58 protein-coding genes (1 of these 58 cut by a window edge) are annotated in these 55879 nt (G+C 67.1%); 28 read left to right on the forward strand and 30 right to left on the reverse strand.

The genetic code is table 11. From position 1 onward, the window contains the following. Positions 1-22: 22 nt before the first annotated feature. Both ASE78_RS12155 and ASE78_RS12160 read right to left on the reverse strand, forming a co-directional pair. Positions 23-1018 (reverse strand): SDR family oxidoreductase, encoded by a 996-nt coding sequence (locus ASE78_RS12155; protein WP_056497560.1) that lies wholly within the window; start codon positions 1016-1018, stop codon positions 23-25. Positions 1019-1071: 53 nt separating this feature from the next. Beyond that, positions 1072-3177, reverse strand: a complete 2106-nt coding sequence (locus ASE78_RS12160) for a ComEC/Rec2 family competence protein (RefSeq protein WP_200911051.1) — start codon at positions 3175-3177, stop codon at positions 1072-1074. 65 nt (positions 3178-3242) lie between these two features. Between ASE78_RS12160 and gltX the strand changes: the two genes are divergently transcribed. The 4 genes from gltX to ASE78_RS12180 all read left to right on the forward strand — a co-directional run bounded on the left by gltX (position 3243) and on the right by ASE78_RS12180 (position 6676). After that, a complete protein-coding gene (gltX, locus tag ASE78_RS12165; protein WP_056497563.1) occupies positions 3243-4673 on the forward strand; it encodes a glutamate--tRNA ligase in 1431 nt (476 codons plus the stop codon). A 19-nt stretch (positions 4674-4692) separates the two neighbouring features. Beyond that, on the forward strand, positions 4693-5976 hold the full coding sequence (locus tag ASE78_RS12170) for a citrate synthase (protein WP_055760259.1): 1284 nt from the start codon (positions 4693-4695) through the stop codon (positions 5974-5976). Further along, on the forward strand, positions 5976-6182 hold the full coding sequence (locus ASE78_RS12175; RefSeq protein WP_055760256.1) for a hypothetical protein: 207 nt from the start codon (positions 5976-5978) through the stop codon (positions 6180-6182). The genes ASE78_RS12170 and ASE78_RS12175 overlap by 1 nt, the downstream gene beginning before the upstream one ends. Before the next feature lie 68 nt (positions 6183-6250). Further along, positions 6251-6676 carry a hypothetical protein gene (locus ASE78_RS12180; protein WP_056497568.1) on the forward strand — a complete coding sequence of 142 codons (426 nt, stop codon included), beginning with the start codon at positions 6251-6253 and terminating at the stop codon, positions 6674-6676. Between the two features lie 10 nt (positions 6677-6686). On the opposite strand, the gene ASE78_RS12185 is transcribed toward ASE78_RS12180, so the two are convergent. Genes ASE78_RS12185 through ASE78_RS12200 form a run of 4 tightly spaced genes read right to left on the reverse strand, consistent with a single transcriptional unit; the run spans position 6687 to position 11485 of the window. Then, positions 6687-8051 carry a sensor histidine kinase gene (locus ASE78_RS12185; RefSeq protein ID WP_056497571.1) on the reverse strand — a complete coding sequence of 455 codons (1365 nt, stop codon included), beginning with the start codon at positions 8049-8051 and terminating at the stop codon, positions 6687-6689. Then, positions 8048-9142: a DUF2336 domain-containing protein gene (locus tag ASE78_RS12190; RefSeq protein WP_056497575.1), complete on the reverse strand. Its 1095-nt coding sequence runs from the start codon at positions 9140-9142 to the stop codon at positions 8048-8050. Before ASE78_RS12190 ends, ASE78_RS12185 begins: the two co-directional genes overlap by 4 nt. A 36-nt stretch (positions 9143-9178) precedes the next feature. Beyond that, the gene (locus ASE78_RS12195) at positions 9179-10354 is read right to left on the reverse strand and encodes a hypothetical protein (RefSeq protein WP_056497580.1); all 1176 of its coding nucleotides are present in this window, start codon (positions 10352-10354) and stop codon (positions 9179-9181) included. 9 nt (positions 10355-10363) lie between these two features. Continuing rightward, positions 10364-11485, reverse strand: a complete 1122-nt coding sequence (locus tag ASE78_RS12200) for an anhydro-N-acetylmuramic acid kinase (RefSeq protein ID WP_082467223.1) — start codon at positions 11483-11485, stop codon at positions 10364-10366. A 105-nt stretch (positions 11486-11590) separates the two neighbouring features. Between ASE78_RS12200 and tyrS the strand changes: the two genes are divergently transcribed. Then, on the forward strand, positions 11591-12814 hold the full coding sequence (gene tyrS, locus ASE78_RS12205; protein ID WP_056497584.1) for a tyrosine--tRNA ligase: 1224 nt from the start codon (positions 11591-11593) through the stop codon (positions 12812-12814). Between the two features lie 132 nt (positions 12815-12946). Here tyrS and ASE78_RS12210 read toward each other — a convergent pair whose 3' ends face one another. The 5 genes from ASE78_RS12210 to ASE78_RS12230 all read right to left on the reverse strand — a co-directional run bounded on the left by ASE78_RS12210 (position 12947) and on the right by ASE78_RS12230 (position 16053). After that, a complete protein-coding gene (locus tag ASE78_RS12210; RefSeq protein ID WP_056497587.1) occupies positions 12947-13318 on the reverse strand; it encodes a hypothetical protein in 372 nt (123 codons plus the stop codon). A gap of 158 nt (positions 13319-13476) precedes the next feature. Further along, entirely contained in the window at positions 13477-13905 is a 429-nt protein-coding gene (locus ASE78_RS12215) for an ExbD/TolR family protein (RefSeq protein WP_056497591.1), read from the reverse strand. 12 nt (positions 13906-13917) lie between these two features. Continuing rightward, positions 13918-14403, reverse strand: a complete 486-nt coding sequence (locus tag ASE78_RS12220; protein WP_056497595.1) for an ExbD/TolR family protein — start codon at positions 14401-14403, stop codon at positions 13918-13920. Positions 14404-14478: 75 nt separating this feature from the next. Continuing rightward, positions 14479-15276, reverse strand: a complete 798-nt coding sequence (locus ASE78_RS12225; RefSeq protein WP_055760225.1) for a MotA/TolQ/ExbB proton channel family protein — start codon at positions 15274-15276, stop codon at positions 14479-14481. 84 nt (positions 15277-15360) lie between these two features. After that, positions 15361-16053 carry a TonB family protein gene (locus tag ASE78_RS12230; RefSeq protein WP_055760222.1) on the reverse strand — a complete coding sequence of 231 codons (693 nt, stop codon included), beginning with the start codon at positions 16051-16053 and terminating at the stop codon, positions 15361-15363. Positions 16054-16275: 222 nt separating this feature from the next. Here ASE78_RS12230 and ASE78_RS12235 point away from each other — a divergent pair, with 222 nt between their 5' ends. Next, the gene (locus ASE78_RS12235) at positions 16276-17142 is read left to right on the forward strand and encodes a hypothetical protein (RefSeq protein ID WP_156351495.1); all 867 of its coding nucleotides are present in this window, start codon (positions 16276-16278) and stop codon (positions 17140-17142) included. On the opposite strand, the gene ASE78_RS12240 is transcribed toward ASE78_RS12235, so the two are convergent. Together ASE78_RS12240 and ASE78_RS12245 are read right to left on the reverse strand one after the other, a co-directional pair. Then, a complete protein-coding gene (locus ASE78_RS12240; protein ID WP_056497599.1) occupies positions 17130-17888 on the reverse strand; it encodes an SDR family oxidoreductase in 759 nt (252 codons plus the stop codon). The genes ASE78_RS12235 and ASE78_RS12240 overlap by 13 nt on opposite strands. Continuing rightward, positions 17885-18256, reverse strand: coding sequence for a dihydroneopterin aldolase (locus tag ASE78_RS12245; RefSeq protein ID WP_055760597.1), 372 nt, complete (start codon positions 18254-18256; stop codon positions 17885-17887). The genes ASE78_RS12240 and ASE78_RS12245 overlap by 4 nt, the downstream gene beginning before the upstream one ends. A gap of 114 nt (positions 18257-18370) precedes the next feature. Here ASE78_RS12245 and ASE78_RS12250 point away from each other — a divergent pair, with 114 nt between their 5' ends. From ASE78_RS12250 to ASE78_RS12265, 4 genes are all read left to right on the forward strand, one after another. Beyond that, positions 18371-18868 (forward strand): GNAT family N-acetyltransferase, encoded by a 498-nt coding sequence (locus ASE78_RS12250; RefSeq protein ID WP_056497603.1) that lies wholly within the window; start codon positions 18371-18373, stop codon positions 18866-18868. Between the two features lie 65 nt (positions 18869-18933). After that, positions 18934-19497, forward strand: a complete 564-nt coding sequence (locus ASE78_RS12255) for a DUF1285 domain-containing protein (RefSeq protein ID WP_056497607.1) — start codon at positions 18934-18936, stop codon at positions 19495-19497. Beyond that, a complete protein-coding gene (locus ASE78_RS12260; protein ID WP_056497611.1) occupies positions 19494-20084 on the forward strand; it encodes a CoA pyrophosphatase in 591 nt (196 codons plus the stop codon). Before ASE78_RS12255 ends, ASE78_RS12260 begins: the two co-directional genes overlap by 4 nt. Further along, positions 20075-21274, forward strand: a complete 1200-nt coding sequence (locus ASE78_RS12265; RefSeq protein WP_056497614.1) for a CCA tRNA nucleotidyltransferase — start codon at positions 20075-20077, stop codon at positions 21272-21274. Before ASE78_RS12260 ends, ASE78_RS12265 begins: the two co-directional genes overlap by 10 nt. On the opposite strand, the gene ASE78_RS12270 is transcribed toward ASE78_RS12265, so the two are convergent. Genes ASE78_RS12270 through ASE78_RS12280 form a run of 3 tightly spaced genes read right to left on the reverse strand, consistent with a single transcriptional unit; the run spans position 21244 to position 25935 of the window. Continuing rightward, entirely contained in the window at positions 21244-22983 is a 1740-nt protein-coding gene (locus ASE78_RS12270) for a putative bifunctional diguanylate cyclase/phosphodiesterase (protein ID WP_082448278.1), read from the reverse strand. The two genes, ASE78_RS12265 and ASE78_RS12270, sit on opposite strands and share 31 nt — an antisense overlap. Positions 22984-23040: 57 nt before the next feature. Then, positions 23041-25293, reverse strand: coding sequence for a DNA topoisomerase IV subunit A (gene parC, locus ASE78_RS12275; protein ID WP_056497617.1), 2253 nt, complete (start codon positions 25291-25293; stop codon positions 23041-23043). A 60-nt stretch (positions 25294-25353) separates the two neighbouring features. Continuing rightward, a complete protein-coding gene (locus tag ASE78_RS12280) occupies positions 25354-25935 on the reverse strand; it encodes a TetR/AcrR family transcriptional regulator (protein WP_056497621.1) in 582 nt (193 codons plus the stop codon). A 177-nt stretch (positions 25936-26112) separates the two neighbouring features. Here ASE78_RS12280 and ASE78_RS12285 point away from each other — a divergent pair, with 177 nt between their 5' ends. From ASE78_RS12285 to purC, 3 genes are all read left to right on the forward strand, one after another. Beyond that, positions 26113-26976, forward strand: coding sequence for an alpha/beta hydrolase (locus ASE78_RS12285; protein WP_235515042.1), 864 nt, complete (start codon positions 26113-26115; stop codon positions 26974-26976). 71 nt (positions 26977-27047) lie between these two features. Further along, positions 27048-27881: a hypothetical protein gene (locus ASE78_RS12290; protein ID WP_056497626.1), complete on the forward strand. Its 834-nt coding sequence runs from the start codon at positions 27048-27050 to the stop codon at positions 27879-27881. 85 nt (positions 27882-27966) lie between these two features. Next, complete coding sequence (gene purC / locus ASE78_RS12295) at positions 27967-28746, forward strand: phosphoribosylaminoimidazolesuccinocarboxamide synthase (RefSeq protein WP_055760193.1); 780 nt, start codon at positions 27967-27969, stop codon at positions 28744-28746. Between the two features lie 51 nt (positions 28747-28797). Here the strand turns inward: purC and ASE78_RS12300 are convergent, their stop codons facing one another. From ASE78_RS12300 to ASE78_RS12315, 4 genes are read right to left on the reverse strand one after another with little or no spacing between them, the layout of a single operon-like run. Beyond that, complete coding sequence (locus ASE78_RS12300) at positions 28798-30600, reverse strand: acyl-CoA dehydrogenase C-terminal domain-containing protein (RefSeq protein ID WP_056497628.1); 1803 nt, start codon at positions 30598-30600, stop codon at positions 28798-28800. 4 nt (positions 30601-30604) lie between these two features. Next, the gene (locus ASE78_RS12305) at positions 30605-31039 is read right to left on the reverse strand and encodes a MerR family transcriptional regulator (protein ID WP_056497632.1); all 435 of its coding nucleotides are present in this window, start codon (positions 31037-31039) and stop codon (positions 30605-30607) included. 31 nt (positions 31040-31070) lie between these two features. Beyond that, entirely contained in the window at positions 31071-31538 is a 468-nt protein-coding gene (locus ASE78_RS12310; RefSeq protein ID WP_056497634.1) for an EF-hand domain-containing protein, read from the reverse strand. 52 nt (positions 31539-31590) lie between these two features. After that, positions 31591-32226, reverse strand: coding sequence for a squalene/phytoene synthase family protein (locus ASE78_RS12315; protein ID WP_235515044.1), 636 nt, complete (start codon positions 32224-32226; stop codon positions 31591-31593). Between the two features lie 105 nt (positions 32227-32331). On the opposite strand from ASE78_RS12315, the gene ASE78_RS12320 reads away from it, so the two are divergent. From ASE78_RS12320 to ASE78_RS12330, 3 genes are read left to right on the forward strand one after another with little or no spacing between them, the layout of a single operon-like run. Next, positions 32332-34302, forward strand: a complete 1971-nt coding sequence (locus tag ASE78_RS12320; protein WP_056497638.1) for a TadE/TadG family type IV pilus assembly protein — start codon at positions 32332-32334, stop codon at positions 34300-34302. Then, a complete protein-coding gene (locus ASE78_RS12325) occupies positions 34299-34889 on the forward strand; it encodes a TadE/TadG family type IV pilus assembly protein (RefSeq protein ID WP_055760173.1) in 591 nt (196 codons plus the stop codon). Before ASE78_RS12320 ends, ASE78_RS12325 begins: the two co-directional genes overlap by 4 nt. 38 nt (positions 34890-34927) lie before the next feature. Then, positions 34928-35626, forward strand: coding sequence for a TadE/TadG family type IV pilus assembly protein (locus ASE78_RS12330; RefSeq protein WP_055760590.1), 699 nt, complete (start codon positions 34928-34930; stop codon positions 35624-35626). A 58-nt stretch (positions 35627-35684) separates the two neighbouring features. Here ASE78_RS12330 and ASE78_RS12335 read toward each other — a convergent pair whose 3' ends face one another. The 3 genes from ASE78_RS12335 to ASE78_RS12345 all read right to left on the reverse strand — a co-directional run bounded on the left by ASE78_RS12335 (position 35685) and on the right by ASE78_RS12345 (position 38630). Next, positions 35685-37124, reverse strand: coding sequence for a pyruvate dehydrogenase complex E1 component subunit beta (locus ASE78_RS12335; protein WP_055760171.1), 1440 nt, complete (start codon positions 37122-37124; stop codon positions 35685-35687). 1 nt (position 37125) lies between these two features. Beyond that, the gene (gene pdhA, locus ASE78_RS12340; RefSeq protein ID WP_055760168.1) at positions 37126-38175 is read right to left on the reverse strand and encodes a pyruvate dehydrogenase (acetyl-transferring) E1 component subunit alpha; all 1050 of its coding nucleotides are present in this window, start codon (positions 38173-38175) and stop codon (positions 37126-37128) included. A 98-nt stretch (positions 38176-38273) separates the two neighbouring features. After that, positions 38274-38630, reverse strand: coding sequence for an FtsB family cell division protein (locus ASE78_RS12345; RefSeq protein WP_056497640.1), 357 nt, complete (start codon positions 38628-38630; stop codon positions 38274-38276). 63 nt (positions 38631-38693) lie between these two features. On the opposite strand from ASE78_RS12345, the gene ASE78_RS12350 reads away from it, so the two are divergent. Beyond that, entirely contained in the window at positions 38694-39062 is a 369-nt protein-coding gene (locus ASE78_RS12350) for a tRNA-binding protein (RefSeq protein WP_056497641.1), read from the forward strand. A gap of 64 nt (positions 39063-39126) precedes the next feature. Here the strand turns inward: ASE78_RS12350 and ASE78_RS12355 are convergent, their stop codons facing one another. Continuing rightward, positions 39127-40041, reverse strand: a complete 915-nt coding sequence (locus tag ASE78_RS12355) for a hypothetical protein (protein ID WP_056497643.1) — start codon at positions 40039-40041, stop codon at positions 39127-39129. 131 nt (positions 40042-40172) lie between these two features. Beyond that, the gene (eno, locus tag ASE78_RS12360; RefSeq protein WP_055760159.1) at positions 40173-41447 is read right to left on the reverse strand and encodes a phosphopyruvate hydratase; all 1275 of its coding nucleotides are present in this window, start codon (positions 41445-41447) and stop codon (positions 40173-40175) included. Positions 41448-41592: 145 nt separating this feature from the next. Here eno and ASE78_RS12365 point away from each other — a divergent pair, with 145 nt between their 5' ends. From ASE78_RS12365 to ASE78_RS12385, 5 genes are all read left to right on the forward strand, one after another. Beyond that, positions 41593-42150, forward strand: a complete 558-nt coding sequence (locus ASE78_RS12365; protein ID WP_156349136.1) for a hypothetical protein — start codon at positions 41593-41595, stop codon at positions 42148-42150. Positions 42151-42157: 7 nt separating this feature from the next. Continuing rightward, positions 42158-42493, forward strand: coding sequence for a phage holin family protein (locus ASE78_RS12370; protein WP_056497645.1), 336 nt, complete (start codon positions 42158-42160; stop codon positions 42491-42493). Further along, positions 42490-42795 (forward strand): hypothetical protein, encoded by a 306-nt coding sequence (locus ASE78_RS12375; protein WP_056497648.1) that lies wholly within the window; start codon positions 42490-42492, stop codon positions 42793-42795. Before ASE78_RS12370 ends, ASE78_RS12375 begins: the two co-directional genes overlap by 4 nt. Further along, positions 42792-43223, forward strand: a complete 432-nt coding sequence (locus ASE78_RS12380) for a DUF883 family protein (RefSeq protein ID WP_055760150.1) — start codon at positions 42792-42794, stop codon at positions 43221-43223. The genes ASE78_RS12375 and ASE78_RS12380 overlap by 4 nt, the downstream gene beginning before the upstream one ends. 83 nt (positions 43224-43306) lie before the next feature. After that, positions 43307-43528 (forward strand): DUF4170 domain-containing protein, encoded by a 222-nt coding sequence (locus tag ASE78_RS12385; protein WP_055760580.1) that lies wholly within the window; start codon positions 43307-43309, stop codon positions 43526-43528. A gap of 31 nt (positions 43529-43559) precedes the next feature. Here ASE78_RS12385 and ASE78_RS12390 read toward each other — a convergent pair whose 3' ends face one another. The 5 genes from ASE78_RS12390 to carA all read right to left on the reverse strand — a co-directional run bounded on the left by ASE78_RS12390 (position 43560) and on the right by carA (position 49597). Continuing rightward, a complete protein-coding gene (locus ASE78_RS12390) occupies positions 43560-44216 on the reverse strand; it encodes a rhomboid family intramembrane serine protease (protein WP_235515046.1) in 657 nt (218 codons plus the stop codon). 5 nt (positions 44217-44221) lie between these two features. Continuing rightward, positions 44222-44698, reverse strand: coding sequence for a transcription elongation factor GreA (gene greA / locus ASE78_RS12395; protein ID WP_055760147.1), 477 nt, complete (start codon positions 44696-44698; stop codon positions 44222-44224). A 93-nt stretch (positions 44699-44791) separates the two neighbouring features. Beyond that, the gene (carB, locus tag ASE78_RS12400) at positions 44792-48124 is read right to left on the reverse strand and encodes a carbamoyl-phosphate synthase large subunit (RefSeq protein WP_056497649.1); all 3333 of its coding nucleotides are present in this window, start codon (positions 48122-48124) and stop codon (positions 44792-44794) included. A 1-nt stretch (position 48125) separates the two neighbouring features. Further along, positions 48126-48410 (reverse strand): hypothetical protein, encoded by a 285-nt coding sequence (locus ASE78_RS18755; RefSeq protein ID WP_156349135.1) that lies wholly within the window; start codon positions 48408-48410, stop codon positions 48126-48128. Beyond that, positions 48407-49597 (reverse strand): glutamine-hydrolyzing carbamoyl-phosphate synthase small subunit, encoded by a 1191-nt coding sequence (gene carA / locus ASE78_RS12405; protein WP_056497651.1) that lies wholly within the window; start codon positions 49595-49597, stop codon positions 48407-48409. Before carA ends, ASE78_RS18755 begins: the two co-directional genes overlap by 4 nt. A gap of 146 nt (positions 49598-49743) precedes the next feature. Here carA and ASE78_RS12410 point away from each other — a divergent pair, with 146 nt between their 5' ends. From ASE78_RS12410 to ASE78_RS12435, 6 genes are all read left to right on the forward strand, one after another. Continuing rightward, positions 49744-50196 (forward strand): GatB/YqeY domain-containing protein, encoded by a 453-nt coding sequence (locus ASE78_RS12410; RefSeq protein ID WP_056497654.1) that lies wholly within the window; start codon positions 49744-49746, stop codon positions 50194-50196. 54 nt (positions 50197-50250) lie between these two features. Continuing rightward, positions 50251-52056 (forward strand): DNA primase, encoded by a 1806-nt coding sequence (gene dnaG, locus ASE78_RS12415; RefSeq protein ID WP_056497657.1) that lies wholly within the window; start codon positions 50251-50253, stop codon positions 52054-52056. 168 nt (positions 52057-52224) lie between these two features. After that, positions 52225-54264 carry an RNA polymerase sigma factor RpoD gene (gene rpoD / locus ASE78_RS12420; protein WP_055760135.1) on the forward strand — a complete coding sequence of 680 codons (2040 nt, stop codon included), beginning with the start codon at positions 52225-52227 and terminating at the stop codon, positions 54262-54264. 161 nt (positions 54265-54425) lie between these two features. Beyond that, on the forward strand, positions 54426-55070 hold the full coding sequence (locus ASE78_RS12425; RefSeq protein ID WP_056497659.1) for a DUF6975 family protein: 645 nt from the start codon (positions 54426-54428) through the stop codon (positions 55068-55070). Between the two features lie 111 nt (positions 55071-55181). Beyond that, entirely contained in the window at positions 55182-55724 is a 543-nt protein-coding gene (locus ASE78_RS12430; protein ID WP_055760129.1) for a CHAP domain-containing protein, read from the forward strand. 73 nt (positions 55725-55797) lie between these two features. Beyond that, positions 55798-55879 carry the 5' portion of a hypothetical protein gene (locus ASE78_RS12435; protein ID WP_056497661.1) on the forward strand. It continues 1286 nt past the right edge of the window, so only the first 82 of its 1368 coding nucleotides appear in the window; its start codon is at positions 55798-55800; the stop codon falls past the right edge of the window.

Raw genomic sequence — 55879 nt, forward strand, 5'->3', positions numbered from 1 at the left:
CTTCCAGGGAGGGGCCAGGAAATCATGGACTCCCCTTGCCGCCATGCGCGCCGACCGCCGTTCCGGTCGAGAAGCTGGCGCCGCTTTCCGCCAGCATCACGAACAGCCCGGCGAGTTCGGCGGGCTGGCCCGCGCGGCCCAGCGGCGTGTCCTGCCCGAACTCGCCCATGTCGCCCGGCAACTGTCCGCCCGCGACCTGGAGCGGGGTCCAGATCGGGCCGGGCGCGATCATGTTCACCCGGATGCCGCGCTTCGCCAGTTGCTTGGCCAGCCCCTTGGTAAAGATCAGGATCGCGCCCTTGGTCGAGGCATAGTCGAGTAGTTCGACGCCGGGGTCGTAGCTGTTGACCGACCCGACGTTCAGGATCACCGACCCCGGCACCATGTCGCGCGCCACTTCCTTCGCGATGCGGAAATAGGAAAAGATATTGGTCTCGAACGTCCGCACCATCTGTTCGTCGCTGATCTGGAAAATGTCTTCCTTCGACTGCTGATAGGCCGCGTTGTTGACCAGCAGGTCAACCCCGCCCAGCCCCCTCTTCGCCGCCACGACGATCGCCTGACACCCCTCCAGCGTGCGCAGGTCGCGCGGGATCGCCACCCCCTTGCGCCCCGCCTGCCGGATCAGGTCGATCACCTCGCGTGCGTCGCTTTCCTCGTCGGGATGATAGTTGATCGCGACGTCCGCCCCTTCGCGCGCGAAGGCGATGGCCGCCGCCCGGCCGATGCCGGAATCCCCGCCCGTCACCAGCGCCTTGCGCCCGGCGAGCTTGCCCGATCCGCGATAGCTGCGCTCGCCGCAATCGGGGCGTGGGCTCATCTTCGATTGCAGCCCCGGCCATGGCTGGCGCTGCTCCGGGAAGGGGTCGCGGGTGTAAGCGGTGCGCGGGTCGCGTAGCGTCGGCCCCACCGCCGGGGTGGGGGCCGCGCCCTGTCCGGCGAAACCGGCGGAGGCGATGCCGCCCAAGCCGACCGTCGCCGCGCCCAAAACTGCCCGCCGTGAAGGTCCGTATTCCATCGTGCGATTTCCCTGTCCGTCAATCGCGCCAACGGTTCGGATCGTCCTTTGGTTCAGTGGCTTGGGCGTACCGTTTCGGCCCGTTCCCACGGGTGCCGGCCGTCCGATCGCACCACGCGCACCCGGCCGTCGGCCAGCGACACCGCCACCCCGCCGGTCCGCGCGAGCATCGCCCGGTCGAGCTTCAACCAGCGCGGAACGCAGGCCGCCGGCAGCCGTCGGTCGCTGACCACGATGTCGGCGCGCTGGCAAACCGCGACCAGTTCGGCCCATGGCACCGCATAGCCGCTGCGCGTCGCGACGATCGTCCAGCGCCGCCCGCCTGCCGTCCGCGTCGCGATGCACAGATCGGGGCTGCACGCCGTTCCTGGCTGTTCGGACAGCGGCGGCAGATCGCCCTCCACCCCGCCGCCCTCGCCCAGCGTCGAGCGGACATAGTTCCCCGCACGGTCGCGCAGGATCGCCATGCCGCCATCCGGCCCGCGCAGCGCCAGATGCCGCCCGTCGCCCGTCACCAGCAGGTCGGGCGCGGGGATCGCCAGCGCCCACAGGCCGCCGATAACGAACGGCACCACGCCCCATCGCCTGAGCGACGTGCGCCACAGCGCGACCCACAGGCCGCCACCCACCATCAGCGCGAACGCGCCGCCCGGCATCGCGGGCAGCGCCGCGACCGATCCGGGCGCGGCGGCGACGCTCCGCGCAATCCACAGCAGCAGCGACAGCGATAGCTCGACCGCCCACCACGCCGGCGCGCCGAGCCCGACCATGTCGAGCGCCAGCGCCAGCGCTTCGAGCGGCATGGTGACGAAGGTGGTGAGCGGAATGGCGACGATATTGGCCAGCGCGCCGTACAGCCCCGCCTTGTGGAAATGATACAGCCCGATCGGCATCAACGCCGCCTCGACCACGACCCCGGTCAGCAACAGCGAGGCGAGGCCCCGCGCCAGCCGCCGCGCGACACCCTCATCGCGCGCGCGGAACCAGCGGGTGACGCGGGGATGTTCGTGGAGCGCGACGATCGCGGTCACGGCGGCGAAGCTTAACTGGAAGCTCGGCCCCGCCAGCGATTCGGGCAGCACCAGCAGGACCAGCAACGCCCCGGTCGCGATCATCCGCAGCGTGATCGCCTCGCGCCCCAGCGACAGCGCGGCCAGCACCAGCAGCGCGGCGATGCACGACCGCACCGTCGGCACGTCCGCCCCTGACAGCCATGTGTAGAAGATCGCCGCGCCTGCCCCCGCCCCCGCCGCGACGACCGGCAACCGGACCCTGAGCGCGATCGGCGGAAACAGCGCGAGCAGCTTCAACACCACCGTCATCGTCCCCACGACCACCGCCGTGACGTGCAGTCCGCTGATCGACAGCAGATGGGCGAGGCCCGAACGGCGCATCGCCTCGGCATCCGCCTCGGCGATTGCCCCCCGGTCGCCGGTGACGAACGCCGCCGCGATCCCGCCCGCGCTGCCCTCCACCCGTGACTGGATATGGTTGGTCAGCCGGCTGCGCAACCCGGCATTGCCGGTTTCTCCCGGCTGCAGCACCGCGATCGGCGCAAAGCCGCGCCCGGTCGCGCCAATCCCCTGAAACCACGCGACGCGGCGGAAATCATAGGCTCCCGGCACCGCTGCATCGGCCGGCGGCATCAACCGCGCCCGCAGCGCCACCACCGCCCCCGGCGTCACCTCGGGCGGCAGGTCGCGCTGCGCGACGTTCACCCGCACCCGCGGCGGCAGCCCCGGATCGTCGGTCCGCAGCGTCAGGCGCACCAGTTCGCGCGCCGGCAGCGGCTCGACCCGTTCGACCTTCGCCGTGAGCGCGACGATGGCGGGCCGCGCCAGTACCGGTGTCGCGACCCGCTCGGCACGCCACCACACCAGCGCGCAGCCGAGCATCGCCAGCACCCCGCCCCACAACAGCACCCGCCCCGCCCGGCTCGACCATGGCAGCGCCAGCCCGGCCAAGGCGACGGCGGCGGCAGCGAACAGGAAGCCGCCCCACCCGGCCGCATCGGGCAGCAGGAACCACGCCGCGATCCCGCCACCCAGCGCAACCGGCAGCCACAGCGGCAGTTGCGCCCGCTCCGCCTCCAGCCACAGCTCGATTCTCCCGAGGAACCCGGCGGGGGTGCCCAAGGTTTGAAGCAGGCGGGGGGCCATGCTAGAGGCGCTCGCGGCTGTACCGGCCATAGTCTTATCCACCCGATGTCTGGGAGCATCCGCGCTTGGGCGCAACCAATTCCACGGCGCAAGTCGTCACCCGTTTCGCGCCGTCGCCGACCGGCTTCCTCCATATCGGGGGGGCGCGTACCGCCTTGTTCAACTGGCTCTATGCCCGCCGCCACGGCGGACGGTTCCTGCTGCGGATCGAGGATACCGACCGGGCGCGTTCGACCCAGCCGGCGATCGATGCGATTCTCGACGGCATGCGCTGGCTCGGCCTCGACTGGGACGGCGATGCCGTGTTCCAGTTCGCCCGCGCCGATCGCCATGCCGCCGTTGCCCGCCAGTTGCTGGACGCCGGCCATGCCTATCGTTGCTATGCGACGCCCGACGAACTGACCGCGCTGCGCGACGAACAGCGCGCGGCCGGCAAGCCGATCCGCTACGACGGCCGCTGGCGTGACCGGTCGCCGGAGGATGCGCCCGAGGGCGCACCGTTCGTCGTCCGGTTGAAGGCGCCGAAGGAAGGCGCGGTCACGATTTCGGATCAGGTGCAGGGCGACGTCACCGTCGCCAACGCCGAACTCGACGATTTCGTGCTGCTGCGCTCCGACGGCACGCCGACCTATATGCTGGCGGTGGTGGTCGACGATCATGACATGGGCGTCACCCACGTCATTCGTGGCGACGATCATCTCAACAACGCCTTCCGTCAGCTCGCACTTATCCGGGCGATGGATGCGGTCGAGGGCGGCTGGCCCGACCCGATCTATGCGCATGTGCCGCTGATCCACGGCGCGGACGGCGCGAAGCTGTCCAAGCGTCACGGCGCGCTGGGCGTCGAGGCGTATCGCGACGAACTGGGCGTGCTGCCCGAAGCGCTCAACAACTATCTGTTGCGGCTCGGCTGGGGGCATGGCGACGAGGAGATCATCGATCGCGACCGCGCGATCGAAATCTTTGGTCTCGGCGGCGTGGGCCGCTCGCCGTCGCGCTTCGACACCAAGAAGCTGCTGCATCTCAACGGCCATTATATCCGCGAGGCGGACGATGCCCGGCTCACCGATCTGGTGGCGGCACGACTGCCCGACGGGATCGACCGCGATCTGTTGCAGCGCGCCATGCCGGTGCTGAAGGTCCGCGCCGCCGATCTGAACGAGCTGGCCGCCAACGCCGGCTTCTTCTTCCGGTCACGCCCGCTCGCGATGGATGACGGTGCCACCACGCTGCTGACACCGGAAGCACGTGCGATCCTGACGCGGTTGCACGCCAAGCTTGACGCACTCGCAGCATGGGATACGGAGACGATCGAAGCTGCGGTACGCGAAGTGGCGGAGGCAGCGGCGTTGAAGCTGGGTGCCGCCGCGCAACCGCTTCGCGCCGCGCTGACGGGCTCGCGCACCTCACCGGGGATTTTCGACGTGCTTGCCCTGCTGGGCCGCGACGAAAGCCTCGGACGCATCAAGGACCAGATGGCCGCACCGGCCGCATAACGGAAACAGGAGACGCCGCATGGCTGAAGACGCGAAACTGCAGGTAGCGGGCAAGGACGTCCAGTATCCGGTACGATCGGGCACCATCGGCCCGGATGTCATCGACATCCGCAAGCTCTATGCCCAGACCGGCACCTTCACCTATGATCCGGGCTTCACCTCGACCGCGAGCTGCGATTCCGCGCTCACCTATATCGATGGTGACGAGGGCGTGCTGCTCCACCGCGGCTATCCGATCGGCCAGCTCGCCGAACAGTCGAGCTTCATGGAAGTCGCCTATCTGTTGCTGAACGGCGAACTGCCGTCGGGCGACGAGCTGGGCAATTTTACCACCACGATCAGCCGCCACACGATGCTGCACGAACAGCTCGCGACCTTCTATCGCGGGTTCCGCCGCGATGCGCATCCGATGGCGATCATGTGCGGCGTCGTCGGCGCGCTGTCGGCCTTCTATCACGATTCGACCGACATCACCGATCCGCACCAGCGGACGATCGCGTCGCACCGGCTGATCGCCAAGATGCCGACGATCGCCGCCATGGCGTACAAGTACAGCGTCGGTCAGCCGTTCCAGTATCCCGACAATTCGCTCAGCTACACCGGCAATTTCCTGAAGATGACCTTCGGCGTGCCGGCCGAGCCCTATGAAGTGAACCCGGTCGTCGAAAAGGCGCTGGACCGCATCTTCATCCTGCATGCCGACCATGAACAGAACGCCTCGACCTCGACCGTGCGGCTTGCCGGTTCGTCGGGCGCGAATCCGTTCGCGTGCATGGCGGCGGGCATCGCCTGCCTGTGGGGTCCGGCGCATGGCGGCGCGAACGAGGCCGCGCTCAACATGCTGCGCGAGATCGGCACGCCCGATCGCATCCCGGAATATATCGCCCGCGCCAAGAACAAGGACGATCCGTTCCGCCTGATGGGCTTCGGCCACCGGGTCTACAAGAACTACGATCCGCGCGCGACCGTGATGCAGAAGACCGTGCGCGAAGTGTTCGAATCGCTCGGCGTCACCGATCCGGTGTTCGAAACCGCGCTGCGGCTGGAAGAAATCGCGTTGTCGGACGATTATTTCGTCGAGAAGAAGCTGTTCCCGAACGTCGACTTCTATTCGGGCGTCATCCTGTCGGCGATCGGCTTCCCGACCACGATGTTCACCGCGCTGTTCGCCCTTGCCCGCACCGTCGGCTGGGTCGCGCAGTGGAACGAGATGATCTCGGACCCCGAACAGAAGATCGGCCGTCCGCGTCAGCTCTACACCGGGCCGGCGCAGCGTGATTACGTATCGGTCGGCGAACGCTGATGCGCATCGTCCGGCGCGTGCTGACGATCGCGGGCGCGATCCTGGCGTTCGTCGGACTGTTCTGGCTGGGTCAGGGGATGGGCATCATCCGCTGGCCCGCCAGTTCGTTCATGATCGACCAGTATCTGTGGGTCGTCACCGGATCGGTAGTCGCAGCGCTCGGGCTGTTGCTGGTGCTGATCGCGCGTCGGTTGCCGAGGCGGTAGGCCGACCGGCTTGCCCGCGACCGCCGGTCGTGCCACCTTTCCCCTGATAAAAATGGGGGGATGACCGGATGACGGGCCTGCTGACGGCGGCATTGATGCTCGCGCAACCGGGTCTGACTCCGTCCAGCCCACCAACAGCGCAGGGCACCGTCCGCACGGTGCAGCGTCTGCTGGAGGCCACCGACGCTGGCGATGATGCCGCGTTCCAGCGAACCACCCACCAGTTCACGGTGATGTTCACCGGCGACTTCGGCGCGCCGGCGACGCGCGCCGACTTCGCGCAGATCCTGAAGCTATGCACCGATCGCAAGATCGGCGAGTCGAGCGTGGTCCACCGGATGAAGGAATTTCGCACCGTCCGGCTGACGATGCGCTGTACGCTCGATCCAAAGCTTACGCCGGCGGCGATGGTGATGGACATCATGGCGAACGACGATGTCGCGGTCGCGGCGTTGACCGGCGGTATCGAGGCGATCTGGCCGACGACCCGTTGACCGCCGCAGCCTACCGCGCCGGCAGCAACAGCACGAACCGCGCGCCCTCGCCCGGCGCGCTGTCGAGCAAGATGTCACCGTCCATCGCCCGCGCCAGCCGCCGCGCGATATAGAGGCCGAGCCCGCTTCCGCCCGGCTCGCCCGGATCGACCCGGCCGAATTTCTCGAAGATGCGTTCGTGATCCTCGGGCGCGATGCCCTTACCCTGATCGGCGACGATCACGCAGGCGCTCTCGCGATCGCGTTCGAGGCGGATCCACACCATGCCGCCCGGCGGCGAATAGCGCACCGCATTGCCGATCAGGTTGACGAGGATCTGCAGTACCCGGCGAAACTCGCCACTCGCCGCCATCGAATCGTCGAACGATGGGCGGTCGATCCGCACATCGCCCTGCGACGCCCGTACCGCCAGCAGCCCCGCCGCACGCCGGGCGACATCGGCTAGGTCGAGGTCCTCGACGCTGACGACGAAATCGGCGCGCTCGATCGCCGACAGATCCTCCAGATCGTCGACCAGCCCCAGCAGGTGGCGCGCCGCGCTGGCGATGTCGGTGGCATAGCCGGTGTAGTCGTCGGTCAGCGGCCCCTCGGTCCGTGCCGACATGCTGTCGGCATCGGCGATGATCCGCCCAAGCGGATCGCGCAACGCCCGACCGACACGGCGGCTAAACGCTTCGGACAAATCGCCGGGCGGCGGCGCTTCCGCGACGATCGGCTCGTCGGGCACGATGGCATAGGCTGCGCCGTCGAACCCGGCGAAGCGCCCCGCCGCGTCGCGCCGTGGCACCGCCGCCAGCCGGACGCGGTGTGGCGTCCCGCGAACGCCCGCCTCCTGCTCGTCGAACATCGCCTGCGACGCGACGGCGCCCAGCAGGGGGAAACCGCCCTCGCCATCATCATCGAGTACGAACAGCCGCGTCACCGGCTGGCCCAGCACCGTCAGCGGATCGAAGCCGTGGCTCGCCCCCGCGTGATCCGAAACATGGGTCAGGTGCAGCGAGGCATCGGTGGTCCACAGCCAGTCGGCATCGGCGCGCAGGAAATCCGCCTCGCGGCCGGTGTCCTCTCCTTGCCACGGCGCGCCGGCATGCCATCCGGCCGCCTCCAGCCGGATGCCGAGATCGTCGGGCCGCGCGGTGACGGTGAGTTCGAGGTCGTCCTCGCCATCGGCGGCGGTGATGGTCCGGGTCAGTTCGATGCCGAGGCGCTGCACCAGCCGGACGAGCGCCGCGATCTGCGGCACCGCCACCGGCTGCCCCACCGCGCCCCCCGCCCGCCGGTTCAATTCGGCGAGGCGTGGTTCGGCATCGAGCAGCACTCCGTCCGCCGACACCCGGCCGAACGCCGGCGGCAGACCGGAATCGCGCGCGATCACGTCTGTCCGCCCAGCGCCAGCATCGCCGCATGATAGTCGGGGTCGAGCGCCATCGGCGCCAGCGCCAGCCGCGCGGCGGCCGGCGTGACCGCCATGATCGAATCGATCGCTTCGGCCAGCGCCTCGACATCGCGTGCCGGCTCCGCCTCGGCCAGCGCGAAGCCGATCCGGGCGATCACCGTCCGGTCGAGATCGACCGCGCGCAGCACGACCCACAGCCGGGTGCCGTCGCGATCGATCAACAGATCGCGCACCCGGTCGAACGCCAGCCCGCTCGCCTTGGCCAGCAAGGCGACGAAGAACACCAGCCGCCCGTCGCCGATCGCCTCGATCAGCAGGCCGGGCAGTTCGTCGCGCTGCGCATCGACCGCCTGCGCCAGCCGCATCGCCGCGACCTCCAGCGGCACCAGTTCGGCCTGAGGATCGAGCGCGCGGCGGACCGATTCGGACAGCGCGGCATCGAGCAGCGCCGTCGCATCGCCCGCCGCCACTGCCTCGCGCAGCGCCGCCGCGACCCACCATGCGACCCGCTGGTGCAGCGGCCGGACAAGGTCTACGACCGTGACATCGCCATCCCAGCGCGGACCGCGCCGGGCCTGCGCCGCCAGCATCGCCACCGCCGCCGCCGCGACCAGCCGGTCGCTCGCCTGCGCCATGCGCGCGATCATCGTCGGCCGCTCCAGCCCCTCGGGCAGCGTGACCGGCAGCGCGGCGGCGATATGCGCCAGCCGGACCCGTGCCAGCAGTTCGCCGAACAATGCGCCGTCGCGGAACAGCCCGGCGCGGTTGACGCGGTCGAACGTTCCGCCGCAGCCGCGCAACTGCTGCGCCAGTGCCGCCTCGCCGCGCGTGGTCAGCAGCCGGACACCATGATCGCGCACCTCGGCCTCTACCGCACCGACCACACCGCGCATCGCACCGTGGAGCGCGGTGGCGGTACGATCGTCGATCCGGGCATCGTCGGTCAGATGAAAGGTGTCGGCGGCCGCCCGCAGGCGGGATGCGCCGACCCGTTCGGCCGATGCGACACGATCGAGCAGCGGCGAAATCGCCGCCGGGGGAGAGAGAGGATCGAGCGGGTCGTATGCCATTGGAACGGCCCTAGAACGGCGGCGGTTAAGGTTGAACTAAACCCGCCGCCGCAATGTCTCAATCGCCATCGTCAGGCTGACCGCGCCGTGCAGCGCGATCAGTGCCAGCCCGATGGTCGTCACGCCGCCCAGCGCAAATGGTGCGAGCAGCACGAGCGCGATCGCGGGCGATGCCGCCCACGGCGCGACCGGCCCCGGCACCCGCCCACCGATCAGCGTCGCCGCCATGCCGGCCAGCCCGAGCACCGCCGCCGTCCCGCTGCCGACGCTCGACGCCTGAACCCCGGCGATGCCGAGCACGCCCAGCACGCCCAGCACGGCAATACCCTGTTCGCCGATCCGCGCCTGCGCATCCTCGCCCCGCAGCCAGCCGAGCAGCGATCCCGCCGACAACAGCACCATCGCGACGACCATCACCACCCCCGCCGGCCCCGCTCCCCACCACGGAATCGCCGCCAGTCCGCCCAGGGCGATGGCCGCGCCCGCGCCGAGAACACCGACCGCCGGCACCCGCCGCCGGACGAACAACGGCAGGATCAGCCGGGTCAGCGGCGTGAAACAATAGCGGTCGATCCAGCCGCTGCGCGCCTCGGCCAGCGACGCCAGCACGTCGCGGCTGCGCACTTCGAGCGTGGCGGCATCGCGCTCGACGCCGTGGCCGGCACGGATCGCGCGCGCCGGGAGCAGGACATGCCCCGCTCCCGCCTGGGTCGCGACCCTCAGCAACGTCGACTGGAAATCATATTCGCGCGGTAATCGCACCACATCGTGCAGCCGATCGACCGACAGCGTCGCGACTCCGGCCCAGCAATGCCCGGCATCGACGCGCTCCACCGCCGTCGCGGCGTCATCGTCGGGCGTGACCAGCAACGTGTCGGCCGGCTCCAGCGCCATCGCCGCGACCACCGCATCGGTGGTGACGAGCCCGTCGGCAAGCGCGAGGATCGTCCCCAGCGGATGCGCCCGCGCGACGGCTTCCTCGGCCGACCGGACCAGATCGACGCTCGCCCCGCGCCGGCCGATCCGGTTGATCGCCGCCGCCAGCGTCGGCGTCACCCGCGCCACCGCGACCAGCAACTGGGTCACACCCGCCCCGATCAGTAGTCGCGCCTGATACTCGATCAGCGTCATGCCGCCGAACGGCAGCGTCGCCGCGAGGACGCCGGGCTGGCGTTCGGCTTCCTCGGTCGCGAAAATCAGGCCGGTGCGCATCCCCGCCGGTTAGGCCCCCACGACGCGAAGCGCCAGCCCCACGCGCGGCGCGGCGTGAAAGCTGCCCCCGGTAAGCGGCGTCGGTACGCCGGTCGTGCCCGGAAAGCTGATCGGCAATCCCTTGCGTGATCGCACCGCGAGATAGGCGAAGCCTTCCGCCTCCACCGCATCGCCGTTCCAGCCGACGCCGTCGCTGGGGATCGGCGTCAGTCCGGTGCGCTCGGCGATCATCCTCAGCATCGTCGGATTGCGCCGCCCGCCGCCCGCGACGATCAACGCCTGCGGCCGCACCGGCAGCCGGTCGATCGCTTCGGCGACACAGGCGGCGGTGAACGCGGTCAGCGTCGCCGCGCCGTCCGCCGCGCTCAGCCCCCGCGCCGGCTGGATCGTGAAGTCGTGCCGGTCGAGCGACTTGGGCGGTGCCAGATCGAAGAATGGATGGTCGAGCATGCCGGTCAGCACCGTCTCGTCGATTCGTCCCGCCGCCGCGAGCGCGCCATCGGCATCGAAGCGCGCGCCGGTTTCCTGCTCGACCCAGCTATCGACCAGCCCGTTGGCCGGGCCGGTGTCGAACGCGATCAAGTCGCCGTCCGCGCCGATCCACGTGATATTGCCGACCCCGCCGAGGTTCAGCACCGCCACCGGCCGCGCCATGTCGGCGGCAAGCGCGGCATGATAGACCGGCAGCAGCGGCGCGCCCTGCCCCCCGGCCGCGACATCCGCCGTGCGCAGACCCGCCACTACATCGATTCCCGTCGCCGCCGCCAGCGCCGCGCCATCGCCCAACTGCCATGTCCAGCCGCGATCGGGACGGTGCGCCACCGTCTGCCCATGGAAACCGATCACTTCGACCGCGCGTGCCGCCACATCGGCTTGCGCAAGCAACGCCGCGACCGCCGCCGCATGGGTGCGGGTCAGCAATTGCTCGGCCCGGGTCAGCAGCGGATGCTCACCCGGATCGTCGAACAATAACGCCAGCTCGGTCGCGGCGGCCAGCGTCGCACGATCCTCATTGGTATAGGGTTGGCCGACGAAGGCCATCGCGCGGACCTGGTGCTCGCCATCGGTTTCGATCAACGCGGCATCGATCCCGTCGAGCGAGGTTCCGGACATCAAACCGATCGCGAGCATGGGGCGGCCTTCGTAACCAAACATTGGCCGGCCACTCTATCGTCCCCGGCGGGCAAGTCGAGAGGCGTGGACTTGCCCCCCGCCGGAGCGCTACAGCGCCAGATCATGACCGACTATGCTTCCGATCTGCTGCGCCTGCTGTCCTCGCGCGGGTATATCCATCAGTTGACCGACGCGGCGGGCCTCGACGCGCTCGCCGCCCGGCAGATCGTGCCGGGCTATATCGGCTTCGATCCGACCGCGCCGTCGCTGCATGTCGGCAGCCTCGTCCAGATCATGCTGCTGCGCCGGCTGCAACAGGCAGGTCACAAGCCGATCGTGCTAATGGGCGGCGGTACCGGCAAGATCGGCGATCCGAGCTTCAAGGACGAGGCACGCCGCCTGCTGACCGACAAGGTGATTGCCAGCAACGTCGCGTCGATCAAGACGGTGTTCGAACGCTTCCTGACCTTTGGCGACGGGCCGACCGATGCGGTCATGCTCGACAACGCCCAGTGGCTCGACGCGCTCGAATATATCCCGTTCCTGCGTGACGTCGGCCAGCATTTTTCGGTCAACCGGATGCTCAGCTTCGATTCGGTCAAGCTCCGGCTCGACCGCGAACAGTCGCTGTCGTTCCTCGAGTTCAACTACATGATCCTGCAGGCGTATGATTTTATGGAATTGTCGCGCCGTGCCGGCTGTCGCCTGCAAATGGGCGGGTCGGACCAATGGGGCAATATCGTCAACGGCATCGAGCTTGCCCGCCGCATGGACGGGACCGAGGTGTATGGCATCACCACTCCGCTCATCACGACTGCTGACGGCGGCAAGATGGGCAAGACCATGTCGGGCGCGGTGTGGCTGAATGCCGAGCAGCTATCGGCATATGACTATTGGCAGTTCTGGCGGAATACCGACGATCGCGACGTCGGCCGGTTCTTGCGGCTGTTCACCGACCTGCCGCTCGACGAGATCGCCCGACTGGAATCACTGTCGGGTGCCGAAATCAATGAGGCCAAGAAAGTGCTGGCCGACGCGGCGACGGCGATGTGCCGTGGTGCCGATGCTGCCGCCGAAGCCGCCGAAACCGCGCGGCGGACCTTCGAGGAAGGGGCGGCGGGCGATGCGCTGCCGACCCATGCTGTCGCTGGCGCGATCAATGTCGTCGATGCGCTGGTCGCGCTGGGGCTGGCGACGTCGAAGGGTGAGGCACGGCGGCTCATCAAGGGCGGCGGTGCCCGGGTCGATGGCGAAAAGATCGTCGACGAAGCACAGTCGATCGCGGTCGTGGCGCCGGTCCGGGTGTCCGCCGGGAAGAAGCATCACGGGCTGCTCGTTCCGGCCTGACCGGATCGGCCGGCTCGTTCGCCCCGGTTATTGTATCGAAAGCGTCGGGCGATCGGCATAGCCGCCAGGATCGCCTGATAATACCGATCCTGCCGCGCATCCGAAGATGGGCGGCAGGGCTCGGTGTGTCGCTCAGCGCGACGTCATCTGGATCGCGGTGTCGCGGTCGAGCAGGCTCAGCCCCTTGCGGGCGACGTCATGCGCGCTGGCCACGCGCGATCCCGACAGCAGCAGCGACGCATCGCCGCGCTTGAGGACCTGCTGGTACAAGCCGCGCGCCTGATCGCTGCGGTCGGTCATCGCATAAACGGCGGCGAGGTTCAGCAACACCTCGGGTTCGCGGCTGCCGGCGCGGGTATCGCGCTCCAGATCGCGTTCGGCCTGCGCCAGCTTTCCGCCGACGATCGCCGCATGCACATATTGCGCGTCCTGCGCCATCGCGCTGCCAGCGAAGCCAACCGCCGACAGCGCCACGGCAAGGCGGGTGAAGGTTCCGAGTCGCATGTCATCATCTCCTGTTTGTTTCGTTTTGATGACATCAATGTTTCACTTTTACGACATGCTGACAAGTGCGTCTTTCGACGGATTTGGCACAAAAAAAGGGGCGGCAAATGCCGCCCCCTCGGGACCCGCCTTGCGGCAGGAAGGATCAGATCACCCGATCAGAAATCGTTGCGATACTGTTCGTTGCCGACGAAGCCGAGCTTCGTCACGTTCGACCGCTTGATGATCGCCAGAATGCCGTCCACCACTTCGTACCGTGCCGTGGCATCCGGCTGGAAGTGCAGTTCGGGCTGGGGGTTCATCCCCACCGTCTGGTCGAGATACTGGGTCAGCGTGACCTCGTCGACCGGGGTCCCGTTCCACGCCACCACGCCCTGCGCGTTAACCGTGATCTTGTTCTTCTGCGGATCAACGTTCGGTTGCGGCCGGTTGTCCGGCTGCGGCAGGTCGACCTTTACCGCGTGGCTCTGGATCGGGATGGTGATGATGAACATGATGAGCAGCACGAGCAGCACGTCGATCAACGGCGTCGTGTTCATGTCCATCATCGGTTCGTCGTCTGCGCGACCGCCAGCACTCATTGCCATGTCAGGCTACTCCTATTGACGCGCGCGAGGGGTGGTATTGGGGTCCGGTTCGGAAATGAACCCGACCTTGGTGAACCCGGCCGACTGCATCGTATAGATGGTGCCGCCGATGCAGCGATACGGCGTATTGATGTCGCCGCGAATATGCACTTCGGGCAGTTCGAGCTTCGGGTTGCCAACGCCACCCTGCCGCTCGATCTCGACCTTCAGCTTTTCGACCGCACGCTTCTGCAATTCACCCGCATCGACGCGGGTCAGACCCCAGTACACCGCGCACTGACCGTCGAGACCCTGGACCGAGAGCGAAACATTCTCGGGCTTGGTCGTCGTCGGTTCGAACACGACCTTGGGCACTTTCAGGCCGCTCACCTGCTGGACCACGACCGGAACCGCGATCAGGAAGATGATCAGCAGCACGAGCATGACGTCCACGAGCGGCGTGGTATTGATGTCCGAGAGGGGGGCTTCATCGCCGCCGCCGCCAACACTCATCGCCATGAGGCTATCCTATCCACATTTACTCAGTCGAACCGCCGGGCCGGAGAATTCCGGCCCGGCGGTGTCAGCGTCGGCTTACGAGCGCGGCGCGGTCGGGACGCCACCGGCTTGGCCGGCGGTCGTCGAACCGGTCGTGACCGGCTTGGCGGTCGGCACCGGGCCGCGAGCAGCGGCGGCCGGACGGACGGCGCCGTTCGAGGCGAGGAAGCCCAGCACGTCGTTCGAGAACGCCGACAGGTCTTCCGCGATGCCCTTGTTACGGCGCTGCAGCCAGTTGTAGGCGAGCACGGCGGGAACCGCGACGACCAGACCGATGGCGGTCATGATGAGCGCTTCACCGACCGGGCCGGCGACGTCGCCGATGGCGGCCTGACCGGCGGCACCGATCTTCACGAGCGCGCGGTAGATGCCGACCACGGTGCCGAACAGACCGACGAACGGCGAGGTCGCGCCGACGGTCGCGAGGAAGGCGAGGCCGCCGTTGAGCTTCGAGTTGATCGCCGCTTCCGAACGCGCCAGCGAACCGTGCAGCCAGTCATGCGCCTCGACCGGATCGGTCAGCTTGCCATGCTGTTCCTGGGCGGCAAGGCCGTCGTCGACGATCTGGCGATAGGCCGAGTTCTTCTCGAGCTTCGCGGCGCCTTCGCGCAGCGAGTTCGACTGCCAGAAGCTGGCGCGGACGCGCTTCGCCTGGTTCATGATCTTCTGCTGTTCGACCAGCTTGGTGAACAGGATGTAGAACGAACCGACCGACATGATGACGAGGATGCCGAGCGTGGTGAACGCGATCGCGCCACCCTGCTGCAGCGCTTCGAAGAAACCGAAGTTCGGCTGACCGGCGGGCGCCCCGGCGGCGAGAATGGGGGTGAGCATCGGGAGAGTTTCCTTAAAGCCAGTTGTTTTTCGTGAAGAGAGACCCGGTCGGCCCCATGGCACGTGGCCATGGGGAGCGCCGGCTTACCGGTCGGCGGGCAACTGCCAGCGGACGCGGCGCGACGAACTCGACCGGATCGGGTTGCCCGACTGGTCGAGCGCCGGCGTGTAGCGGGCGCGACGCTGAAGGGCGGCGCATGCTGCCCGGTCCAGTGCCGCCGAGCCGCTCGACGAGGTCACGCGACAATTTTCGACACGACCCTGAGCGTTGATGTCCCACGAGATCGCACTGACACCTTCGTCCCCGCTGTTGAGCGCGGAAGCCGGGTAATCGTCCTGCGTGATCCATTGCGACGGATCGCCCTTCGCACCCGCGGCCTTGCTGACCACCGGCGCGGGAGGCGCGGGCGGAGCGACCGGTGCCGGCGGCGCGGGCGGGCCCGCGGTCGGAATCGGCGCGTAGGTCGGCGGCGGCGTCGTTACCGACTGCACCACGACGGGCGGCGGCGCCTGGGTCCGCACGATCGGCGGAGGCGTGACGACCGGCGGCGGCGACTGCGGCTGCGGCTGATCGGGCGGTGGCGGGGGCGGAGGAACTTCCTCCGGCGGGGGCGGCGGCTCGACGACGTCGAACGTCTCGGTATCCTCGACCGCCTTCTTCACATATTTATAGGCAAGACCGGAGATGAACGCATACCCGATCAATACGTGGAGAATCCCCACGAGAACGAGCGCGACAATCCGGCCATTACCTGCTCTCTGGTCAGCATAAGCCATTCAGCAACCAAACTCCTCTAGCCCGGTACATTGGACCATCGTCACACGGAACAACCCGCACGCAATGATCGTACGTCCGGGGCTACACGGCATTCCGGACCGCGATTGTCTATCGCGGCCTTTTCGACGACGCAAACGCTTTGTCGGACGAAACATTCGTACAATCGCGCGATGACGAAAATAAGTCTGTAACCATGGGAATCCGGGGCCTATGACCGAAGCATGAAGCAAATTTCGGTCGCGCTGGTCGGCGCATCGCTCCTTTGCGCGGCTTGCACGTCGCTGCAGGCCCGTCAGACCATCGCCGTCGATGATACCGCTAACGCCGATTCGCCGGGTCCGGCCTATGCCCGGCTGGCCCGGCTGGCGCTGCAGTCGCCGGTGGTGGTGGATGCGGTGATTCGCTCCGCCGCACGTATTCCGCCGGCGGAGGCGACCGGGCTTGCGCCGGGGCATGTCCGCTATTTCGTGACCGCCGATGTCGGCGCGCTGATCCGCGCGGGCGGCGCGCTGCCGGCACGGATCGGCTATCTGGTCGATGTGCCGTTCGATCCGCGCGGGCGCGCGCCGAACCTGAAGCGCCAGCGGATCATCGCCTTCGCCCGCCCCGTTGCCGGTGCCGCCGATCAGATCCAGCTCGTGACGCCCGATGCGCAGTTCACCTGGGACCCGGCACTCGATGCCCGCGTACGCGGCGTGGTGCGCGAGGTCGTCGATCCCGCTGCACCGCCGACGATCACCGCCGTCGGCAATGCCTTCCACGTTCCCGGCACGCTGCCCGGCGAAGGCGAGACGCAGATCTTCCTCCAGACGACGACCGGCGATCCGGTGTCGCTGCTGGTGTTGCGCCGGCCGGGCGAGGAACGCCGCTGGGCGCTGGCCCTGGGCGACATCATCGACGAGGCGGGCGGACCGCCGCGTCGCGACACGCTGGCATGGTATCGCCTCGCCTGCACGCTGCCGGCGACGCTGCCCGACGCGAGCGTCCAATCGGGGGGGGCCGACGCGGTGATCGCGCGCGAGGATTACCGCTTCGTCCGCGACGCGCTCGGCACCTGCGACGACGGGCGGGGCGATCAGCCGGGCTGACGCGCCAGATGCACGAAGTCGCGTTCGAACTGGACCATCCCCGCCCCGCCGTCGACAAAGAGTAGCTGCCCGGTGCTCGACCGGGCGGTGGCGAGGAACAGCACCGCATCGGCGACATCGTCGGTCGTCGGCAGCCGGCCGAGCGGCATCAGCCCGCGCAACCGGTCGAGCTGGTCGGCGTCATAGTCCCCGGTCGCCAGCGTCAGCCCCGGTGCGACACCGTTGACCCGTACCGCCGGGGCGAGCGCGGCGGCGAGCGTCCGCGTCGCTTCGGCCAGCGCCTGTTTCGACAGGGTATAAGCAAGCTGGTCGCGGTGGGGATGGGCGATACGCTGGTCGAGGATGTTGACCACCGCCGATCCCCCCTGCCCGGCCAGCGCGGTGGCCAGCACGAACGGTGCGGCGGCGTTGACCGCGAAATGGGCGACGAGCGACTCCGCCCCCGGCGTGGCATCGTCGCTTGCCCGGAAACACGACGCATTGTTGACCAGCAGGTCGACCCGCCGCGAGAATCGCGCCGCGACCGCCGCGACCAGTCCCGCCGCCGCCGCGCCATCGGCGAGATCGGCGGCGAACCATTCGCATCGCGCGCCGGCCTTTTCGATCGCCTCCACCAGCGCCGCATCCGGTTCGCCCGGTCGCGTGGCATGGAGCGCGACGTCATGGCCCCCCTCGGCCAGCCGCTGCGCGATCGCCGCGCCCAACCGGCGGAAACTGCCGGTGACGAGCGCGAGCGGCCGGATCAACGCCGGTGCCGGACCATGGTGATGCCGATTCGCTCGCCCGCCTCGGCGATCGCCAGCTTGACGATCTTGATCGTCACCCGCTGCACGCGGGGATCGGACAGGAACAGCGTGTCGACGATATGATCCGCCACGCCTTCGATCAGCGTGAAATGCACGCCCTGCGGCAGCGCGGTCGACGCGGCATGCTTGAGGTCGAGATAGCTTTTCGACGCCGACAGCGGCGTATCGGGCGCGAAATGCTCGGGACAGTCGAGATCGACCGTCATCGAGATGCGCAACGGCTGCGGCAGATGCGTCTCCTCCGAATAGACGCCGGTCAGGACGTTCACTTCGAAATCATGGACTTCCAATTGTAGCGAATCGCGCAAGCCGCACCTGTCATCATCCCGGAACATTGGCCCCCTAGCAGAGCGATCCGCTTGCGTCGCGCCGGATCGGCGGTACAGGCGCGATCCGTATCTGCCGCTGACTGGACCTGCCGTTTGCCCGACCTCGTTCCCCTGTCGACCATCGCCCCCGATCGGGTCGAGACGCTGCTCGATGCCGCCTTCGGCCCCGATCGTCGTCAGCGTACCGCCTATCGCGTGCGCGCGGGATTGCAGCCGATCGGGGCGATGAGCCTCGCGCTGGTCGAGGACGGCAACCTCATCGGCAGCATCCAGTGTTGGCCGGTACAGATCGACGGCGACGATGGCACCGCCGTGCCGATGGTGATGGTCGGCCCGGTCGCGGTCACGCCCGACCGGCAGGGACAGGGGATCGGCCGCGCGCTGATGGCGCGCGCGATCGCCGTGGCCGGTGCCGATGCGCCGCTGATGCTGATCGGCGATCCCGCCTATTATGGTCGCTTCGGCTTCACCGCCGCGCGCACGGGCGGATGGCGCCTGCCCGGTCCCTACGAACAGCACCGGCTGCTCGCGATGGGCGCGGTGCCGGCCATCGCGGGGATGATCGCGCCGCGCATGGCGTTGTCCGTCTGACCCGACGGGTACGAAACGGCAACAAGCTCTTGTCGCGACGCGCCTTGCCACGGTAACGGAGACCCATGCCGATGCAGCCGCCCGCCGATTTCGCCAGTCTCTCCCTCGCCGAAGTCGCGCGGCTTGCCGCCGACGCGAAGCTGCCGCCGGTCGACCGCTGGAACCCGACGCATTGCGGCGACAGCGAAATGCGGATCGCCGCCGACGGAAGCTGGCATCATCAGGGCAGCCCGATCACCCGCGCCGAAATGGTCCGGCTGTTCGCCACCATCCTGCGGCGCGAAAGCGACGGCAGCCACGTGCTGGTCACGCCGGTCGAGAAACTGTCGATCGCGGTCGAGGATGCGGCGTTCATCGCCATCGAGGCGAAATTCTCGGGCGAGGGCGAGGGACAGCGCATCGCCTTCCGGCTCAACACCGACGAACCGGTCGTCGCCGATGCGGCGCACGCGATCCGTATCGAAGGAAGCACCGATGCTCCCCGCCCCTATCTTCACGTCCGCGGTGGACTCGACGCGCTGATCGCCCGACCGGTGTTCTACGAACTGGTCGAGCGACTGGTTGTCGGGCCGGACGGCGCACGCGGGCTGTGGAGCGAAGGGACGTTCTTTCCGTTCGAGGCGGCGTGACGCTGGCGGAGCGGTTGTCGGCGGCGCTCGGGCAACCGCGCGGCGAGTTGCTGACCGGCGATCTGAACGGCGATGCGACCATGCCGGCGGAGGGCTGGCGCGCGGCGGCGGTGCTGATCGCCATTACCGACCGGCCCGAACCGGGCGTGTTGCTGACCGAACGGACCGAATCACTTCGCACCCACGCCGGGCAGATCGCCTTTCCCGGCGGCGCGATCGATCCCGGCGACGCCGATGCGCCCGCCGCCGCGCTGCGCGAGGCGTGGGAGGAAATTGCCCTGCCCCCGGCCGCCACGAGCGTGGTCGCGACGCTCGATCCCTATCATACCGTCACCGGCTTTGCGGTGACGCCGGTGCTGGTGGTCGTCCCGCCCGACCTGCCGCTCGTCCCCGCACCGGGCGAGGTCGCGGCGATCTTCGAGGTGCCACTGGCGTTTCTGCTCGATCCGGCGCATCTGGCGACCGGCAGCCGCTGGCACGACGGGCGCGAGCGGCACTATTACGAACTGGTCTTCGGGCACAGGCGCATCTGGGGTGCGACCGCCGCGATGATCGTGAACCTGAGCCGGCGACTGACATGGCATTGACTCTTCCCGCCGCCGACTGGCGCACCCGCCCCGGGCTCGACCGGCTCGGTCTTGCGCTGGGTGCCGATGACGGCGGCGCACGCTATGTCGGCGGGGCGGTGCGCGACACGCTGCTGGGGCTGCCCGTCTCCGACATCGACGTGGCGACGATCCATGCGCCGGACGAGGTCGTCCGCCGGTTGCAGGCGGCGGGCATCAAGGCGATCCCGACCGGCATCGCGCACGGCACGATCACCGCCGTCACTGACGGCACCGTCGTCGAGGTCACGACGCTGCGCCGCGACGTCACCACCGATGGCCGTCATGCCGAGGTCGCCTTCACCGACGACTGGCGCGCCGATGCCGCGCGGCGCGACTTCACCATCAACGCGCTCTACGCCGATATGTCGGGCGGGGCGATCCACGATTATTTCGGCGGCACCGACGATCTTGCCGCCGGGCGGGTACGTTTCATCGGCGATCCGTTGCAGCGCATCGCCGAGGATCATCTGCGCATCCTGCGCTTCTTCCGCTTCCTCGCCCGCTTCGGCGATACGCCCGATGCCGACGGGCTGGCCGCCTGCACCGCCCGTGCCAACGACCTGATGGCCTTGTCGCGCGAACGCATCGCCGACGAGGTGCGCAAGCTGCTCGTCGCGCGGGATGCGGTCGGGGTCGTGCGGTTGATGGTCGATCGCGGCATCTTCCGCCCCGTCCTGCCCGAGATCGACAGCGCTGCCGCCGATCGCCTCGCCGGACTGACCGGGGCCGAACTAGCCGCCGGTGTCGCGCCCGATGCGATCCGCCGCCTCGCCGCGCTGCTCACGTCGGCGCAGGCCGAAGGTGTCACCGCACGGCTCAAACTGTCCAAAGCCCAGCGCAAGCGAGTCGCCCTCGCGCTGGGACGGGACGAGGCGATGGCCCCCGAGGAGCTGGGCTATCGTATCGGCGTGGAAGGCGCGGTCGACCGGCTGCTGCTCGGCCGCGATGTGGCGGCGGCGACGCGGCTGTCGCGCTGGGAGCGGCCGGTGTTCCCGCTGACCGGCGGTGCGCTGGTCGAACGCGGGCTGGCGCGCGGTCCCGATGTCGCGCGCGCGTTGCGGATGGTCGAGGATCGCTGGATCGCCGAAGGTTTCCCCGATGCGGCGCGGGCGGCAGCCATCGCCGATGCGGTCGCCGATCAGTGGTTGCGCGCGGTCAGCAATCCATAGGCGGCATCGGCGTCGACCGGCCGCGAATAATAATAGCCCTGCCCGAACGCGCAGCCGAGCGCGACCAGCGTCTGCTCCAGCTCGCGCGTCTCGATCCCCTCGGCGGTGGTCCGCATACCCAGCGCCTGCGACAGACTGAGGATCGCGCGGACGATCGCCACCTTGTCGCGATCGGCCAGCATGCCGGTGATGAAGCTGCGATCGATCTTCAACTTGTCGATCGGCAGTTTCTGGAGATAGGCGAGGTTGGAATAGCCGGTGCCGAAATCGTCCATGGCGATGCTGGCCCCCAAATCCTTCAGCGCCAGCATCGTGCGCAACGTCCGGTCGGGATCGACGATGAACGCGCTTTCGGTGAGTTCGATGACGAACCGGTCGCCGCCCAGCCGATGGCGCGACAGTACGCCCGCGACCACCGTTTCGATCTGGTCGCGCTGCAACTGCACCGCCGACAGGTTCACCGCCATGTGAACCCCGCAATTTCCCCCCGCCTGCCGGTCCCAGTCGGCCAGCGTCCGCGCCGCCTCCTCCATCGCCCAGCGGCCGAGCGAGACGATCAGCCCCGCTTCCTCGGCGACCGGAATGAAATCGACCGGTGAGATCGACCGGCCATCGGGCGTGGTCCATCGCGCCAGCGCCTCGAAACTGCTGATCCGCCCGGTCGACAGGTCGCAGATCGGCTGGAAATTCAGGTGGAGCAGATTCTGTTCGACCGCATGGCGCAGCTCGGTTTCGATCGAAAACTGGTTTCGGACGATGTCGAACAGGTGCGGACGATAGATTTCGGTCTGCCCGGTCTTCTTCGCCCGCTTCACCGCGAATTGGGCGTGGCGGATCAGATCCTCGGTTTCGTCGATCGCATCCTCGCCGAGTGCGATGCCGATCGAACAATCGATGCGGATGTTGAAGTCGGACAGGCGGAACGGCTGGACCAGCGCCTGATGGATGCGCCGCGCGACCTGCTGCGCATCGTCGGGTCCGTCGCTGAGCGTCAGCAGCACCGCGAATTCGTCGCCGCCGGTCCGCGCCAGGATGTCGCGCCCGCGCAGCGCCCCTTTCAACCGGCGCGCGACCGAGATCAGCAATTCGTCGCCCGACAGCGATCCCATGCAGGCATTGACCCGGCTGAACCGGTCGAGGTTGATCGCCAGCACCGCATAGTTCGACCGGTTGCTGTCGGTGATCTGCTCGTCGATCCGGTCGCCGAACCCGGCGCGGTTGAGCAGCCCGGTCAGCGAATCGGTGTTCATCTCGCGGCGCAGGCTGATCTCGGTGCGCTGTTCGGGCGTCTGGTCGACCAGCGTGATGAGGCAGCGCGGAAAACTGCGCGCCATCGCCCGCCGCGCCATCACCACGTCGAAACAGCGGCAATCGATCGCGTCACCCAGCCGCAGCGTGAACGAGTGGCGCGTATCGTCGGACAGGAGAAAGGCCTCGACCCGCTCGCCGATCACCGCGATCAACGGCGACGTCACCGCATCGCTGCCGAAGCCCGCCGCGCGGAACGGCTGGTTCACCGCCTCGAACGTCAGAGCACCATGTTCGATCGTCAGGACCGCGGTCGGCACCGGGAACAGGTCGAGGATCGCTTCGGACGCCTGCCCCGCCGTCGGCGCGGGCGGCGACGCCAACGCCTCGCCCGACGCCTCGTTCGCGGGAAGCGGAACAGCCGCCTTCAGTGCGGGAAAGATCGACCGGCGGAACCCCATCTCCGATGGTGTAGGGCAGCGGTAGTTAAGACCTTCTGAAAACCAGCGGATGGTTTTTTAAAAGCGATTGTCGCGCGGAAAGCCGACCGGCGGCATCCGCCCCGCCGCGCCGCGCGCCGCGCGCCACGGCGACAGGTCGGCCTCGGTCCGGGTCCGCCCGGTCTCGCCGCCCATCGCCCAGTGCAGCCCGTCGGCGAAGCGCAGCGTGCGCGCATCCGACAGTCCACCCTCGCGGAACCGTTGCAACTGCACCCCCTGCCCCCGCGCCATCTCGGCCAGTTCGGTGATCGGGAACAGCACCAGCTTGCGATTGTCGCCGATCGCCGCGACATAGTCGTGCACCGGGTCGATCGGCCGGATCAGCTTCATCCGCGCGCCGGCCTTGGGCGTCATCACCTGCTTGCCCTTGCGGGTTTCGGCCAGCACATCGGCCACCCGCACCGCGAAACCACGCCCGTCGCTCGCCGCCAGCAGCAGCCGGTCGGACGCGGCGGCCTTCAACAGCGCGACGATCTGCGCATCGCCGTCGAGGTCAATCATCGCCCGCACCGGCTCGCCGAAGCCGCGTCCGCCGGGCAGCCGGTCGGCGCCGATCGTGAAGAATCGCCCGCCATCGGTGGCGAGCAGCAATTTGTCGGTCGTATGCGCGTGGAACGCGAAGGCCGGGCCGTCGCCTTCCTTGAACTTGGCGGTATCGGCCGACGCCAGCTCGACATGGCCCTTGAGCGCCCGCACCCAGCCGCGTTTCGACAGGATGACGGTCAGCGGCTCGCGCTCGATCATCGCCTCGGCCGGAATCTCGCGTGCCGGCGCGGCTTCCTCGATCATCGTCCGTCGCGCGCCCAGCGGCGTATCGAGGCCATAGCGGTCGCGCAGCTTGCCCAGATCGCGCTTCATCCGCGTCCGCTGCCGCGCCTCGCTCGACAGCAGCAGCGTCAGCTCGGCCTGTTCCTTCTCCAGCTTGGCGCGCTCGCCGCGGATTTCCATCTCCTCCAACTTGCGCAAGCTGCGCAGCCGCATGTTGAGGATCGCCTCGGCCTGCCGGTCGGTGAGCGAAAACTCGGCGATCAGCACCGGTTTGGGCTCGTCCTCGCCGCGAATGATCGCGATCACCCGGTCGAGGTTGAGATAGGCGGCGAGATAGCCGTCGAGCAGTTCGATCCGGTCGGCGATCTTCGCCAGCCGGTGTTCGCTGCGCCGGCGCAGCACGACGAACTGATGGTCGAGCCACGCCTTCAGTGCCTCGCGCAGCGACATGACGCGCGGGGTGCGGTCCTTGTCGAGCACGTTGAGATTGAGCGGCACCCGCGATTCGAGGTCGGTGAGGCGGAACAGCCCGTCCATCAGCACGCCCGCGTCCACCGTCCGGCTGCGCGGTTCGAGGACGATGCGGATTTCAGCGTCCGATTCGTCGCGCACGTCGCTCAGGATCGGCAGCTTCTTGTCGTTGATGAGCGCGGCGATCTGTTCGATCAGCTTGCCCTTCTGCACGCCATAGGGAATCTGGCTGACGACGATCTGCCACCCGCCGCCCTTCTCGCGCTCGATCGTGTAGCGCGCGCGCACGCGAAAGCCGCCGCGCCCGGTCGCATAGGCGTCGCGGATCGACGCCGGGCTGTCGACCACCTGTCCACCGGTCGGGAAGTCCGGTCCCTGCACCTGCGCCAGCACCGCCGCATCGTCCGCCTCCGGCTGATCGACCAGGATGATCGCTGCGTGGAGCAGTTCGGCGGCGTTGTGCGGCGGCACGCTCGTCGCCATGCCGACCGCGATGCCGCTGGCGCCATTGGCGAGCAGGTTGGGGAACATGCCGGGGAACAGCTCGGGCTCCTGCTCCTCGCCGTTATAGGTCGCGCGAAAGTCGGTCGCATCCTCGTCGAGCCCGGCCATCAGGTCGATCGCGACCTGGGTCAGCCGTGCCTCGGTATAGCGATATGCGGCGGCATTATCGCCGTCGATGTTGCCGAAATTGCCCTGCCCGTCGACCAGCGGATAGCGCAGCGCGAAGTCCTGCGCCAACCGCACCATCGCGTCATAGACCGACTGGTCGCCATGCGGGTGATATTTGCCGATCACGTCGCCGACGACGCGCGCGCATTTCTTGTACCCCGACGCCGGATCGAGCTTGAGCAGCCGCATCGCCCACAGCAGCCGGCGATGGACCGGCTTCAACCCGTCGCGCACATCGGGCAGCGATCGCGCGGTGATCGTCGAGAGCGCATAGACAAGGTAGCGTTCGGACAGCGCGCTGTCGAACGGCGCATCGAACACGCCGATCGGCGTCGCAGGGTCGGTCAGGTCGGTAGCCATTGCCCCCGCCTTAGCAGGGGAGCGCCCCCCATGCGAGGGGCGAAATGGAACAAACCGGGATCAGGCGGCGCAGGACCGCGCGTTCACCTGTTCGTGCGGCATCTCGCCATCGCTCAGCGCCACGACGTCGTTGACGATGCCCCGCCACTCGTCGGACCCGATCTCGATCAGCCCGAACAGCCGCATCAGGAACGCGCCTTCCATCGCCAGGAACGCCAGCCGCAACTGGCGCCCCTCGGCGGTCGAAATGTCGAGCGCGTCGAGCCGCTCGCGATACCATTTGCGCGTCGCGACCATGTGCTGCGGCGAATTGAGCAGCGAGACGAGCAGGCTCGGCGCGCCGCGCCGCGAGCGATCGTCATAATTGGCCGCGTAGGCGATATGGGCGCGGGTCAGCGCATGGTCGCTTGTTGGATCGTCGCACGATGCCGCCATCCGCTGCGCATATTCGTCCTGCCACCGCTCGAACATCGCCGTAATCAGCGCTTCCTTGCTGCGGAAGCTGTACTGCACGCCGCCGTTGGTGATGCCCATCTGTTCGGCCACCGCCGCGATCGTCAGCCCGGAGGGTCCCTTTGCCAGCGTCACCGCCTCCGCCGCGTCGAGAATACCGTCGCGTTCGATCGTACGAATTCGTCCCACGTCTCTGGCCCCTAACGTCCTGCAATCATTCCGGGCGTCCCCCGCCACGGCGTCGCCCTTAACCTAGAATATGTTCAATTCGCAAAATTATTATACGAAAATACGTTCCGACTGATTGAGAACGTTTCCAATAGTGCAACAATACTATCAATACCGATACTGACCCGGAGCATAGCCTTGGCCGATACCCTTTCGCCGCCACCGCCCGCGTCGCCGATGACATGGCCCGACCTGACGCAGCGGCCGCGATCCGAGCCCGATCATCATTTCGCCTATGGTCCCGATTCGCTTCAGTGCGTCGACCTCTGGCTTCCGGCGGGCAGCCCGGACGGACGATGGCCGGTGGTCGTGATGGTCCATGGCGGCTGCTGGCAGAGTTCGATCGCCGACCGGCGGCTGATGGACTGGGCGGCGGCGGACCTGCGGGATGCGGGGATCGCGGTGTGGAACATCGACTATCGCGGCGTCGACCGCGCGGGCGGCGGTTATCCCGGTACGTTCCACGACGTCGCGGCGGCGGCCGACCATCTTCGCGACCATGCCGCGACCCATGCGCTCGACACGTCGCGAATCGTGGCGATCGGCCATTCCGCCGGCGGGCATCTCGCGCTGTGGCTGGCGGCACGACCGCGCCTGCCACGCGGCAGCGCGCTCGCCTCGGCCGATCCGCTGCCGATCGCCCATGTCGTCTCGGTCGGCGGTCTGCCCGATCTGGCGGCGGTCGAACGCGATCCGGCCAATGGCTGCGGTACGGAGGTCATCGCCCGGCTGGTCGGCGACCGGCCGGACCGTTTCGCCGACACCTCGATCCCGCCGCTGCTGCCGATCGGCGTGCCGCATACGCTGGTGAACGGCCGCGTCGACCGGATCGTGCCCGGTTACATGGCCGACAACCATGTCACCGCCGCGCGGGCTGCCGGCGACCGGGTCGGGCTGCACTGGGTCGCGGATGCCGGCCATGTCGAACTGATCGCGCCGGGCACTGCCGCATGGGGCGCAGTCAGGGCGGCGACGTTGCGGGCGTTGGCGCTACCGGACTGATTACGGCCAAGACTTGACGGGCATGCCCCAATAATGACACATTCTTGCCATAATCAAGGCAGGAGTGGTTCATGCGCGCTACCGTTTCGATCCTCGCCCTCATTCTCGTCGCCGGATGCAGTCAGGCCCCCCGCGACGACGGCACCACGACCGCCGACGATGCGACCACCGCCGACAGCGCTCCCGGCGTCGACGTCACCGCCGCGCCCGGTGTGGCCTTTCAATATCATTATGGCTTTCGCCTGCCGGCCCAGCGGATCGCGGCGGTGCAGGAAGCGCATGCCGCCGCCTGCGAGCGGCTGGGCATCAACCGCTGCCGGATCACCGCGATGCGCTACAGCCGCGATGCCGACAGCGACGTCGATGCGCGGCTCGGCTTCCTGCTGGCGCCGGACCTGGCGCGCGCCTTCGGCCGCGACGGTATCCGCGCGGTCGAGGCGGCCGAGGGCATGGTCCTCGATGCGCAGATCACCGGCGAGGATGCGGGTACGAAGATCGGGCAACTGACCCGCACCCGCGACGCCGCGACCGCCGACACCCGCACGATCGACGCGCGCAGTATCGGCACCGGCCGGGAAGCGCGCGCCGAACTCGAACGCCAGCGCGCCACCGCGATCGACGCCGCGCGCATCGCGCAGACCGCCATCGCCGAACAGCGCGCGTCGCTCGCGGCGACGCCGGTGGTGTTCGACTATCGCGCCGGACAGGCGATCCGCAGCTTCGATCCCACCTCGCCGCTGACCCATGCCGCCGACCTTGCCGTCACCTCGGCGCGCTGGACGCTCGGCACAGTGCTGGCGGCGCTCGGCGTCGGCCTGCCGCCGCTGGCGGTGGCGCTGCTCGGCCTATGGCTATGGGCGCGCGGCCGACGGCTGTGGGACAGGCGTGTGGCACGCGGCGCCTGATTGCACCGGCGTGACCCTTGGGCTATGCGGCGGGCTTCTATCGCAGGGGTCCGCCGCCCCGCACCATCACGTCGAAGGAAAACGCATGGCCCGCCGTCGCCAGATCTACGAAGGCAAGGCAAAGATCCTCTACGAGGGTCCCGAGCCAGGCACGCTCATCCAGTATTTCAAGGATGACGCTACCGCCTTCAACGCCCAGAAGAAGGGCACGATCAACGGCAAGGGTGTGCTCAACAACCGGATTTCCGAGCATGTGTTCACACTGCTCGGCAACATCGGCGTGCCGACGCACTTCATCCGCCGCCTGAACATGCGCGAACAGCTCATCCGTCAGGTCGAAATCGTGCCGATCGAGGTCGTCGTCCGCAACGTCGCCGCCGGATCGATCAGCAAGCGCCTCGGCATCGAGGAGGGGCAGCAGTTGCCCCGCACGATTATCGAATATTATTACAAGGACGATGCGCTCGGCGATCCGATGGTGTCGGACGAACATATCCTGTGTTTCGGCTGGGCGGCGCAGGACGAACTGCACGAGATGGCCGACATGGCGATCCGGGTGAATGATTTCCTGTCCGGCCTGTTCGCGGGAATCGGCATCCGGCTGGTCGACTTCAAACTCGAATTCGGCCGCATCTGGGACAATGATTTCAGCCGCATCATCCTGGCGGACGAGATCAGCCCCGACGGGTGCCGCCTCTGGGACATGGTCACCAACGAAAAGCTCGACAAGGACCGCTTCCGCCGCGACCTCGGCGGTGAGGTCGAGGCGTATCAGGAAGTCGCCCGTCGGCTGGGTCTGTTGCCCGAGGGCGCGGACTCGGCGGTCCTCGACCTCGAGACGCATCGCAAGAAGCGCGAGAAGTAATCGATTTCGTCATCCCGGCGAAGGCCGGGATGACGGTTTTGAGCGGGGGGACTACCCCCGCGCGAACAGCACCGGGTCAAGCGCCATCACCGCCTCGCTGCCCCCCTCGATCTTGCGGCGCAGCGCGCCGGTGTCGGGCAGGATGCGCTCGGCATAGAAGCGCGCCGTCACCCGCTTGGCCGCGATGAACGCCGCGTCGCCCTCGCCCGATGCGGCCAGCGCCTCGGCGGCGGTCAGCATCCGCAGCCACATCAGCCCTGTCGCGACGATGCCCATGACGTGCATGTACGAATGCGCGCCCGCGCCGACGTTGTTCGGGTTCTGCATGCCGTTGGCGACGAACCACATCGTTGCCGCCTGAAGATCGTTCAGTGCCTTGCCCAGCCGTTCGGCGAAGTCGCGCGTCGCGTCGCTCTCCTTCGCGGTCGCGATCTCTTCGGTGACGATGCGGAAGAAATGCTGGACCGCGCGCCCGCCGTTCTTGGCCAGCTTGCGCCCGACCAAGTCCATCGCCTGCACACCGTTGGTGCCTTCGTAGATCATCGCGATCCGCGCATCGCGGACATATTGCTCCATGCCCCATTCGGCGATGTAGCCGTGTCCACCATAAACCTGCTGCGCGTTGGTCGCGACGTCATAGCCCTTGTCGGTGCCATAGCCCTTGATGACCGGGGTGAGCAGCCCGACCAGATCGTCTGCCAGTTCGCGGCTTGCCTCGTCGGCACCCATATGCGCGATGTCGACCTGGAGCGCGCCCCACAGGCACAGCGCGCGCAACCCCTCGGTCAGCGCCTTGCCCTCCATCAGCATGCGGCGCACGTCGGGATGGACGAACAGCGTGTCGGCCTTCTCGTCCGGTTCCTGCGGCCCGGTCAGCCCGCGCCCCTGCCGCCGGTCGCCGGCATAGACCACCGCGTTCTGATACGCCGTCTCGGCGACGCCCAGCCCCTGCAACCCCACGCCCAGCCGTGCGGCGTTCATCATGATGAACATCGCGGCCAGCCCCTTCATCTCCTCGCCAACCAACCAGCCGGTCGCCCCGTCGTAATTCATCACGCAGGTCGAATTGGCGTGGATGCCCATCTTGTGCTCGATCGACCCGCACGACACCGCGTTGCGCGCGCCGGGCGTCCCGTCGTCGTTCACGATGAACTTGGGCACCACGAACAGCGAGATGCCCTTCACATTGTCCGGCGCATCCGGCGTCTTGGCGAGCACCAGATGGATGATGTTGTCGGTCAGGTCGTGCTCGCCCGACGAGATGAAGATCTTGGTGCCGGTGATCGCCCACGACCCGTCGTCGTTCGGCACCGCGCGCGTCTTGATGAGGCCGAGGTCGGTGCCGCACTGCGGCTCGGTCAGGTTCATGGTGCCGCCCCATTCGCCCGACACCATCTTGGGCACGTACATCGCCTGTTGTTCGGGGCTGCCCTTGGCCAGCAGCGCGGCGGTCGCGCCCTGCGTCAGCCCGGGATACATCGCGAACGCCATGTTGGCCGAGATCAGATATTCCTCGAACGCGGTGGCGACGACATGCGGCATCCCCTGCCCGCCGAACTGTTCGGGCGCGGCCAGCGTACCCCAGCCGCTTGTCACGAACTGGCGATAGGCTTCCCTGAACCCCTTGGGCGTCGTCACGCTGCCATCAGCGTGGCGGGTACAGCCTTCCAGATCGCCCGACTGGTTCAGCGGGAACAGCACCTCGGCGACGAAGCGTCCGCCCTCCTCCAGCACCTGTTCGATCACGTCGGGAGTCGCATTGGCGAAGCCCGGCAGATTGCCATGATCGCCGACGCGCAGCACATGATCGAGGATAAAGCGGGTATCGCGGACCGGCGGGGTATAGCTGGGCATGGGATCAATCCTTCTCCGTCCCGCGCGTCTGCGGCGCGGTTTGTTGGGGCAGCGCGTCGAGCATCGTCACGAAATCGGTCAGTTCGGCGATCGCGGCATCGATGTCGCGCCGCTGGTTTTCGAGCAGCGCGATCCGGTCACGGCACTTCTGCACCGTCACCTGCCGCTGCACCCGCCGCCCGTCACCGATGTCGTACAGGTCGATCATCTCGCGGATGTCGGCGAGGCTGAACCCGACCCGCTTGCCGCGCAAAATCCACGCAAGGCGTGCGCGGTCGCGCTGCGAATAGATGCGGGCAAGGCCACGCCGCTCGGGCGCGATCAGCCCTTCATCCTCGTAGAAGCGCAGCGCGCGCGGCGTCACGCCGAATTCGGCGCACAGGTCGGTGATCGAAAACTGGTCGGAGGGGGACTCCGGCGACACGGCAACGGCAACCATCGCGCGATGCTGCCTTACGTTTACGTGAACGTCAACCTTCGTCCGCCGGCTGGGTCGCGGGCGGACAATTGGTCCGCTTCGGCGCCTTGCGCTTCACCGCCGTCGTCGCGAACTCGGCGGCGTCGAGCGCGCCGTCGCGCCCCTTGTCGGCGGCCGCGAACTTGGTCGTCGTCTTGGCCGCCCATTCGTCGAAGCTCAGCCGCCCGTCGCCGTTGGTGTCGAGCTTCGCATAGGCCTTGCGCCGCGACACCAGATATTCGTCGCGGGTAATCCGCCCGTCGCGATCCTTGTCGTAGCGGCCGAAGCGCTTCTGCTCGCGGGTACGGGGCAAGGCGGTAGGCGCATCGGCCTGCATCTCGGGGACCGCCGGCGCATCGGCCAGCGCCACCATTTTGGGCGGCGGCGGCAATGCCTCGCTCGCCGCATCGCTGCGGAACAGGAACAGCCCCGCCAGCATCAGCGCCAGCGCCGCCCCGACCCCCGCCAAGAATCGCCCCATCTGCCGCTCCCCTTCGCCACGATCCTACGCGGAGCAGGCGACGGCGCAAGAGTCACCGCCCGGTCAGGCCGAACCACGCCAGCCGCGCCGCCCGCTTCGGCCCGCCATGCGGCACCCCCACCCGGTCGAGCCGCGCCGACAGCGCCAGCAGCCCCAGCGCCCGTGGCACGCCGGCCAGCGATTGCCCAAGCGATACGCCCGCCAGCGCCATCGCCCGCTCTGCAACCCCGGCATCGTCGGCATAGCGTGCCAGATCGACCAGCGCCCATCCCTCGCCCGGCGACGCCGCGCGTTCGGCGTCGCCGCCCAGCACCGCGGCCGCGATCGCGAACAACATCCCGCCCCGCGCTTCGGCAAATTCGCGGAGCGCCGCCTCGTCCAGCACCTCATGCTCGATCAGTACGTCCCAGCCGTCGACCACCGCCGCCAGCCGCGCACCGCTCACCCCCAGCGGCAGGACATGCGCCGCCAGCGCCTCCAGCACCGGCATCGCCGGCGGGGCCGCACTGTCGAGCCGTTTGAGCGAATCGCGCCACCACGCCAGCCGGATCTGCCCGATCGCCGGCTGGGTCGTGGTGCGCACCACATCGCCCAGCGCATCGTCGAGCGCCAGCAGCGCCGCCAGCGCAGGCCGGCGGGCGGCGGGGGCATAGGTCAGCGCCAGCGCGCGTTCGGGGTCGTTGCTCATACTTTCGTCCATCGCCGCCCTTAACGCCGCGTCAACCCCATTGGTGCAGAGCGCAAGGGGATAGGTGCCGCGAACCGGTCGCGGCATCGACGGTGGACGGGGCGAATGAACGATACGACGGCGCGAACGAAGGAGCCTCCCCGCGCCGCGCTGCTCACCCGGCTGTCGCGCGACCGGCGCGGCAACACCCTGGCGATGATGGCGATCTCGATGATCCCGCTTACCGCACTGGGCGGATCGGCGGTCGACACCGCGCGGATCTATGTCGTCAAGACGCGGCTGCAACAGGCCTGCGACGCGGGCGTCCTCGCCGGCCGCAAGTTCATGGTCGATTCGAGCAACAACACGCTCGACGCCAACGCCACGCTTCAGGCGCGCAACTTCTTCAACAACAATATCGCCCAAGGGTGGATGCGCGCATCCGACTATACCTTCGTACCTGTCAGGACCGCGCAGAACCGTGTCGCCGGCACCGCGACCGCGCGCGTGCCGATGACGGTGATGAAGATGTTCGGCGCCGCCGACGTGACGCTGACGACCACCTGCGAGGCGCGGCTCGACATCGCCGATACCGATGTGATGTTCGTGCTCGACACGACCGGGTCAATGGCCTGCCTGCCCGGCGACGACGACGATTCGTGCAGCAACTATGCCGGCACCGCGACCAAGATCACCTACAGCCGCCCCGCAACCAGCACCGCCAATGTCACGCCCGGCTATGTCGGCACGACGGGCTATTCGGTGGCGGAACGGTCGGGATCGCGCATCGCCGCGCTGCGCACCGCCGTGGTCGATTTCTTCGATACCATGGCCGCCGCGAAACAGCCGACGACGCGTGTCCGCTATGCGTTCGTTCCCTATACCTCGACGGTCAACGTCGGCGCATCGGTCCGCGCGATGGGAACCAGCTATATCGTCGGCGGCAATGGAGCGGGCGATACTGCCGACTACCAGTCACGCACGATCACCGGCGAATATGAAGCGTCACGCACGGTCACGACCACCGTCAATCGCGCGCAGTCCGCCTGTGGTACGAACTTCAACTCCGTTCGGGATCCGGCCAACGAGCGAACCTTCAAATCGGACGGCACCGCCACCCGTACCGGGCAGGAATGGAACAATTCGACCAAACGATGCCAGAACTTCAATCGCAATCTGGCCCCGGTGTGGACCTACAATCGCTATCCCGTCGATGTCAGCGGCTATGTCAGCAACGCTGCGGTCACGACGCCGAACCGCTTCCCGCTGTCCACCTCGGCCTGGCTCGGCTGTATCGAGGAACCCGACAGCAGCAACAGTGGATCGAAGAGCTACAGCACGACCAATCCGCCGCCCAACCTCGACCCCAACCTGATCCCCAGTGGTGCCTTGCGCTGGCAACCGATGTGGCCGGAAGTCGAATATCAACGGAGATATGCCTATTGGTATTATTACTATGGCTGGCAGGTCGCCTATTATCCCACGTCTGACCAGATCACGACCAACGGCGAAGACACCAATCTGGGGCCGTGGATGGGATCGGTCGGTATGCAGAACTCGGGTAACGTCTCGTGCGGGAAGCCCGTTCAGCGCCTTTCGGAACTGAACCGCGACCAAGTCCGCTCCTACGTCAACGCCGCCGATTTCGCGCCGCTCGGCGGCACCTATCACGACACCGGCATGCTGTGGGCGATGCGACTGCTGTCGCGCACCGGCGTGTTCGCCAGCGACAACGCCGTGCAGAGCGGGCGCGGCGCACCCAAGCGCGTTATCGTGTTCCTGACCGATGGCGCGATGTCGCCCAACGACACCCTCTATGGCCTGTACGGCATGGAGGCTTGGGACCGGCGCATCGCCAACGGGGATACCGGTGATCTCAAGGCGTATCACAACGCCCGCTTCCTCGCGCTGTGCCAGCAGGCGGCGGCGGCCAATATCGATGTGTGGACCGTGGCGCTCGGCACCGATTCCACCGACGAGCTGACCCAGTGCGCCAGCACGCCCGACCAGGCGCTGGCGACCGAGTCCGGCAGCGGCCTGTCGGATACCTTTCGCAAGATCGCCAAGGCGGTCGCGATGCTGCGGATCTCGAAATGATCCGGCGCGCGCGCTTCCTCTTCGCCGACCGGCGCGGTGCCACGATCATCGAATTTGCACTGATTATTCCCGTGCTGGTGGCGCTCATCATGGGTCTGGGCGATCTGATGTTCCAGACCTACGTCCAGGGGATTCTCGACGGGGAGATGCAGAAGGCTGGACGCGATTCGGCGCTGGAGGACAATGCCTCGGGCAATAGCGCGATCGACCAGAGGGTGCAGACGGCGATCCAACTGATCGCCAAGGACGCCAAATTCTATCCGAAGCGCGATTATTTCGCGTCCTACGCGCTTATCAAGCCCGAGCCGATCTATGACAAGAACGGCAACGGTACGCTCGATTCCAAGGAATGTTTCGACGACGTCAACGGCAATGGCGTGCGCGACACCGATCCGTCGCGCACCGGTCAGGGCGGCGCGGACGACATCGCCCGCTATACGATGCGCGTCGTCTATACCCGGCCGTTCCCGGTAGCGAGGCTGCTCGGCTTCTCGCAGACGATGGAAGTCAGCGCGACCACGCTGCTCAAGAACCAGCCATACAAGAACCAGACGACGTTCACGATCCCTAAGGTCTGCCTGCCATGACGCTCGCCGTTTCGCTTTCGCGCTGGCACGAACGGGGTATGCGGCTGCGACGCGATTCGCGTGGTGTCGCGCTGCTCGAGTTCGCCTTCGGGCTGCCGTTGGTCCTCGGCATCGGCCTCTATGCCACCGAAACCGCCAATCTGGCGATCGCCAACCTGCGCGTCAGCCAGATCGCGCTGAACCTCGCCGACAACGCCTCGCGCGTCGGATCGCTCAACAACGACAATACCAAGCAGTTGCGCGAGATCGACATCAACGACGTGCTGATCGCCGCCGCCGAACAGGGCAAGCGGCTGGAACTCACCCAGCGCGGGCGGATCACCATCTCCAGTCTGGAACAGGCGGTGGCCGGGGTGCAATATCTCCACTGGCAACGCTGCCTGGGGATGAAGGGCGGTGCCGGCTATGATTCGACCTACGACCGCACCCTCGGTACGATGGATCGTGACGACGGCACCGGCACCAACTGGTGGAACGGGGGGGTGAACCAGCCGACCGGCATGGGTGAGACGGGGTCGAAGGTGAACTCGCCGGTCGGATCGGGCGTGATGGTCATTGAAATCGTCTATGACTATAAACCCGTCGTCGTCGCCGCATGGCTGCCGGGCGGGGCCAAGGCAGCGCGGATCCGCTACACCGCGTCCTATGTCGTGCGCGACCGGCGCGACTTCTCGCAGATCTACAATCCATCGCCCCCCGCGCGGCAATATTTCTGCGACCTCTATTCCGCGACATGAAAAAGGCCCCCCGGTCGTCGTGACCGGGGAGCCTTTCGGATCGGCGGGATCGACCGCCTTAGCGGTACGTCACCTTCTTCACCGCCGCGACCACCTTGTCGCTGGTGATGAGCGCCAGCTTCTCGAGGTTGGCGGCATAGGGCAGCGGCACGTCCTCGTTGGCCACGCGCAGCACCGGCGCGTCGAGGTCGTCGAAACCCTCTTCCATCACGACGGCGGCGATTTCCGCCGCGATCGAACAGGTCGGCCAGCCTTCCTCGACCACGACGATGCGATTGGTCTTCTTGAGCGACTTCAGCACCGTCTTGGTATCGAGCGGACGCAGCGTGCGCAGGTCGATGACCTCCGCGTCGATGCCCTCGCCCGCCAGCTTTTCGGCGGCTTCGAGCGCAAGGCCGACGCCGATCGAATAGCTGACGATCGTCACGTCCTTGCCGGGCTTCATGATCCGCGCCTTGCCGATCGGCAGCACGAAATCGTCGAGCTTGGGCACGTCGAACGACCGGCCGTACATCAGCTCGTTCTCGAGGAACACGACCGGATCGGTCGAGCGGATCGCGGCCTTGAGCAGCCCCTTCGCATCGGCGGCGTCATAGGGCGCGATCACGATCAGCCCGGGGACCGATGCGTACCACGGCGCATAGTTCTGGCTGTGCTGCGCACCGACGCGGCTGGCCGCGCCGTTGGGACCACGGAACACGATCGGGCAACGCATCTGCCCGCCCGACATGTAGTTGGTCTTGGCCGCCGAATTGATGATGTGATCGATCGCCTGCATGGCGAAGTTAAAGGTCATGAACTCGATGACCGGACGCAGACCACCCATCGCCGCGCCGGTGCCGATGCCGGCAAAGCCGTATTCGGTGATCGGCGTGTCGATGACGCGGCGCGGGCCGAATTCGGCGAGCAGCCCCTGCGTGACCTTGTACGCGCCCTGATATTCGGCGACTTCCTCGCCCATCACGAACACGCGGTCGTCGGCCCGCATTTCCTCGGCCATCGCGTCGCGCAGCGCGTCGCGGACCGTGGTCTTGACCATCTCGGTCCCTTCCGGGATCTCGGGCGCGGTTTCGCCTTCCTGATCGGCGGCGTCGAACAACTGGCGCGCGCCAGTTTCGGCGTGCTGCTCCGTCGTACCTTCGGGCGCGGGCGGAGCCTTGTCGTCGTTCTTCGTCTCGGCCTTGGGTTCGGCGGCGACCGCCTCGCCCGAGCGCGCCTCGCCACCGCCCGACGACTTCGCCGCGTCGACGTCCTCGCCCTCGGCGGCGAGGATCGCGATGACCGCGCCGACCTTCACGTTATCGGTGCCTTCGGCGATCAGGATCTGCGCGATCGTGCCTTCGTCGACCGCCTCGAATTCCATCGTCGCCTTGTCGGTCTCGATCTCGGCCATGATGTCGCCGGACTTGACGGTATCGCCTTCCTTGACCAGCCACTTGGCCAGCGTGCCCTCTTCCATCGTCGGCGACAATGCTGGCATCTTCAGTTCGATCGGCATCTCAGTAGCTCTCCACCAGGACGTCGGTGTACAGTTCTTCCGGGTTCGGTTCCGGCGCGCTTTCGGCGAAGTCGGCGGCTTCGGCCACCCGCTTGCGGATGTCGGCCTCGATCGTCTTCAGTTCGGCTTCCTCGACGCCGGCGGCGGCCAGCTCGCGCTTCAGCCCCTCGATCGGGTCCGAATTGTCGCGCATCGCCTGCACTTCGTCGCGGCTGCGATATTTGGCCGGATCGGACATCGAATGGCCGCGATAGCGATAGGTCTTCATCTCGAGGATGACCGGACCCTTGCCGGCACGCACCCATTCCAGTGCGGTTTCGGCCGCGCCGCGGCACGCCAGCACGTCCATGCCGTCGACCTGGATGCCCGGAATGCGGAAGCTTTCGCCACGCTTGTAGAGCTGATCCTCGGCCGATGCGCGATTGACGCTGGTGCCCATGGCATACTGGTTGTTCTCGATCACGAAGATGATCGGGAGCTTCCACAGCTCGGCCATGTTGAACGATTCGTACACCTGGCCCTGGTTCGCGGCGCCATCGCCGAAATAGGCCATGCAGACGCCACCATCGTCGGCGTACTTGTGCCCGAACGCCAGCCCTGCGCCGAGCGACACCTGCGCGCCGACGATGCCGTGGCCGCCGTAGAATTTATGCTCGGTCGAGAACATGTGCATCGACCCGCCCTTGCCGCGGCTGATGCCGGCTTCGCGCCCGGTCAGCTCGGCCATAATGACCTTGGGATCGATGCCATAGGCGAGCATGTGGCCATGATCGCGGTAGCCGGTGATGACCGAATCCTTGCCGACTTCGAGCGCCGACTGCAGGCCGACGGCAACGGCTTCCTGCCCGATGTAGAGGTGGCAGAAGCCACCGATCAGGCCAAGGCCGTACAACTGGCCGGCCTTCTCCTCGAAACGCCGGATCAGCAGCATTTCCTTGTAGAAGGCGAGCAGTTCTTCCTTCGACGCTTCGTACCGCTTTGGCTCCCCCGGCCGTTCGCGATTGGGACTGACGGGTTCGCTGGTGCGGCCTTGCGCCGGTGCTTTTGCCACGGTTCGGATGCCTCGTTCCTGAAAGGATGGGTTGGAGCCGCGCCTATGGCCCGATTTGCGACCATGCGCAACCGAACCGCCGGCAATCCGTACCGGATTCATTCATCGATACGGATTCCGCAACGGGTGCGCGCCGCCTGTTCCTTGCCGATGGGCACGATGAATTCGTCGGGGTGGGCGACGTTCAGCTTCCGCCGTACCAGTTCGTCGACCATGTCGGGATCGGCATGGCGCGGGTCGAGCAGTTCCACCCGGTTGCGCATTTCCGATCGCACCTTGTCGAGACAGGCATATTGCAGCGATCGCTGCGCCAGTTTGCGCTGATAGTCGCGGTAGGCAAGGACGCCGTTCGGCCCGAGGATGGCATGATAGGCGAAGAAGCCGATGACGAGGATGACGAGCGCGGGCCATCCCGCGCGGGCAAGCATCTGGCGAAGGGGCGAGGAACGCGGCATGGGGCCTGTTTCGGCCATCCCACCGGCGCGCGCAAGCGGCGCCGGCTGCCTGAAAGACACGCCATGCACCTGCTGCACGATCCCGCGACGCTGACCGATCCGACCGATTTCGACACGTTCCTGAAAATCGACATCCGCGTCGGCACGATCGTCGCCGCCGAACCCTATCCGCAAGCGCGCAAGCCCGCGATCAAGCTGTCGATCGATTTCGGTCCGGTGATCGGGGTGAAGCGGTCGAGCGCGCAGATCACCGAACATTACGACTGCGAGGGGTTAGTCGGACGGCAGGTCGCGGCGGTCGTCAACTTCCCGCCGCGTCAGATCGGCAAGTTCGTGTCGGAGGTACTGACGCTGGGCTTCCCGGATGAGGCGGGCGCGGTGGTATTGTTCGCCCCCGACCACCGCGTACCCGACGGCGGACGGTTGTTCTGACCGGTGCAGTACCCCGAACGCGGCTCGCGCCGTTCCGGGAACCGAGCGACCTCGACCGACGTGGTCAGCGTTCGGGAAGTGCGGGCGACGACGCGCTGACCGCGCCCAGCCAGAAGCTGCCGTCATAGGCCGGATCGCGCTGCGTCCCCGGCAATAGTTGGAGCGTCACGAACGGCGTGCGTTCGATCGCCGCATCGCTCCGGACCGGGTGGCCAGCACATTCGATCGCGTCTTTCGCTATAGGCTTGCCGGGTTCGAACTTGACACCGGCGCGCAATTCGCAAGTCCATGTCGATCCGCCGGCACTCGCCATGTTCAGCGAGACGACCTCGCTTGCAGGTGCGAGCTGCATCGCCATCGGCCGAAAGATCACCGCCCCGCGCTCGATCGGTTGCTTGCGCGCATGCAGGTTCCCGACCAGCACCAGCACGCGGTCGTAGCGTCCGGCGACGGCGGCGTTGCGGATGTTCTCGGCCTGCGCCGCCTCGTGCGGCCCCTGCCCCGGCTGGTCGGCGAACTTCGCCTGTTGCGCCGCATCGCGCGCACCGTTGAACGCGACCAGGGCGATCGGCCTGCCAGCACTTTTGAGCGCGTGGAGCCGGACCAGCATGTCGCGCATCGCGACACTGCCGACCCCGTCGTTCCGGCCGGCCCAGCCCTCCTTCAGCAAGGCTGCGGGAAACCGTGTCGGCGGCAACCGCCACGCGGCCTGGAACGCGGCGTCATAGGGTGATCCCAGTTCCACCGCGACCAGAACCCGCTCACCGCGCGCTGCAAGGGCACAGGCGAGATTGCCGATGAACGCCGGCGACTGCCGGGTTCCGTGTATCTCTCCGAACACGACATAGCGCGGATCACGCCGCACCACGTCGGTCCAGCCGTCGGGCAAGCTGCATCGCTCTGCCGCGCGTGCCGCTGGCGGGACGGCGGCCAGCAGACCAGCCAATGTTGCGGCGACGGCGAAGGGAAGCATGCGCATGGCATCATGCCTACTGCCCGATCCCACCGCCGCAATCCCGAATCGGATACGAAGCGATGTCGGGCCGTCGCCCATGAAAAAAGGCACCGGTCGAAACCGGTGCCCCCTTCCTGCCGCAAATCGAACGTCGCTCAGCGCAGGATCGAACGCCCGGCATAGCGCGCCGCGCCGGCCAGTTCTTCCTCGATACGGATGAGCTGGTTGTACTTGGCGAGCCGGTCCGAGCGGGCGAGCGAGCCGGTCTTGATCTGGCCGCAGTTGGTCGCGACGGCGAGGTCGGCGATCGTCGAATCCTCGGTTTCGCCCGAGCGATGCGACATGACGGCGGTGTAGCGGTTGCGGTGCGCGAGGTTCACCGCCTCCAGCGTTTCACTGAGCGTACCGATCTGGTTGACCTTCACTAGCAGCGAGTTGGCGAGGCCCTGTTCCAGCCCCATCGCGAGGCGCTTCGGGTTGGTCACGAACAGATCGTCGCCGACCAACTGGACCTTGTCGCCGATCTTGTCGGTCAGCGCCTTCCAGCCCTCGAAATCATCCTCGCCCATGCCGTCCTCGATCGACAGGATCGGATAGCGCGCGGCGAGGTCGGCCAGATAATCGGCCATTTCGTGCGGCGACAGCGACTTGCCCTCGCCGACCATCTCGTAGCGGCCGTTCTTGAAGAACTCGGTCGCCGCGCAGTCGAGCGCCAGCATCACGTCCTCGCCGGGCTTGTAGCCGGCACGCTCGATGCTCGCCATGATGAAGTCGAGCGCATCGATCGTGCTGTTGAGCGCCGGCGCGAAGCCGCCCTCATCACCGACCGAGGTCGACAGGCCCTTTTCCGACAGGCCCTTCTTGAGCGTGTGGAAGATTTCCGAGCCGCAGCGCACCGCCTCGGCGATGCTGTCGGCACCGACCGGCATCACCATGAATTCCTGGAAATCGATCGGGTTGTCGGCATGCTCGCCGCCATTGATGATGTTCATCATCGGCACGGGCAGCAGATGCGCCGAGACGCCGCCGACATAGCGATACAACGGCAGCCCGCGGGCATCCGCCGCCGCCTTGGCGACCGCAAGGCTGACGCCGAGGATCGCGTTCGCGCCCAGCCGGCCCTTGTTCTCGGTGCCGTCGAGCTGGATCATCGCGGTGTCGATGTCGCTCTGGTCCTCGGCATCCATGCCCAGCACCGCTTCGGCGATGTCGCCGTTGACCGCCTCGATCGCCGCCAGCACGCCCTTGCCCAGATAGACCGACTTGTCGCCGTCGCGCTTCTCGACCGCTTCGTGCGCCCCGGTCGACGCGCCCGAAGGGACCGCCGCGCGGCCGAAGCTGCCATCCTCCAGCAGCACATCGACCTCGACGGTCGGGTTGCCGCGGCTGTCGAGGATCTGGCGGCCATGGACCTGAATGATTGCGGTCACGTAACGACTCCTTTTATGGTCGGGTTCGGGCTCTGTCGCGGCGCTCTCTATCGGCTGCACCGCCGCTCGGCAAATCCTGCGAGGCTGCGTGGAACCCTAGGGCTATCCGCATGGTTTTGGTGGCGAAACGATGAAAGGATTCGTTATGACCGACTTTAATCGGACTCCGGGCACCACGGACACGCCGACGACCAACGACACCGCTGTCGAATTCAACGCCGATCTGGCGGAGCCTGCCGTCACGCCGACGACCTTCACGCCGGCCTCGGTCGAACCGCTGTCGTCGGACATCGGCGCGACTGCCAGCGGCACCAAGGCGACGTTGAAGGACGAAGCCGGCAAATTGTCGGCCAAGGCCACCGAAAAGGCACGCGGCCTCGCCGATGAGGGCAAGCTGCGCGCGACCAGCGCGCTCGACGAATTCTCGAAGATGATGGACGATGCCGCCGGCACCGTCGATGAGAAGCTGGGCGAGCAGTACGGCCAATATGCCCGTTCGGCGGCACAGGCGATCTCGGGCTTTTCCGACAATCTGCGCGGCAAGGAAGTCGACGAACTGCTGGAGGACGCGCGCGACTTCGTGCGCAAGAGCCCGGCCATCGCGATCGGCACCGCCGCCGCGCTCGGCTTCGTGCTTGCCCGCATCGTGAAGGCGGGCGTCGACACGCCGGCCACCCCCATCGACCCGATCAGCAAGGTCTGATCCGAAGATGGGGGACGAGGGTCTCGGCACCGTCATCAGCCGGGTCGTCAGCGACGGCAAGGCCTATGCTCAGGCGGAGTTCACGCTGTGGAAAAGCGTGGCGACGACGCGCGGTGCGCAGGCCGGCATCGCCGCCGGCCTGGGAGTCGGCGCGGCGCTGGTTGCGCTGGCGGCGCTCACCGCGTTGCTGGTCGGGCTGATCCTGACGCTGGCGACGCTCGTCGGGCCGGGCTGGGCGACGCTGATCGTCGTCGTCGTCGCGCTGCTGGTCGCGGCGCTGATGGCGCGGATGGCGATGGGCCGGGTTCGCCGCGTCATCGCGCCACTGGGAGACGAGCTATGACCACGCCTTCGCTCGCCGCCGCCCGCGCCGACGTTCTCGTCAAGCGTGCCAGGCTGAAAGCCAGTTTTGCCGAAGCGAAACACCGGCTGGCCCCGGCGACGATCGCCGGCGGCGTTGCCGACGATCTGCGCGACCGTGCGGAAGAAGGCGTGGCGATCGTCCGCGAACGCCCGGCGGTCGCCGCCGGTATCGCCACGACGCTCGTCGCCTTCCTCGCCCGCAAGCGGCTGCGGCGGCTGTTCCGCAGGCCAAAGCCCCGTCCCCCCGTCCTGCCTGCTCCCGTACAAGGAACCGCACCATGACCGATCATTCGACCCAATCGACCATCGACACGCTGAAGGAAAAGGCCGCCACGACCGCCGACACGGTCAAGGACAAGGCGTCGCACGCCGCGCATGTCACTAGCGATGCCGCGCATGATGCCGCGCAGCGCGCGTCGGACGGTATCGACGCCAACCCGCTGGCCGTGCTGGCCGGTGGTCTCGCGCTCGGCGCGCTCGCCGGTGCGCTGATCCCGAAGTCGGCGCAGGAAGCCAAGGTGCTCGGCCCGCTCGGCAAGCGCCTGTCTGCCGCCGCTACCGCCGCTGCCGCCACCGCGCGCGACGTCGGCAAGGAACAGCTCGCCGCCGCGCTGCCCAGCAAGGACGGGGCGAAGGAACAGCTCCGCTCGGCGTTCGGCACCGTAGTGCAGGCCGCGACCGATAGCGGCAAGGCAGCCGTCAAGGGCTGATTCCGTCCCAACTTATGGGTTGAAGGCTACGCCCCGTCCGCTATGCGGATGGGGCGTTTCCTTTTTGCAGTTGCGAGATGACCATGAGCAAACTCCACCTCGTCTTCGGCGGTCGTGTCAGCGATCCGCGCACGCTCGACTTCGCCGATCTCAAGGCGATCGACGTCGTCGGCGTGTTCGGCGACTATGCCAGTGCCGAAAAGGCATGGCGCGCCGCCGCGCAGCGCACGGTCGACGATGCCGAGATGAAATATGTGGTGGTCCATCTCCACCGCCTGCTCGAACCCGAACTGCCCTCGGCCTGACCGGTACGGTCCCCGGCGACGCCGCCGGGGATCAGCCGCCGACCACGCCCTTCGCCCGCCAGCGCCATTTCAGCAGCGGGCGGAGCAAGACCATGCCGGCGACGAACCCGCCGATATGCGCGGCCCAGCCGATCGGCGCGCCGCCCTGCGCACTGGCCCAGCCGATCAGCAGGTTCAGCATCGTCCAGCCGGCCCCCAGCCACAGCGCGTGGGCGACGTGCGCGGGCACCGGCCCGATCGCCTTGGCCTTGCCCTGCCCGAACAGCAGCGCATAGGCGCCGATGAGTGCCGAGATCGCCCCGCTCGCCCCGATCGCCGGAACCGTCGATGCCGGGTCGACCGCCCATTGCGCGGCGGCGGCGGCATAGGCACCGACCAGCCACAACACGACCAACCCGCGCGTACCGACAGCACGCTGCGTCGGCGTCGCCACGACCAACACCGAAAACAGATTGAAGCCGAGATGCGCCCAGCCATCGTGGATCAGCGTCGCGCTCAGCAGCGTAATCCACACCGGCGCCAGCGGCAGCCCGGCGACCAGCGCCGGATCGATCCCGATCCGGGCCGGAATGAACCCGCCGATCACCGCCGCCCAGTCGATCCGGCCGGTCACGATCAACAGCGCACCCGCCAGCGCGACGATCGCGACGATCGTCCAGACCGTGCGGGTCGGGCGCCGCTCGAACACGGAGGTTAGATGAACTCGATTTTCGAGATCAGATAATAACGATCGCCCGACGGCACCGTCACCTCGACCTCGTCATCGACCTTGCGCCCGATGAGCGCGCGGCCGAGCGGCGAGTTGTACGAGATGCGGCCCGACTTGGCATCCGCCTCGGTCTGGCCGACGATCTGGTAGCGGACCGGCTTGTCGTCCTCGTCGGTCATCGTCACGGTCGCACCGAACACCACCTTGTCGCCCGACAGGTCGCGCGGGTCGATCACCTGCGCCCGGGTCAGCTTGTCCTCGATGTCGGCGATCGACGCCTCGATCTGGCCCTGGCGTTCCTTGGCGGCATGATATTCGGCGTTTTCGGACAGATCGCCGTGGGCGCGCGCTTCCTCGATCGCGTCGATGATCTGCGGTCGCTCCACCTTCAACTGCTTCAGGTGAACCGTCAGGCGGTCATAGCCCTCCTGCAACATCGGCATCTTATCGACCGTCGCCATCGCGCGCGCGTCCCTTTTCCGTCATGTACCCCGTTCGCACGAACGGGCCGTTGCCGGCCCGCCCGCACGCAATCTCTCGTCGCTTGCCGGGGATCAGTTGTGCGATTGCGAATAATAGGACTGGAGCGGACGCACTTCAAGGGATCGGCTCGCCAATGCCTCGATCGCGCGTGCCACCGCGACGCTTGCCGGGGCCGTGGTGAAATACGGCACCTTCTGCGACTGGGCCGATGCACGGATCGATTCGGAATCCTTCAACGACTGCCACCCCTCGGTGGTGTTGAAGATCATCGCGATGTCGCCGTCGAAGATGCGGTCGACGATATGCGGCCGACCCTGCGCCACCTTGTTGACCCGCTCGACCGGCACGCCCTGCGCTTCCAGATAATCGGCGGTGCCGCCGGTCGCGACGATCGCGAACCCCATCCGTACCAGCAACTCCACGCCGGGCAGGATGACCGGCTTGTCACCGTCCTTGACCGATACGAATACCGTGCCGGTGCGGGGCAGGACGATGCTCGCGCCCATCTGCGCCTTGGCGAAGGCGGTGGCGAAATCCAGGTCGATGCCCATCACTTCGCCGGTCGACTTCATCTCCGGGCTCAGCACCGGATCGACCCCGGGGAAGCGGCCCCATGGGAACACCGCTTCCTTGACCGCGACATGATCGATGTGGCGGTCGATCACCGGCAATGCGGCCAGCTTCTCGCCCGCCATCACCCGTGCGGCGATCTTGGCGACCGGGGTGCCGATCGCCTTGGCGACGAACGGCACCGTGCGGCTGGCGCGCGGATTGACCTCGATCAGATAGACGTTGCTGTCCTTCACCGCGAACTGGATGTTCATTAGTCCCTTGACGTTCAGCGCCTTGGCCAGTGCCACCGTCTGCCGCTCGATCTCGGCGATGATGTCGTCCCCGAGCGAATAGGGCGGCATCGAACACGCGCTGTCGCCCGAATGGACGCCGGCTTCCTCGATATGCTGGAGCACGCCGGCCACGACCACGTCGTCGCCGTCCGCCACCGCATCGACATCGACCTCGATCGCGTCGCGCAGATACTGGTCGATCAGGACGGGTGAGTCGCCCGACACCTGCACCGCGGTCTGGATATAATTGTCGAGCTGCTGGAGCGAATCGACGATCTCCATCGCCCGGCCACCCAGCACATAGCTGGGGCGCATCAGCACCGGATAGCCGATCCGCTCGGCAATCGTCGCCGCCTCGTCGCGGCTGCGCGCGAGGCCGTTGGCCGGCTGGAGCAGCCCCAGCCGCGTGACCAGATCGGCGAAGCGCTCGCGATCCTCGGCCAGATCGATCGAATCGGGGGTGGTGCCCAGGATCGGGATGCCGGCGGCCTCCAGCGCGCGGGCGAGGTTCAGCGGCGTCTGCCCGCCGAACTGCACGATCACCCCGACCAGCTCGCCCTTCGATGCCTCGACATGCAGAATCTCCAGCACGTCCTCGGCGGTCAGCGGCTCGAAGTACAGCCGGTCCGACGTGTCGTAATCGGTCGACACCGTCTCCGGGTTGCAGTTGACCATGATCGTCTCATACCCGGCATCGCTGAGCGCGAAACAGGCATGGCAGCAGCAGTAATCGAACTCGATCCCCTGCCCGATCCGGTTCGGCCCGCCGCCCAGGATCACGATCTTGCGGCGGTCCGACGGCTGGCTCTCGTCCTCGGGTTCACCGAAGGTCGGTGCCTCATAGGTCGAATACATATACGGCGTCTTCGCCTCGAACTCGGCGGCGCAGGTGTCGATCCGCTTGAACACCGGTCGCACGCCCAGCTTGTGGCGATGCTGGCGCACCTCTTCCTCGGTGACGCCGCCGGTCATCATCTTGACGACCTCGTGGATCAGGCCCGACCCACGGGCGATACCGCGCTCCATGCCGCGCAGGTTCGCCGATTGCAGTGCCAGCCACGCAAGGCGCTTGTCGCTGAACCCCATCGACTTCAGCCGGCGCATGCCTGCGGCATCCTGCGGCAAGCCATTGGTGCAGACTTCGGTTTCGGCGGCGACGATCTCGGCGATGCGTTCGAGGAACCACGGATCGTACTTGGCGATGGCGTGGATTTCGGCGACCGTGAAGCCTTCGCGCAGCGCCTGCGCCGCCACCAGCAGCCGGTCGGGCGAGGCGATCGCCAGCGCCGCCTCGATCTCTGCCTTCGGCGCGCCGATCAGCCGTTCGACGCCGTTGAAGCCCGACAGCCCGGTTTCCAGCCCACGTAGCGCCTTTTGCAACGATTCATGGATGTTGCGGCCGATCGCCATCACTTCGCCGACGGACTTCATCGCGGTCGACAGCACCGCCTGCGAGCCCTTGAACTTCTCAAAGGCGAAGCGCGGAATCTTGGTGACGACATAGTCGATCGTCGGCTCGAACGACGCCGGCGTCGCGCCGGTAATGTCGTTGGTGATCTCGTCGAGCGTATAGCCGACCGCGAGCTTGGCGGCGACCTTGGCGATCGGGAAGCCGGTCGCCTTCGACGCCAGCGCCGAAGAGCGCGACACGCGCGGGTTCATCTCGATAACGATCAGGCGGCCGTCCTTCGGATTGACCGCGAACTGGACGTTCGAACCCCCGGTTTCCACACCGATTTCGCGGAGTACCGCGATCGATGCGTTGCGCATGATCTGATATTCCTTGTCGGTCAGCGTCAGCGCGGGCGCGACGGTGATCGAATCGCCGGTGTGGACGCCCATCGGATCGATATTCTCGATCGAGCAGACGATGATGGCGTTGTCGGCGCGGTCGCGCACGACTTCCATCTCATATTCCTTCCAGCCGAGCAGCGATTCCTCGATCAGCACCTCGGTGGTCGGCGAGGCATCGAGGCCCTCGCGGACGATCTTGAGGAACTCGTCGCGGTTGTACGCCACGCCGCCGCCGGTGCCGCCCAGCGTGAACGACGGGCGGATGATCGCGGGCAGCCCGACATGATCGAGGCCGGCAAGCGCTTCCGCCTCGGTATGGGCGATGTGGCTGCGGGCCGATTCCAGCCCGATCTTCTCCATCGCCACCTTGAACTTCTGGCGATCCTCGGCCTTGTCGATCGCCTCGGCATCAGCACCGATCATCGTCACGCCGAATTTTTCGAGCGTGCCATCGTTCGCTAGCGCCAGCGCGGTGTTGAGCGCCGTCTGCCCGCCCATCGTCGGCAGCACCGCATCGGGGCGCTCCTTCTCGATGATCTTGGCGACCACCGCCGGCGTAATCGGCTCGACATAGGTCGCGTCGGCCAGATCGGGATCGGTCATGATCGTCGCGGGGTTGGAGTTGACGAGGACGATGCGATAGCCCTCCTCCTTCAACGCCTTGATCGCCTGCACGCCCGAATAATCGAACTCGCAAGCCTGGCCGATAACGATCGGCCCCGCGCCGATGACGAGGATGGACGAAATGTCGGTGCGTTTGGGCATGTTATTTTGCTTCCGGCGCAAAGGCTTCGTTACCGACGAAACCCATCTTCATTGGAAATTTCAGCTTCTTGAGTTCCATCAGAGCGCAATCGATAGACTCGTATTTTGCGTCTGCGGGCGGCTGAAAACGTAGCTCTTCGGGACCGGTCAGGGTCAATGTCCCGTTCGGAAGGTTGCAGCGTGCTGCTATCGCCTCGATCGCTTCTGCTCTGGTCTTGGGGGGAGTAGCCTGGAAACAGCTACCCGCCGCAAGACCTGTCAAAAAGATGAAGCCGATCCGCTTCACGCTTTCATCATCCCCACGAACCGCTCGAACAGATAGAAGCTGTCCTGCGGCCCCGGCGATGCCTCGGGGTGGTACTGGACCGAGAACGCGCGACCATCGGCCAGTTCCAGCCCGGCGTTCGACCCGTCGAACAGCGACACATGCGTCTCGCGCACGCCTTCGGGTAGACTGTCGCGCTCGACCGCGAAGCCGTGGTTCATGCTGGTGATCTCGACCGCGCCGTCGGACAGGCGCTTGACCGGATGGTTCGCGCCGCGATGGCCCTGGTGCATCTTGGTCGTCGTCGCGCCCAATGCCAGCCCGAGCAACTGGTGGCCGAGGCAGATGCCGAACAGCGGCTTGCCGGTGTCAAGCAACTGGCGGATCACCGGCACGGCATAGGTGCCGGTCGCGGCGGGATCGCCTGGACCGTTCGACAGGAAGATGCCGTCGGGATTCGCCGCCATCACCTCGTCATAGGTCGCGGTGGCAGGCAGCACGGTGACTTCGGCACCGGCATGAACGAGGTTGCGGAAGATGTTGCGCTTGCTGCCGTAATCGATCGCCACGACATGCGGGCGGCGGGTATCCGCCACCGGTTCGGCGTTCGCCGGCGTGGTGCTGTCGTCATAGCCCTTGCCGAGATGCCAAGCACCGCCCTGCCAGCCGTAATGCGTCTCGCACGACACGGTCTTGGCAAGGTCCATCCCTTCCAGCCCCGGCCAGCCGCGTGCCTGTTCCAGCAGCGCCGGGATGTCGAAGTCACCGGTGGCCGAATGGGCGATGACGCCGTTCGGCGCGCCGGCCTGACGGATGCGACGGGTCAGCGCCCGCGTGTCGATGCCCGACAGGCCGATGCGGTTGTGCCGCGCCATCCACGCCGCCAGATGCTCGGTCGCGCGGAAGTTCGACGGCGCGGTCACGTCCTCGCGCACGATCATGCCCAGCGCGTGGGGATCGTTCGCCTCGACATCGTCGACGTTGGTGCCGGTGTTGCCGATGTGCGGAAAGGTGAAGGTGATGACCTGTCCGGCGAACGACGGATCGGTCATGATCTCCTGATAGCCGGTCATCGCGGTGTGGAAGCACACCTCGCCGACCGCCGCGCCTTCGGCCCCGAACCCACGTCCCCACAGGACATCGCCGGTCGCGAGGACCAATACTCCGGTCGCTCCTTCGGGCATGGCGAATGGCTTGGCGTCGGCCATGATAGGCGGGCACTCCTGGGTTTGTCTGATGATGTCGCTAAGCCGTGGCGGCTAGTGGCATGGCGGCCCGCCGTCAATCCTGTGATCGCGGATCGATTGCGGCTAAGGGCGTCCGCTTGACCGCAACGAACCATATCGGACACCCCATGATTCGCGATACCATCAAGGACGCGCTCGTCACCGCCATGAAGGGCGGCGACAAGGAGACGACCGGCACGATCCGCCTGATCCAGTCGGCGATCAAGAACCGCGACATCGAGGCGCGCACTGGCGGCGCCCCCGCCGACGACGACACGCTGGTCGTCGAGGTGCTGCAAAAGATGGTCAAGCAGCGCCGGGAATCGATCGAGATGTACGAACAGGGCAACCGTCCCGAACTCGCCGCCGCCGAGGGCCGCGAAGTCGCGGTGATCGAACGCTTCCTGCCCGCGCAGATGGACGCCGAAGCCACCGCCGCCGCGATCGAGGCCATCAAGGGCGACCTCGGCGCTACCGGCATGAAGGACATGGGCCGGGTAATGGCCGAACTGAAAGCGCGTCACGGTTCGCAGCTCGACATGAGCAAGGCCAGCGCGGCGGTGAAGTCGGCGCTGGCGTAAGGAACCGATACGGAACGTATTGCCCAATACGTTCCGGTTGGCGCATATGGCCGCATGACTCTTTCGCCCCAATTTCTCGACGAACTTCGGGCACGTACCACGCTGTCGGCGCTGGTGGCGAAGTCGGTCAAGCTCCAGCGCTCGGGCAACGAGCACAAGGCGTGCTGCCCGTTCCATACCGAGAAGACGCCGAGCTTCTGGGTCAACGACGACAAGGGCTTCTATCACTGTTTCGGCTGCGGGGCGCACGGCGATGCGATCCGCTGGATGACCGACCAGCGCGGCCTGCCCTTCATCGATGCGGTGAAGGAACTGGTCGCCGCCGCCGGCATGGAGATGCCCGCGCAGGACGCGCAGTCGGCAAGGGCAGCCGAGCGGGCCAAGGGCCTGCACGAGCTGATGGCCGACGCGCAAGGCTGGTTCGTCGACCGCCTGACCGACGAAGGCGGCATCGCCCGCGATGCGCTCGCCAAACGCGGCATCAAGCCCGAGACGGCCCGCACCTTCGGCATCGGCTATGCCCCGGATTCGCGGGGCAAGCTCAAGGCCGCGCTGGCGTCCTACGGCGATCCGATGCTCGTCGAATCGGGCATGCTGATCTCGGTCGAGGGCAAGGAGCCGTACGACCGGTTCCGGGGTCGGCTGATGATCCCGATCCGCGATGCGCGCGGTCGCACGGTCGCGTTCGGCGGGCGCATCCTCGGCGACGGCGAACCCAAATATCTGAACTCGCCCGAGACGCCGCTCTTCGACAAGGGGCGCACGCTCTACAACATCGACCGGGCACAGGCCGCCGCGCGCAAGGCTAGGCGTGTCATCGCTGTCGAGGGCTATATGGACGTCATCGCGCTGGCGCAGGCCGGGTTCGACGAGGTCGTTGCCCCGCTCGGCACCGCGCTGACCGAGCATCAGCTCGAACGGCTGTGGCGGATGGCTGACTGCCCGATCCTGTGCTTCGACGGCGATGCGGCGGGGATCAAGGCCGCGCGCCGCGCCGCCGAACGCGCGCTGCCGCTGCTGACGCCGGGCAAGAGCATCGCGATCGTCACCATCCCGAACGGCATGGACCCCGACGATCTGGTACGGGCCGAAGGTGCCCAGGCGTTCGAGGACCTGATCGCCACCCGCGAATCGCTCTCGGACTTCCTGTGGCGGATGGAGTTGGCCAGCCTGCCGGCGAATGCGGGGCCCGACGAGCGCGCCGCGTTCGAGCATGAATTGGCGCGACTTGCCGGGACGATCGGTCACGAAGGCATCCGCCGCGAATATTTCCGCACCTTCAAGGACCAGTTCTTCGCGCTGTTCGGGGCCAAGGACCGGCGGCTGCGGATCGTCGCCAACGACATGGCGGCTGCGGCCGAGGTGCAGCGGGTCGATCTGGTCTTCGCGTTCCAGCGCGCGGTCCTGATGGGGTTGATGCAGCATGTCGCGGTGCTGACCCGGCATTGCGAGCTGATCGCGCAACTGCCGATCGTCAACGGGACGCTCCGGCGCTGGCGCGATCACCTGATCGACCTCGCGATCTATCGCGACGATCTGTGCGAGAGCCTGCTGGCCGATACTGTCGCCGTCGACCGCCAACTGGTCGACATCGCGCGCCGCAACAAGGAAACCGACCTTGCGTTCAGCTTCTGGCAGCGCGGGATCGATCCGGCGGTGGCGCAGACCGATCTGCTGCGCGTGATCCACATATTGGTCGAGGAACATGCCTCGCACCGCGCAGAAAATGCCGCGCGCGAACGTTGCCGCAACGACACGACCGAGCGGACCTTCGCCGATTATCAGCAGGCGCGGTCCGACCATGCGGCGGTGCAGGCGCGGATTCGCGACTGGATGGACGAGCTGGACGAGGCCGCTTGATCCGGGGCGGGGCTGCTCCCATATCGCCGGCTTAGCGAAGCCCGACGATCCGACGAACGCCGCCAAAGGCGTGCTCGCGACTTGCAAATCGCGCGGCGGCGGACGAAGACGACGGGTAAAATACGGTGCGGGTTTCCGGTGCCGCTTGATTTTCTTTGAGGGTTATTGATGGCCAAGGCGAATGGTGGCGGCGACGACACGATCGAAACGGGCGACGCGCCGCTGATCGACCTGAACGAAGGGTCGATCAAGAAGCTGGTCGCCCGCGCCAAGAAGCGCGGCTACATCACCGTCGACCAGCTCAACGAAATGCTGCCGCAGGATCAGATGACCTCGGAGCAGATCGAGGACATCATGTCGGCGCTGAACGACATGGGCGTCAACGTCGTCGAGAACGAGGACGCGGGCGAGGACGGCGAAACCGACGAACGCGCCAAGCAGGACGAAGAGAGCGACGAAGAGGCAACGACCGATCAGGACGATGCCGCCGCCGCGTACGAGCCGGTCAAGAAGAAGGAAACCGTCGACCGCACCGATGATCCGGTGCGGATGTACCTGCGCGAGATGGGCGCGGTCGAACTGCTCAGCCGCGAGGGCGAGATCGCCATCGCAAAGCGGATCGAGGCCGGTCGCGACACGATGATCTTCGGCCTGTGCGAATCGCCGATCACGTTCAACGCGATCATCGGCTGGTCGACCGCGCTCAACGAAGGCACGATGCAGCTCCGCGAGATTCTCGATCTCGACGCGATGCTCTCGAAGGACCCGGCGCCGGAATCGCTGTCGGACGACGAGGATGCCGACGACAACGGCGAAATTTCGTCGAAGAACGCAGGGCCCACTTTCAAGGAAGAGGAAGAGCCCGAGGAAGCATCAGCCGACGAGGACGAGGACGGCGAGCGCCGCACGCCGCGTCCGAGCGACGACGATGACGAGGATAACACCCTCAGTCTCGCGCAGATGGAAGAGCAGCTCAAGCCGCAGGCGCTGGAGAAGTTCGCCAACATCACCGCCATCTTCAAGAAATTCTCGAAGATGCAGTCGCAGCGTCTCGACGCGATGGCGACCGGCGATGGCCTCACCACCGCCGAGGAACGTAAGTACCAGAAGCTGCGCGAAGAACTAACCGCCGAGGTCGAGAGCGTGCAGTTCCATCAGGCGAAGATCGAATATCTCGTCGACCAGCTCTATGCCTATAACCGTCGCCTGACCGCGCTGGGCGGGCAGATGCTGCGCCTCGCCGAGCGTCACAAGGTGCCGCGCAAGGCGTTCCTCGACAGCTATGTCGATCATGAGCTGGACGAGCAGTGGCTGGCTTCGGTCGCGAAGCTCGACAAGAAGTGGAAGGCGTTCGTCGAGAACGAATCCGCCGCCGCCGATCGCATCCGCACCGAGATCGCCGAGATCGCGCAACAGACCGGCATGGCGCTGGGCGAATTCCGCCGCATCGTCAACATGGTGCAGAAGGGCGAACGCGAGGCGCGGATCGCCAAGAAGGAAATGGTCGAGGCGAACCTGCGCCTCGTCATCTCGATCGCCAAAAAATACACTAATCGCGGGTTGCAGTTCCTCGATCTGATCCAGGAGGGCAACATCGGGCTGATGAAGGCGGTCGACAAGTTCGAATATCGCCGCGGCTACAAGTTCAGCACCTATGCGACGTGGTGGATCCGGCAGGCGATCACCCGCTCGATTGCCGATCAGGCGCGCACCATCCGTATCCCGGTGCATATGATCGAGACGATCAACAAGCTGGTGCGCACCAGCCGCCAGTTCCTGCATGAACAGGGCCGCGAACCGACCCCGGAAGAGATGGCCGAGCGCCTCTCGATGCCGCTGGAGAAGGTGCGCAAGGTGATGAAGATCGCCAAGGAGCCGATCAGCCTCGAAACGCCGATCGGCGACGAGGAGGATTCGCACCTCGGTGACTTCATCGAGGACAAGAACGCGATCATCCCCGTTGATGCGGCGATTCAGGCTAACCTGAAGGAAACCGTGACGCGGGTGCTGGCCTCGCTCACGCCGCGCGAGGAGCGGGTGCTGCGCATGCGCTTCGGCATCGGCATGAACACCGATCATACGCTGGAAGAAGTCGGCCAGCAGTTCAGCGTGACCCGCGAACGCATCCGCCAGATCGAGGCGAAGGCGCTGCGCAAGCTCAAGCACCCGAGCCGCAGCCGCAAGATGCGGTCGTTCCTCGACCAATAAGGCCGTTTTGCCCCGGCAAGGACTTGCCGGGGCGACGGTTAACGACTCGCTAACCGTGTCTCTGGACGTTTGCGTCATGCTTCGCCGTCATTACCGTGGCTGCGGGGAATACCCGTGGCAGCACGGGGGACGCGGCAGTGACGGGGGCGGCAAGCGATAGGGTGGCGCCCGGTCCGGGGATTGGCCTTGCCCGCATCGTCGAACACGACGGTAGCGCCGCCCATGCCTACCTTACCCGGCTCGCGCTGAACGATCGCCCGCTCCACGATCTGGCCGATGCGCTGCATCAACTGGGCGCGCTCCATGCCCGACATCCTGGGCTCGTCGACCAGGCGATGAACGGCATCGACGATCCGCATATCCGCCCATGGCTGCGAACCGCCGCCGCCGCCTTTGCCGGTGAACGCGCCTATCTGATCCGGCTCGCCGCCGCCGCCGGGCCGCCGCCGGGCACGCCGGGGCAGGCCGCCGCCGAAGCGGCGATGACCGCGCAGCGTCATGCGATCGACCTGCTCGGGGCATCGGTCCGGCCCGGCTGCGCGCTGGGCGCGGCAGTGGCGCTGGTGCTCGACTGGCCGGCGATCCGTCGGCCGCTCGACATGGCGGCGGCGCGGCTCGACATCGCCCCCGCCCCGCTCGACCTGCCGACCTGCTCCGAGACCGTACGGATGATCGAGGCGATCGACGGCGAAGCGCCGATGGTCCGCGCGATGACCTTTGGCATGCAGCAACTGCTCGCCCAGCACCGGGGCCTGTGGGCTCTGCTCGACGCGCGCGCCGATGCGCGCCGCGCGCTGCGTGGCTGACCCACGTTTCATCGCTCATCCCGGGCGGTTCGGCGCGGCACCGTACGGCAAGCGGTTCTTAACCAAAATCGCACACCCAATAGCCATCTTCCCCGGCGCAGCATCACGGCCATGGTTGGTTCGCTTATCCGGGGCGCCCTGCTCCTTGCCTTTGCCGGTGCCGCCAGCATCCCGCTGGAAGCCAGGTCGCTGCTCAATTACGTCGGGCAATGCGTGCCCTTCGCCCGCGCCGCGTCGGGGGTGCAGATTTACGGCGATGCGTGGACATGGTGGGATCAAGCGGCGGGCCGCTATCCGCGTGGTCAGCAGCCGAAGGTCGGCGCGGTGCTCGCCTTCGCCAAGACGTCGCGCCTGCCGCTGGGCCATGTCCTCGTCATCAGCCGGGTGGTTGATCCGCGCGTCGCGATGGTCACCCATGCCAACTGGTCGCGGATCAACGGCGTGCGCGGCGGCGTGGAGCAGGACGTCACCGTGTTCGACGTATCGCGCAATGGCGACTGGACGCGGGTGAAGGTGTGGTATCGCGATACGCAGGGTCTGGGCAGTTCGGAATATCCGACCCATGGCTTCATCTATGGCCCCAGCCCCGCCGCCGGGTTGAGCAGCGCCCATCCCGATTATGTCGGGTCGCTGATCGACGCCTATGCCCGCTGAAGCGCCGCTTCCCCCTGTCTCGCCCACCGGCTAGGAGCCAGTGGGAACAGGCGGGCGTGCGGGGGCAGACGAAATGGCCAGACGATGGCACGACCCGACGGTCCTTGCCGTCGTAGCGATCACGCTGGGCGGGCTGATCCTGCGCTGCGTCGCGG

The organism is Sphingomonas sp. Leaf25 (assembly GCF_001421635.1).
Taxonomy (GTDB): Bacteria; Pseudomonadota; Alphaproteobacteria; order Sphingomonadales; family Sphingomonadaceae; genus Sphingomonas.

What these genes read in the sequence shown, in the direction of transcription:
- ASE78_RS12410 (WP_056497654.1), top strand. Translation starts at nt 49,744, where the DNA reads ATGATTCGCGATACCATCAAGGACGCGCTCGTCACCGCCATGAAGGGC.
- ASE78_RS12270 (WP_082448278.1), bottom strand. Translation starts at nt 22,983, where the DNA reads ATGGGGTTCCGCCGGTCGATCTTTCCCGCACTGAAGGCGGCTGTTCCG.
- carA (WP_056497651.1), bottom strand. Translation starts at nt 49,597, where the DNA reads ATGGCCGACGCCAAGCCATTCGCCATGCCCGAAGGAGCGACCGGAGTA.
- ASE78_RS12380 (WP_055760150.1), top strand. Translation starts at nt 42,792, where the DNA reads ATGACCGATCATTCGACCCAATCGACCATCGACACGCTGAAGGAAAAG.
- ASE78_RS12215 (WP_056497591.1), bottom strand. Translation starts at nt 13,905, where the DNA reads ATGGCAATGAGTGCTGGCGGTCGCGCAGACGACGAACCGATGATGGAC.
- ASE78_RS12325 (WP_055760173.1), top strand. Translation starts at nt 34,299, where the DNA reads ATGATCCGGCGCGCGCGCTTCCTCTTCGCCGACCGGCGCGGTGCCACG.
- ASE78_RS12355 (WP_056497643.1), bottom strand. Translation starts at nt 40,041, where the DNA reads ATGCGCATGCTTCCCTTCGCCGTCGCCGCAACATTGGCTGGTCTGCTG.
- dnaG (WP_056497657.1), top strand. Translation starts at nt 50,251, where the DNA reads ATGACTCTTTCGCCCCAATTTCTCGACGAACTTCGGGCACGTACCACG.
- purC (WP_055760193.1), top strand. Translation starts at nt 27,967, where the DNA reads ATGGCCCGCCGTCGCCAGATCTACGAAGGCAAGGCAAAGATCCTCTAC.
- ASE78_RS12305 (WP_056497632.1), bottom strand. Translation starts at nt 31,039, where the DNA reads ATGGTTGCCGTTGCCGTGTCGCCGGAGTCCCCCTCCGACCAGTTTTCG.
- ASE78_RS12195 (WP_056497580.1), bottom strand. Translation starts at nt 10,354, where the DNA reads ATGCGCACCGGCCTGATTTTCGCGACCGAGGAAGCCGAACGCCAGCCC.
- ASE78_RS12175 (WP_055760256.1), top strand. Translation starts at nt 5,976, where the DNA reads ATGCGCATCGTCCGGCGCGTGCTGACGATCGCGGGCGCGATCCTGGCG.
- greA (WP_055760147.1), bottom strand. Translation starts at nt 44,698, where the DNA reads ATGGCGACGGTCGATAAGATGCCGATGTTGCAGGAGGGCTATGACCGC.
- ASE78_RS12365 (WP_156349136.1), top strand. Translation starts at nt 41,593, where the DNA reads ATGACCGACTTTAATCGGACTCCGGGCACCACGGACACGCCGACGACC.
- ASE78_RS12300 (WP_056497628.1), bottom strand. Translation starts at nt 30,600, where the DNA reads ATGCCCAGCTATACCCCGCCGGTCCGCGATACCCGCTTTATCCTCGAT.
- ASE78_RS12190 (WP_056497575.1), bottom strand. Translation starts at nt 9,142, where the DNA reads ATGGCATACGACCCGCTCGATCCTCTCTCTCCCCCGGCGGCGATTTCG.
- ASE78_RS12335 (WP_055760171.1), bottom strand. Translation starts at nt 37,124, where the DNA reads ATGCCGATCGAACTGAAGATGCCAGCATTGTCGCCGACGATGGAAGAG.
- ASE78_RS12255 (WP_056497607.1), top strand. Translation starts at nt 18,934, where the DNA reads ATGCCGATGCAGCCGCCCGCCGATTTCGCCAGTCTCTCCCTCGCCGAA.
- ASE78_RS12370 (WP_056497645.1), top strand. Translation starts at nt 42,158, where the DNA reads ATGGGGGACGAGGGTCTCGGCACCGTCATCAGCCGGGTCGTCAGCGAC.
- ASE78_RS12210 (WP_056497587.1), bottom strand. Translation starts at nt 13,318, where the DNA reads ATGCGACTCGGAACCTTCACCCGCCTTGCCGTGGCGCTGTCGGCGGTT.
- ASE78_RS12200 (WP_082467223.1), bottom strand. Translation starts at nt 11,485, where the DNA reads ATGCTCGCGATCGGTTTGATGTCCGGAACCTCGCTCGACGGGATCGAT.
- ASE78_RS12290 (WP_056497626.1), top strand. Translation starts at nt 27,048, where the DNA reads ATGCGCGCTACCGTTTCGATCCTCGCCCTCATTCTCGTCGCCGGATGC.
- ASE78_RS12320 (WP_056497638.1), top strand. Translation starts at nt 32,332, where the DNA reads ATGAACGATACGACGGCGCGAACGAAGGAGCCTCCCCGCGCCGCGCTG.
- ASE78_RS12225 (WP_055760225.1), bottom strand. Translation starts at nt 15,276, where the DNA reads ATGCTCACCCCCATTCTCGCCGCCGGGGCGCCCGCCGGTCAGCCGAAC.
- ASE78_RS12315 (WP_235515044.1), bottom strand. Translation starts at nt 32,226, where the DNA reads ATGAGCAACGACCCCGAACGCGCGCTGGCGCTGACCTATGCCCCCGCC.
- ASE78_RS12310 (WP_056497634.1), bottom strand. Translation starts at nt 31,538, where the DNA reads ATGGGGCGATTCTTGGCGGGGGTCGGGGCGGCGCTGGCGCTGATGCTG.
- ASE78_RS12345 (WP_056497640.1), bottom strand. Translation starts at nt 38,630, where the DNA reads ATGCCGCGTTCCTCGCCCCTTCGCCAGATGCTTGCCCGCGCGGGATGG.
- ASE78_RS12230 (WP_055760222.1), bottom strand. Translation starts at nt 16,053, where the DNA reads ATGGCTTATGCTGACCAGAGAGCAGGTAATGGCCGGATTGTCGCGCTC.
- ASE78_RS12180 (WP_056497568.1), top strand. Translation starts at nt 6,251, where the DNA reads ATGACGGGCCTGCTGACGGCGGCATTGATGCTCGCGCAACCGGGTCTG.
- carB (WP_056497649.1), bottom strand. Translation starts at nt 48,124, where the DNA reads ATGCCCAAACGCACCGACATTTCGTCCATCCTCGTCATCGGCGCGGGG.
- parC (WP_056497617.1), bottom strand. Translation starts at nt 25,293, where the DNA reads ATGGCTACCGACCTGACCGACCCTGCGACGCCGATCGGCGTGTTCGAT.
- ASE78_RS12155 (WP_056497560.1), bottom strand. Translation starts at nt 1,018, where the DNA reads ATGGAATACGGACCTTCACGGCGGGCAGTTTTGGGCGCGGCGACGGTC.
- ASE78_RS12350 (WP_056497641.1), top strand. Translation starts at nt 38,694, where the DNA reads ATGCACCTGCTGCACGATCCCGCGACGCTGACCGATCCGACCGATTTC.
- tyrS (WP_056497584.1), top strand. Translation starts at nt 11,591, where the DNA reads ATGACCGACTATGCTTCCGATCTGCTGCGCCTGCTGTCCTCGCGCGGG.
- ASE78_RS12235 (WP_156351495.1), top strand. Translation starts at nt 16,276, where the DNA reads ATGAAGCAAATTTCGGTCGCGCTGGTCGGCGCATCGCTCCTTTGCGCG.
- ASE78_RS12430 (WP_055760129.1), top strand. Translation starts at nt 55,182, where the DNA reads ATGGTTGGTTCGCTTATCCGGGGCGCCCTGCTCCTTGCCTTTGCCGGT.
- ASE78_RS12220 (WP_056497595.1), bottom strand. Translation starts at nt 14,403, where the DNA reads ATGGCGATGAGTGTTGGCGGCGGCGGCGATGAAGCCCCCCTCTCGGAC.
- ASE78_RS12385 (WP_055760580.1), top strand. Translation starts at nt 43,307, where the DNA reads ATGAGCAAACTCCACCTCGTCTTCGGCGGTCGTGTCAGCGATCCGCGC.
- ASE78_RS12375 (WP_056497648.1), top strand. Translation starts at nt 42,490, where the DNA reads ATGACCACGCCTTCGCTCGCCGCCGCCCGCGCCGACGTTCTCGTCAAG.
- rpoD (WP_055760135.1), top strand. Translation starts at nt 52,225, where the DNA reads ATGGCCAAGGCGAATGGTGGCGGCGACGACACGATCGAAACGGGCGAC.
- ASE78_RS12170 (WP_055760259.1), top strand. Translation starts at nt 4,693, where the DNA reads ATGGCTGAAGACGCGAAACTGCAGGTAGCGGGCAAGGACGTCCAGTAT.
- ASE78_RS12160 (WP_200911051.1), bottom strand. Translation starts at nt 3,177, where the DNA reads ATGGCCCCCCGCCTGCTTCAAACCTTGGGCACCCCCGCCGGGTTCCTC.
- ASE78_RS12265 (WP_056497614.1), top strand. Translation starts at nt 20,075, where the DNA reads ATGGCATTGACTCTTCCCGCCGCCGACTGGCGCACCCGCCCCGGGCTC.
- ASE78_RS12330 (WP_055760590.1), top strand. Translation starts at nt 34,928, where the DNA reads ATGCGGCTGCGACGCGATTCGCGTGGTGTCGCGCTGCTCGAGTTCGCC.